The organism is Streptomyces sp. SA15 (genome assembly GCF_002291145.1).
Lineage (GTDB): Bacteria > Actinomycetota > Actinomycetes > Streptomycetales > Streptomycetaceae > Streptomyces.
The window spans coordinates 1-42,491 of sequence record NZ_NTGE01000121.1 but is presented as its reverse complement, the minus strand read 5'-3'; the positions used below and the strand labels follow the sequence as shown (position 1 = coordinate 42,491).

Here is a 42,491-nt window from a genome sequence, read left to right as displayed (position 1 = left end):
CTGCGGTTGCCCGACCGGAGCAGGGCGACCCCGGCGGGCACGCCGAGCAGGGCCGTCCAAGCGCCGACCGGTGTCTCCACGGGCGCCAGCGCGAGGCGGGCCGGTACGTCGGCGACGGCCACGACGACGGCGCCCCAGGCCGCCGACCAGGGCAGCCAACGCACCGCACCCGCCGCGGGGTTGAACCACCGCGCCAGGTGCGGAGCGAGGAACCCGACCCAGGCCACCGGCCCGCACACGGCGGTTACGGGTGCGATCAGCACGACGGCGATGGCCAGCGCGGCCAGCCGTGCCCGCTGGGCGCGCACACCCAGCGCCTCGGCGTCCTCGTCCCCCAGCCGCAGCACCGAGAGCACCGGCGCGCACAGCACGAGCGCGGGCACCGCGACGAGCAGCCACGGCCACAGCCCGGTGACGTCGTCCCAGGTACGGGCGGAGAGCGAGCCGAGCAGGTAGCGGTAGATCAGCTGGAGGTCGAGCTGGTCGGCCATCACCATCAGCACGAGCAGCGCGGCCTGCAACGCGGCGGCAACCGCGGCGCCGGTCAGCAGTACGGCGGACGGGCTGCGCCCCAACCCGGCGGCGAGCAGCGTGAGTCCGCCGCCGAGCGCGGCCCCGCCGATGGCCGGCAGGGGCTGGACGGCGGCGGGCAGGGACACCGCCAGCACCAGCGGCGCGGCCACCCCGAGCGCGGCCCCGGACGACACACCCAGCATCTCGGGGACGGCCAGGGGGTTGCGCAGCGCCTCCTGGAGCACGAGCCCCGCCGCACCCAGACAGGCCCCGGCGATCAGCGCCAGCAGCAGCCGGGGCACGCGGAGTTCGGTGACGACGATTCCGGCGAGCGTGGTGTCCGCGTCCAGCAGCGCTCCGGGCAGCCGGTGCAGCGGGACGTAGGGGGTGCCCAGGCTCAGTGCGCAGGCCGACGCGGCGACCAACAACACGGCCACGACGGGTAATTGCCATACTCCTGCCAGGCGCACCGACCGCGGTTCGCCCGATGCCGTGTCACCTGCGGTGTGCGCCGTGGTGGGCGCGCTCACCGCAGCGCGGCCGTGGCCTCATCGAGGATGATGCCCAGCGAACGGGTACCGCGTCCCTTGGCCCACACCTCGGAGTTCACCTCGTGGACGTCCCCGTTCTTCACTGCCGGGAGCTTGCCCCACAGGGGGTTCTTCGCCAGCTTCTCGGACAGCTTGCCGTCCGCCTCGCCGAAGCTCATCGTCTCGACGAACAGCACGTCGACGTCCGCCGCGAGGATCTCCTCGAGGCTGTAACTCCCCTGCACCCCACGGGACTTCCAGGGGTAGTCGGCCAGCTTCGGGAACAGACTGGCGCCCACGTCCGTCTCCGGGGTGGCGACGCCGAAGTTCTCGTCACTGCCGTAGATGATGAGCGCGGTCTTGTCGCTCCTGGTCTTCTCGGCCTCGGCGAGCTTGGTGCGGAAGGTCTTCTCGGCCTTCTCGCCCTCGGCGGTGCGGCCGGTGAGCGCGGCGACATCGCGCAGGTAGCCCACGCTGTCCTGCCACGTCTCGGGCTGCATGGGCCAGAAGGTCGTGGCGTCCTTCAGGGCCGGGGCGAGCTTGCCGTGGGTGTCCTCCAGGCCGATCACGAGATCGGGCTTGTGGGAGAGGATCGCCTCCACCTCGGGCGCGATGAACCCGCCGGGGATGACGTCGACCTCCTTCGCCCTCTCCTCCCCCAGGAAGTCGGAGTGAGCGAGGAGTGCGCTGTTCGTGGCCGTGGGGACGATGCCCAGCTCGGTCAGGATGTCGTCGCACAGCGCGAACAGGCAGACGATGCGCTTGGGCTCCTTCTCGAGGGAGAGCTTGACGCCGCCCGCGTCGGTCAGCTCCCGTGCCGCCTTGATGGGTTCGACGGTGACGTCGGTCTTCGGGCCGGCCGCAGCGGCCTTCTCGCCGGCCGGTTCGGTGGACGAGCCGCACCCGGCCAGCACCGAGCCCACTAGCGCCGCGGTGATCCAGCCTCGGACGAATCTCGACGGTGAGCGCAGCATCGATGCCCTCGCTTCTTCTCAGGTACCCCGGAACGCATCGAAGATACATGATAATCGTTTTCACCAGGACCCGTTTGATGGAGGCCATCGATGACCGCCGCCCCTGCCGTGCTGCTCGTCGCCGATCACGTGGAGGGATCCGTCCACGTACTGACCGTGCCGGACGGCACCGAGACGGGCCGCCTCACCGGCCGTCACCTCTCCGAGCACGCCGGGTTCCTGGCGTTGCCGGGCGGGCGGGCGGCCTGCGTCGACGACCGCAGGGGCGAGCTGCTGGTACTCGACCCGTTCGGCCACGAACTGGTGGAGACCGCGATCCCCGTAGCCGTGCCGGCCGAGCACCTCGCCTGCGACCCGTCCGGCCGGTGGGTCGCCGTCACGACGGGCCTGGGCGAGAACGGCGAGCCATGGTCGGACCTGCTGACAGCCGTCGACCTCTCCACGCAAGATGCGGTCCGGGTACGCACGCGCGTCGGCGAACCGGGTGTGACGGTCCTGGGCAACGGCGATCCACTGGTCGTCCTGCGGCACCGGGAGCCCGGCGCACTGGGCGTCCACCGGTTCGCCGACCTGCTCGGGGCGTCTCCCGGCTGCCCTCCGGTCACGCCCCACGCCGACCTCCTCCTGCCGGACGACGGGCACGGCGACGCCCAAGACCCCTACTCCGGGCACGTGTTCGCGGCCACGGGCGAGGGAGTGCACCGAGCACGGCGTGAGGGCGACGTACTCGTCCCGGAGCCGGTGATCCCGTGGGGTTCGCCCGCCCGCGGCTGGTACCTGCGGCTCGACCCCCGGCGACGAGCGCTGTGGTCGACGCTGCGGGGCGGCCCCGCAGACCCGCTGCGGTGGCCGGAGTGGACCAACCAGGCGTGGCGCCACGACCTGGGGACGGGCCGCACGACCCTGACGGAGCTCGGCCCCGGCCTGGTCTTCCGGCTGGCCCTCACCCAACACCACACCGCGTTCACCCGCATCCACCCGGACGGCGACGAACTGATCCTCCTGGACACCGACGGGACCGCGCATCGCGTTACCCTCCCCGCCATGGACGGCGCACCCCGCCGCGGCGGCACCCCCTGGGAGGGCGTCCAACGCCGCGCGGTGGCCGCCTCACCGGGCGCGGACTGGATCGCCATCACCCGCGGCGGCCACGGCGAAGTCCACGTCTTCAACGCCAGAACAAGCGGCGAAGCAGCCCGCTTCAAGCTGGACACACCCTTGCATCACGGCGGCCACGCGATGCTACGCACACAGACCGACGGCGCCGAAGGCGATCCTGTGGGCCGGTGACGGCCGGGCCATGCCTGGCGGCAGGTGCGGAGCAGGCGGTCTCGACCTGCGTCAACACTATCGGGCGGTTTTCCGCGTTCGCCGGGCAACTCCGAGTGACCGCCGCTCGCCAGGCCGTCCAGATCCCGCCCGAGCCCGGGCGGTCACGCCACCGCGTTCAACAGGTCGGCCAGCACGTCGGGCCGTTCCAGAGCGATGAAGTGGCCTGCTCCCGGGACCTGCGTGAAATCGGCGGCCGGCAGCAATTCCTTGTTGGCTTCCCGGTCCGTCCGCCGGGACCAGTCCTTCTCCCCGTTGACGAGGTGGATGGGGGCCTTGACCTCGGGGTAGCGCGACCGGGCCGCGATGAGGCTGGGCAGGGCCTGGTACACGGCCCGGGCGACGGTCGGGTAGCCGGGGCGGCCGCCCACCTGGAGGAGCTCGTCCACGTAGTCCGCCCGCAAAGCGGTCTTGTCGCCCAGTCCGCCCTGCAGAATCCTGCGGAGGGCGGCCTTGGGTTCCACCCCGGCGACCACCGGGCCCGCCCCCGGAGTGAGAACACCGCCGACCACCACACGGGCGAGGAGACCGGACCGGGCGATTCCGCCGCGGAAGTCGTACGTGTTCACCGCGACGACGCGCCGTACCCGCTCGGGCAGCTCGGCCGCGGCGGTCAGGGCGAGCACCGCCCCCATGGACTCCCCGACCAACGTCACGCCATGGAGGTCGAGTTCGGTGAGGAGCCGTTCGACGCCCGCGCGCATCGCCGGCTCGTCGTACGACGCACCGGGCACGATCTCGGAGTAGCCCATCCCCGGGAGATCGAGGGCGTACACGGTGTACTGATCCGAGATCAACGGGATGAGGAGGCGGAAGTGCTCGGCCTGCGTTCGCACCGTGTGCAGCAGGACGACGGGAGCACCGGTGAATCCGCCTCGCTCAACAAGAGTCAACTTCCGTTGCAGCACCGGACGATGGGGCGCGGGTCGGGGACTGTCCGCCACTTGGGCTTGCATGCGGAAACTGACCGGTTTACGGTGGTGAGACTGATCGGTTTCTCGCCGTGGAGGCGAGTCTCACCACCCGAACCACTAGGAGCATCGGATGACTGCCGCGCGCGACGTCGAGGGGCAACCGACGGATCCCAAGCTTCCGGCGAAGCTGGCCGCCCACCCGTCGGTGCGGGCCGTACTCGCCCGGCGCAGGGCCGGTGACGCGGTGAGCCCTCCGGCGGTGATCGACGCGGCCTGGCTCCGCGAGCTGTGCCTGGCGGCCGGCGCGGACGACGCGGCCGCGGTCAGCCTGGACCACCCCGACCTGGCCGGCGAGCGCGAGCACGCACAGTCCGCACTGCCCGGCACCCGCACGCTGATCGCGATGGCGGTCCGGATGAACCGCGACAACTGCCGTTCCCCGGCCCGCAGCGTGGCCAACCAGGAATTCCACCAGACCGACGAGCAGGCCAACCACGCCGCCCGCGGCGTCACCCAGGCACTGCAGGACGCCGGCTACCGCGCACTCAATCCGTCGGTCGGCTTCCCCCAGGAGATGGACCGCTTCCCCCATGAGCGGATCTGGGTGGTGGCGCACAAGACGGTCGCGGTGGCCGCGGGGCTCGGCGTGATGGGCCTGCACCGCAACGTCATCCACCCGAAGTTCGGCAACTTCATACTGCTGGCCACCGTCCTGGTGGACGCCGAGGTGAGCGAGTACGGGCAGGCGCTGGACTACAACCCCTGCATCGACTGCAAGCTGTGCGTCGCAGCCTGCCCGGTCGGCGCCATCAGCAAGGACGGAGCATTCGACGCCCTGGCCTGCACCACACACAACTACCGCGAGTTCATGAGCGGGTTCACCGACTGGGCGCAGACCGTGGCCGACAGCGAGGACGCCGCCGACTACCGCTCCCGGGTCACCGATTCCGAGAGCGCCTCCATGTGGCAGAGCCTGACCTCGCCCCCCGGCTACAAGTCCGGCTACTGCATGGCCGTCTGCCCCGGCGGCGAGGACGTCCTGGGCCCGTACCTGGATGACCGCAAGACGTTCATGGACACCGTGCTGCGACCGCTCCAGGACAAGAAGGAGACCCTGTACGTCCTGCCGGGCTCACACGCGCAGGAGTACGCCCAGCGCCGTTTCCCCCACAAGCCCGTCAAGGAAGTAACCGGTGGCTGGCATCCCCCGGCGAAGCGCCCCGCAGCCTCCTGACCCGGTGCACTCCGCCCGCTCGCCTTGCGCCACCACGACTGCGGCGCGGCGCTTCACCCACGGACCGCCTGTGGTCCATGTCTCAGCAGCCGGCCTGCAATGACGCCGTCCGGTCTCCTCCAGATAAGACCGTGTCATCCGAGACCGGAGTAAGTCATGAGTGGGGTTCACCCGTTCCGCGTCCTGCGCGCCAAGCCCCTGTGGATCGCCAACGGCGTCATCACAGGCGTACTCGCGCTGCTGTTCACCGTGTTCTACGTCGGCGCCAACATCGATCCGGTCGATCACATGGACAAACTGCCCGTCGGTCTGGTCAACGCCGACGAGGGAGCCGCTGTAGGCGGCAAACAGGTCAACCTGGGGGCACAGATCACCGAGTCGATCGAGAAGTCCACCGCGAGCGGGGGCAAGATCGACTGGAAGGTGATGGACGAGAAGGGGGTCAAGGAGGAGCTCGGCGAGGGCAAGCTGTTCGGCGCGCTCGTCGTCCCCGCCGACTTCACCTCCTCCACCACCGCACTGAACGGCACCGCGGCCACCGGGACTCCGGCCCGCCCGACACTGACGGTGCTGACCAACCAGTCCGCCGGCAGCATGGGATCCAGCCTGGCCAGGGCGGCGACGATGGAGGCGGCCGAGAACGCCTCGCTCCAGGTGGGCAAGGAGCTGACCGCCCAGAGCGGGACCGGGCAGGCGAAACTGCCCGCAGCGGCACGCGTCCTCCTGGCCGACCCGGCCGCCGTCACGGTCGAGGACGGCCATCCGCTCGACTCGCACAGCGGCCTGGGCCTGACGGCGTTCTACTACGCGCTCGTCCTCGTGGTCTGCGGCATGCTCTCCGCCAATGTCATCAGCGGCCAGGTCGACCACGCCCTCGGCTACACCCACAACGACATGGGCCCGCTGCGCCTGCACCGCCCGCTGATCCGGGCGACCCGGGTGCAGACCCTCGCCATCAGCAGCACTCTCATGGTCGGCCTGTCCCTGCTGATGGGGACCCTGGTCATGGTGGGCGCGATCGGCATCATGGGCATGGACGCCGCCCACCTGCCGCTGCTGTGGCTGTATTCGGTGTGCGCCATCGCGGTCTCCGGGATCGGTGCACTCACCCTCCTTGCCGTCTTCGGCACGCCCGGCATGCTGGTGGTCACGCTGGTCTTCATCGGGATGGCGGTGCCGACAGCCGGCGCCACCACCCCTATCGAGGCGCTGCCCGGCTTCTACCGCTTCCTCTCGGAGTTCGAGCCCCTGCGGCAGATCACCGGTGGCATCCGCTCGATCCTCTACTACGACGCCCAGGGAGACGCGGGTCTGACCCGGGGCTGGGTGATGATGGCCGCCGGCCTCGTGGTGGCCGCGCTGTTCGGCTTCGGCGTGCTGGGGTGGTACGACCGGAAGGGGCTGCACCGCATCCCGGTCGAGACGAAGCCCGCAAAGGCCGCCGTCCCGACGTAGCGGTTGGCAGCCCCGCATCACCCAGGACGAGGCCATTGTGCGGAGTGGCCCCGGTGTGTGTCGCCCTGCGGGGACGGCAGGCGCGCACACCCTCAGGGCTCGGCGACGGTCTTTCCCTGAGGCCGTCGCCGAGCCTCTTGCGGCTTTCAGGTGTCCGCTCGGCTGTGCGCGGTCCCGGACCTCGCCCGGCGCACCCTGAAAACCGATCGGTTTTCATTTCGTTCGAATCGAGTTAATCTCGCCGTATGAGCACCGAAGTGAAGGCAAGCACCAGAGAGCGGCTGCTGGAGGCGGCGGCCACGCTCACCTATCGAGACGGTGTGGGTATCGGCGTCGAGGCGCTGTGCAAGGCGGCGGGGGTGTCGAAGCGCTCCCTGTACCAGCTGTTCGAGAGCAAGGACGCACTGCTGGCGGCGAGCCTGGAGGAGCGCGCCGCCGCCTACGTGGCCGGGCTCCTTCCCGCCGCGGACGACGGCCGTTCACCCCGCGAGCGGATCCTGCACGTCTTCGAGCAGGTGGAGTCGCAGTCGGGTGCGCCCGAGTTCCGAGGGTGCCGGTATCTGGCTGTACAGATCGAGCTGAAGGATCAGAGCCACCCCGCGAGCCAGGTGGCCCACCGGATCAAGGCGAACCTGACGGGCTTCTTCCGCTCCGAGGCCGAACAGGGCGGCGTGCGCGATCCCGACCTGCTGGCCCGGCAGCTCAGCCTGGTCTTCGACGGCGCCAGCGCCCGCGCGGGGATCGGAGCCGACAAACTGACGGGGCTCATCGAGCCCACGGTGACCACCCTGCTCGATGCGGCAGGCATGCGCTGACGCATCACCTTTTCCAGCGCCCTGACGCCGTACTCACGGACCTCGGCGCTGGAGAACCATCCGCGTATCCGGAAGCCGGCGGCTGCCTGAGCTGCGGCGCGGTCCGGAGCAGAACAAGGACGCCACACCGGAGCCCTCAGCCCGAGGACTCCGGTGGGGCGCGGAGCCAACCCCGAATGTGGCCGGATTTCTACGCATGATCCCGGCCGTATGTCTGGATCCATCCGGAAAAACGGGCAGTGAACGGGCACACACCGGTCGGCGAGCGGGCGGCAGCCTTCCCCGCCGCAGAGCCCTCAGCCGCGTCATCCAGGGCATCCGCACTCCGAAAAGCGGGCACATTCGGTCACGAACTGCTCTACGACGAACCTGGTCAGTACGGGCGATCGCCTTGTAGAAATTGGGCCATCGGGGCCCGATCGGGCCGGGCTCCGGGAATCAGCCGGCGCGGGCACAACGCGCAGAGCCGTGAAACGGAGGTGTCGCCGTGGACGCCGAGGAACGAAGACGCGGGATTCTGGAAACGGCACGCCGTTCCGGATCCGTGGACGTCGGAATGCTCGCCGCCGACCTCGGGGTCTCGAAGGAGACCGTGAGGCGCGACCTGAACCTGTTGGAGGGACACGGGCTGGTCCGGCGTACCCATGGCGGTGCGCATCCCGTGGAGAGCGCGGGCTTCGAGACCACACTCGCCTTCCGTACCACCATGCATGTCACCGAGAAGGCCCGGATCGCGGCCGCCGCGGCCGCACTGCTCGGGGACGCCGAGACCGTCTACATCGACGAGGGCTACACCCCGCAGCTCATCGCCGCCGCCCTGCCCCGCGACCGGCCACTGACCGTGGTCACCTCCTCGCTGGCCACCGCGGGTGACCTGGCCTCAGCCGAGAACATCAGCGTGCTGCTGCTCGGCGGCCGGGTACGTGGCGGCACGCTGGCCACGGTCGACCACTGGGCGACCCGTATGCTGTCCGACTTCGTCATCGACCTGGCATACGTCGGCGCGAACGGCATCTCCCGCGAGTACGGCCTCACCACCCCCGATCCCGCGGTCAGCGAGGTGAAGGCCGAGGTCATGCGGGTCGCCAAACGCCGGGTGTTCTCCGGCGTCCACATGAAGTTCGGTGCCGTGAGCTTCTGCCGATTCGCGAACGTCACGGACTTTGAGGCCATCGTCACCGACACGGGGCTGCACACCTCCGAGGCCCACCGCTACGCACTGCTGGGTCCCCAGGTCATCCAGGCCTGAGCCGCAGTTCATCTCCCCATCCCACCCCGTAAGGCCGGGGTCCTGGTTCCCCATGCCCTCGAACACTCCCTGGAGTCAGTCATGCGCACACGAAGAATGATCCACGTCCTCGCCACGGCCACGGCCGCAGGCTCGCTGCTGGTCTCCTGCAGCGGGGCGGGCGGCTCCTCGAGCTCCGGTGGCGGCAAGAGCATCAATGTGCTGATGGTCGGCAACCCGCAGATGGAGGACATCGCGCAGCTGACGAAGAGCACGTTCACGAAGGACACCGGCATCGAGGTGAACTTCACGATCCTTCCCGAGAACGAGCTGCGCGACAAAGTCACCCAGGACATCGCCACCCAGGCCGGCCAGTACGACGTCGCCACCGTCGGCGCCTACGAGGTGCCCGTCTGGCACGAGAACGGCTGGCTGCACGAGCTGGATTCCTACGCCGACAAGGACTCGGCCTTCGACAAGGGCGACCTGCTGAAGCCGATGGTGCAGTCGCTGTCCGGCTCGGACGGCAAGATGTACGCGTTGCCGTTCTACGGGGAGTCCTCCTTCCTGATGTACAACAAGGAGGTCATGGCGGAGAAGGGCATCACGGTGCCCGAGCGGCCGACCTGGCAGCAGGTCGCCGACATCGCCGCCGAGGCCGACGGCGCCCGTCCCGGGATGAAGGGCATCTGCCTGCGCGGCCTGCCGGGTTGGGGCGAGCTCGGCGCTCCGCTGACGACGATGGTCAACACCTTCGGCGGCACCTGGTTCACCAAGGACTGGAAGGCGCAGGTCAACAGCCCCGAGTTCAAGAAGGCGACGAACTTCTACGTCGATCTGGTCAGGAAGCACGGTGAGGCGGGTGCCCCGCAGGCCGGGTTCACCGAGTGTCTGAACGCCATGAGCCAGGGCAAGGTCGCGATGTGGTACGACGCGACCAGCGCGGCCGGGTCGCTGGAGGACCCCAAGGTCAGCAAGGTCGCCGGCAAGGTCGGGTACGCCTACGCACCGGTGGTCGAAACCAAGAGCAGCGGCTGGCTGTGGAGTTGGGCGTGGGCCATGCCCAAGACCACGAAGAAGGCCGACGCCGCCTCGCAGTTCATGCTGTGGGCGTCCAGCAAGGAGTACGAGAAGCTGGTCGGCGAGAAGCTGGGCTGGCCCCGTGTCCCGGCCGGAAAGCGGTCCAGCACCTACGAGATCCCCGAGTACCGGAAGGCCTCCGAGGCCTTCGGTGGAATCACCCTGAACTCCATCCAGGAGGCCGACCCGACCAACCCGGGCGTGCAGCCCCGTCCCACGGTCGGCGTCCAGTTCGTGGCCGTCCCCGAGTTCCAGGACCTGGGGACGAAGGTGACCCAGGAGATCTCCGCTGCCATCGCCGGCCAGACCAGCGTGGACAAGGCGCTGAACGACGGCCAGAAGCTGGCCGAGGAAGTCGCCGCGAAGCACCAGTGACCCGGACGTTGCCCGGCCGGCCTCACCCGCCGGCCGGGCACCCGACCGCGACCCTGCCGTCACCGGCCAAGGAAAGCCTCATGACCACGCTCATCGACCCATCCAGAAAAGCACCACCTCCGGTGCGTCCGCGAACATCCACCGTCATCGGCACATGGCGGCGGCGCGGTCCGCTGCTGCCGGCGCTGATCTTCACCGTCGTCGTCACGCAGCTGCCCTTCGTGGCCACGCTCGTCATCTCCACCTTCCAGTGGAACATCCTGCAACCGGGCGACCGCCACTTCACGGGTCTGTCCAACTACGGGATCGTCTTCACCGATGGGCGGCTGCGCGCGGCGGTGCTCAACACCGTCGTCCTCACCGCGTCGGTGGTCGTCATCAGCGTGGTCCTCGGTCTGGCTCTGGCACTGCTGCTCGACCGCCGGTTCGCCGGCCGGGGACTGGCGCGCACCCTGCTCATCGCGCCGTTCCTCGTCATGCCGGTCGCCGCCGCGCTGCTGTGGAAGCACGCCATCTACAACCCCGACTACGGCCTGCTCAACGGCACCCTCAACGCCGTCTACCGGTTCTTCGGCGCCGACCACGGCCCCACCATCGACTGGGTGTCCAACTTCCCCATGCCGGCCGTCGTGCTGTCGCTGGTGTGGCAGTGGACCCCGTTCATGATGCTGATCCTGCTGGCGGGTCTGCAGGCGCAGCCCGGTGACGTGCTGGAGGCCGCCAGGGTCGACGGCGCCTCGGCGCTGCAGACCTTCCGGCACATCACGCTGCCGCACCTGCGGCAGTACATCGAGCTGGGCATCCTGCTCGGCACGATCTACGTCGTGCAGACCTTCGACGCGGTCTACACCATCACCCAGGGCGGCCCCGGCTCCCGGACGACCAACCTGCCCTACGAGATCTACCTGACCATGTTCCGCAAGTACGAGTACGGCGAGGCGGCCGCCGCAGGAGTCGTCGTCGTACTCGGCTCGATCGTGATCGCGACCTTCGCGCTGCGCACCATCGCATCACTTTTCCGCGAGGAGGCGTCCCGATGAGCACACAGGCAGCGACCGGCACGCTCGTGCGACGACTCCGGACCCGCCGACGCGGCGACAGCCCCGCGCAGGAGCCGCGGCTCTCACCGCTGTGGACGTTCGTCGCCTGGCTCGCCACCCTGGCGTTCTTCGCGCCGGTGGCGTGGATGGTGCTCACCTCCTTCCACCAGGAGGCCGACGCGGCGACCAACCCGCCGACGCCCTTCGCCCCCTTCACCCTCAGCCAGTACGAGCTGCTGTTCAGCCGCGACATCACCCCCTTCCTCCTCAACTCGGCCATGGCCAGCGTCATGTCGACGCTGCTGGTGCTCGCCCTGGCGGTACCGACGGCCTACGCGCTGTCCATCAAGCCGGTCGAGAAGTGGACCGACGTCATGTTCTTCTTCCTGTCCACCAAGTTCCTCCCGGCCATCGCGGCCCTGCTGCCGGTCTACCTGATCGTCAAGGACGCCGGGATGCTCGACAACGTGTGGACACTGATCGTCCTCTACACCGCCATGAACCTCCCGATCGCCGTGTGGATGATGCGCTCCTTCCTCGCCGAGGTCCCCAAGGAGATCCTGGAGGCCGCCGAGATGGACGGCGCGAACCTGCTCACCGTGCTGTGGCGGGTCGTCGCACCGATCGCCATGCCCGGACTCGCCGCCACCTCGCTGATCTGCTTCATCTTCAGCTGGAACGAGTTCATGTTCGCCGTCAACCTCACCGCGACGCAGGCGTCGACCGCACCGGTCTTCCTCGTCGGCTTCATCACCAACGAGGGCCTGTTCCTGGCCCGGCTCTGCGCCGCCGCCACGCTGGTCTCCCTGCCGGTCCTCATCGCCGGTTTCGCCGCCCAGGACAAGCTGGTCCGCGGCCTGTCCCTAGGAGCAGTCAAGTGAGAGCCGCTGTCATCGAAGCCCCCGGCAAGGTCACCGTCACCACGGTCCCCGACCCCACCCCCGGGCCGCGCGAGGTCGTGATCGACGTGGCGGCCTGCGGGCTGTGCGGGACCGATCTGCACATCCTGCAGGGCGAGTTCGCACCGACCCTGCCGGTCGTGCCGGGCCACGAGTTCGCCGGGGAGGTCGTGGGCCTCGGCAGCGAGGTCACCGAACTCGCGATCGGCGACCGGGTCGCCGTGGACCCCTCGCTGTACTGCAACGAGTGCCGCTACTGCCGGGTGGGACGCAACAACCTCTGCGACCGGTGGCAGGCGATCGGAGTGACCGTGGCCGGTGGTGCCGCCGAGTACGCCGTGGCACCCGTCGCCAACTGCGTACGGCTGCCGGACCACGTGGACGTCCAGGACGCGGCGCTGATCGAGCCACTGTCCTGCGCGGTGCGCGGGTACGACGTGCTGGGCAGCAGGCTCGGATCCCATGTGCTGATCTACGGCAGCGGGACGATGGGCCTGATGATGCTGGAGCTGGCCAAGCGCACCGGTGCCGCGTCGGTGGATGTCGTCGACGTCAACCCGGAGCGGCTGACGACGGCTGAGAAGCTGGGCTGTTCCCAGGCGGCGCTGTCGGCCGAGGAGTTGGGGCGGCGGGGTGGCTGGGACGTGGTGGTCGACGCGACCGGCAACGCCGCGGCCATCCAGGACGGCCTGGAACGGGTCGCCAAAGCCGGGACATTCCTGCAGTTCGGGGTCTCCGATTACGCGACCACGGCCACCATTTCGCCGTACCGCATCTACAACGAGGAGATCACCATCACCGGTTCCATGGCGGTGCTGCACAGCTACGAGCGCGCGGCGGAACTGTTCGCCACCGGGGTTCTCGATCCCCAGGTCTTCATCAGCCATCGGCTGCCGCTGACGGAGTACCCGCAGGCACTGGACCGGTTCGCCGCCGGCCAGGGACGCAAGATCGTCGTACTGCCCTGACCTGCGTCTGAGGGCGGACGTGGGAGTTCGCGCCGTGAGGGGTACTGGCAGGGGCCCCTCCCGGCGCGCGGTCCGCCTAACCTCGCCGCATGGCCCACGCGGGGCTACGGTGGCCGAGCGGTGTTCCTGCGCTGCACCAGAGCGGGGGGCACCCTTCCGCAGGCCGTTCAGCGGCTCTTCGTGGCCCGACTCCGGCGAAGGGCGAACCCGCCCAGCAGCGCGACCTTCCCGAGGACGACTGCGAGGACACCGCCGACGGCCCAGCCGGTCCACCGCCAGTTCGCCAGGAGGGCGCGGCCCAACCCCAGGTGGACGGCGAGAACGAGCGCGATGACGGCGATGAGGCCCATGACCCGGAGGTGGCGGCGGCGCGGCGCGTCTCCCCCACCCCGCACCCCCGCGGTGCCGACGGCTTCGGGGGACACCGCAGAGGTCTCCGGTCGTTCCCAGTTCACCTGTAGCCCGTCGCGTCGGCCGAACCTCTCGATGTGCCCGGTGACAAGGTCCCGCAGCCGCCTCAGGTCCTCCTCGTCGACGGCTTCGGCCCGCAGCGTCAGCACGCCCGAGGTGGCCCGCAGGGTGATCCGGCCCCAGGGAAGGCTGACGTCTCCTTCGGTGTCGGTCCATGCGACCTGCGCCTGTTCCCCAACGGCCCGCAGGTCACGGAGCGCTTGCGCGTCACCGCCCATGTGGGCCCGTGGCCGGTGACCGAGGTGGCGGCCCTTGGTGGAGAAGTGCTTGCAGAGCTGGACGAGGTACCGGCTGGGACGCTCGGTCTCGACGCGGGCTTCGGTGGACGGCATGGCGTTCCTTTCGCATCCCCCGCAGGACGGGCGCCTCCAGGCGCACTGGGGCAACAGTCTCAGCTTTATCGAGACACCTTGTCGCTGTCAATCCATAGTGTCATGGCAGTGCCGGACCGTATGCTGGAGCCGTGCCCAAGCTGTGGAACGAGACGATCGATGCCCACCGCGCCGCCGTACGCGCCGCGGTCCTGGACACCACCGCGGCGCTGGTCGCCGAGCACGGGCTGACGTCGGTGACGATGTCGCGGATCGCCAAGGACTCCGGGATCGGCCGCGCGACGCTGTACAAGTACTTTCCGGACGTCGAGTCGATCCTGCTCGCCTGGCACGAGCGGCAGATCGACCATCACCTCGACCAGCTGGCCGAGGTCCGGGACCGGAGCGAAGGCGCCGGTGCGCGGCTGGAGGCCGTACTGCGGGCGTTCGCCCTCATCGCCCACGCCGCCCGGCGGCACCACGACGGCGACCTCGCGGTGTTCCTGCACCAGGACCGACAGGTCACCCAGGCACAGCGGCGACTCCACGGCATGGTCGAGGACCTACTGGCCGACGGCGCACGGACCGGTGACGTGCGGGACGACATCGCGCCCGGCGAGCTCGCGAGCTACTGCCTCCACGCCCTCACCGCGGCCGGCGACCTACCGTCCGGGGCCGCGGTCCACCGGCTCGTCACGGTCACGCTGGCAGGGGTACGGCCCTCTCTCGCCGACGCCTCGGAAATTCCCCGGCACGTCGACGGCTGATGAGCGCGGACGTCAACACGGACACGAAGCACGGGCACATCTGATCGCAGCCCGGCCAGTGGAGGCCGCGCCCCCTACGGATGGGCCCCGGAGCCGAGGTGGAACGGCTCCGGGGCCCGCGCTGCTTCACCTTCAGAGTTCAGCGGCCGGTGTACTGAAAGATGTAGAGCCCGTAGTCGCGGTCGGAGGCGGCGACGTACTCCCTTCCGAGGTGGTTGAAGGCCTGGACGCCCCAGAAGTTGCTGCCGTCCTCGTCGATGAAGCGGCCGACCTCCACCAGCTTGTCGTGCTTGACCTTCGCGACGCGGAAGCCGCCCGCGTAGTAGGAGAAGTACGCGAGGTCGGGCCGGACCTGGGAGGTGGCGACCTCGTGGATGGACAGGTCGCCGAAGCCGGAGGCGTACTTGGGGTCGTGCGCCTCGTCGATGGCGTAGGTGTCCAGCTCGGTCATCTTTCCGCGCTCGGTGCGGTACAGGTGCGCGTAGCCCCAGCCGTCGAAGAAGGAGGAGAAGGTGAGCCGGTCGCCCTTGGTGCCGATGTCCACCGGCAGGGTGGCCGGGCCCGTGCCTGCGAGGCAGTCGTCGTTGCTGTAGGGCTGGTCGAAGACGGCGAAGCCCTGGCCGCGCGGGGCGACGCCGAAGGTGGGCAGGTTGCCCTCGACGGTCATGCCGGCCTGGGAGTCGCAGGCGTCGGCGCCGGTGCGGTTGAAGACCAGGACGCCGTCGTAGCCGCCCGCGGCCTCGATGTTGGCGACCTTCTCGCTGTAGGTGCACACGCCGCCTTCGACGTGGGAGCCACGTTCGACGACGGCGATGTCCATGGCGGCGGGGTCACCCGCAGGGACGGCCGGGCCGCCGTTGCAGGCGCGACCGACGTACGTGGTGCCGCCGGTGACGGTCTGCCCTTCTTCCAGGGGGACGCCCTGCCCGGCGTTGACGGTGGTGTCGTCGTCGGTGTTGCGGGCCGAGACCTGGTACGGGGCGAAGTCCTCGTCGGCGGCGATGACGAAGCGGTTGTCGAGGGTGAACTCGGCCTGGTGGGCGTTGCCTTCGGGCGCCACGTCGAGTCCGCTCGCGGCGGCCTCGGGGTCGGGGTCGGTGAAGTCGGTGTCGCCGAGGTACGTGATGTTCTTCGGGTCGGTCACGTCGACGGCGATGTACCCGCCGTCCCAGTACGACGCCAGCAGCACCTGACGGCCACGGATCTTCTTGACCACCATGTCGTGGAGGAAGATCTCCCCCAGGTTCTCCGGCGCCGCCTGCACGATCTGCGGGAACGTCTCCGTCAGGTCGTACTCCGCGACGAGTCGCGGCTTCGCCGGGTCGGTGATGTCCATGATGTCGGTGTCGGCGGCTTCCAGGTTGTCGACGATCACGGCGTACGCCTTGTCGCCGGCGTCCCAGGCGAAGACGCTGTGGATGTCGTTGGCCTTCTCGGACTGCTCGCCGTCCAGCGTGAAGTCGCCGACGCCCTCGGCCAGCACCTTCGGCTCGGCGGGGTCGGTGACGTCGTAGAGGTTCATGCCGCCGACACCGCCGTCGCCGCAGACCTCGTTGTTACTGACAAGGACGTCGCCGGTGAAGGAAGGAGTGGACAGGCGGACGGTCTGGATGCCCTCGCCGGGAGCGCTGCCCGCCGGAGCCGGGATGAAGCCGGCGACCTTGGGCTTGCTGGGCTTGCGGATGTCGACGACGTGGACGCCGGTGTTGTCGCAGCCCACGCCTCCCCAGGAAGCGAGGTAGGCGTGTCCCTTGTAGACGCCGACGTCGGCGATCTTGCCTTCGGTGACGTTCGGCAGTTTCAGCTTGCTGATGAGGCGGACGTTCTTGTCGGTGGCCGAGAGGTGCCCCTCTTCGCCGCCGTGCTGATGGTCGTGGTCATGGGCGGTGCCGTTGTCGACAGCGTCGTCCGCGGCTGGGTCGCCGTGTCCGTACGCGGTACCGGTGAGGCCGGTGACGGCGAGAGCAATCGCCGTGACGAGGCTGGTGGCGGCCCGTCTGTGGCCGTTGCGCATGGTTCCCTCCACTCGGGACTGGTCAGGTCCCCCGAGGCGCATGCCGGTTCGAACGACCGGCATCGGAAAGGTACTTGATGCTTCAAGAGAGCAGGCCGTCTTCAATGTGCCTGTATCGCGGGGAAGTTGAGGAGAGGGTGTGCGCGGGAGTTTTGTGTGCCGCGGGATTCAGCCGTCCGCCTTGATCTTCTTCATGGTGAGGTGGGATTCGAGGCGCAGGGCGGCGGGCAGGGGTCTTCGCCCACTGAGGATCCCGTACGACGCCGTCCCCCTCCGCCGGCCCCAGCGGCGAGCGCCTGTTGAACGTCCCCATCCGCCGGGGCCGGCTTCATCCGTGCCGGGTCACTTCACGAAGCGGTACTTCAGGTGGGTGGCGAGGGGCGTGTCGACCACCCTGACCGGTTCGAGGTTCCGCCGCCCGGCGCCCAGTCCCTCGAAGAGCCGCAGTCCGTCTCCGAGGAGCGCGGGCACCACGTGCAGCTGCAGTTCGTCGATGAGGCCCTCCCGGAGGTACTGCCGCACCGTGCTCGCCCCGCCCGCGATGTCGACGTTCCTGTCCCCGGCGGCGGCCTTCGCCTGGTCGAGGGCGCTGTGGATGCCGTCGGTGACGAAGGTGAAGGTGGTGCCGCCCTCCTTGACCAGGGTCGGCCGGGGGCGGTGGGTGAGCACGAAGACCGGGGCCCTGAACGGCGGGTTGTCGCCCCAGAACTCCTCGCCCGTGTCGTACATCATCCGGCCCATGACCACCGCTCCGGTGGCGTCGAACCACTCGCGCATCAGCTCGGAGTCGCGGTTCTCCTCCCCGCCGGTCATGCCCTGGCGCTCCCGCCAGCTCGCCAGGTTGTGGATCCACTCGAAGAGCGGCTCGGCGCCGTCGCCTCCCGGGTTGTCGAGGGAGACGTCGGTGCCGGCGACGTAGCCGTCGAGGGAGATGGCCATATCCGCGGTTACGGTCACGATGGGGTGCTCCTGAAGTCCTGGGATGTGCTGCCTTCACTCTTACGTCGATCGGGAGGCAGCGCATTCGACTGCGCCGGGCAGTGCCCGCGGACGAGCCGTTTCTGCTCCCGGTCCAGCCGCATGGCGGGCGGCACGGATGCGACGGCAGGGCGAGCAGCGCCTGTTCTATGTCGGCGTACCGCGCCGGGTTCCTGCCACCGCCCGCAGGACGTCGACCAGCGCGGCCACCGTGGGCCGGTGCTCGGCGAAAGAGCGGAACACCACGACGATGTGCGGCTCGACCGTCTCGCGCAGTCGCACCACGTCGAAGTGCGAGGCGCGCAGCCTGAGCATCAGGTCCGTCACGGTGCTGACCCCGATGCCCGACTCGACCAGCGCCGGCGTGGCCGCGGTGTCCGTCACCTCGTGCTGGACATCGGGTTCGATGCCGACCCGTCGGCAGGCGGTGCGCACGGCGCGGCCGTAGTAGCTGTCGGGCGATGGCAGGATCCACCCCAGGTTACGGGTGTCGGACAGGGCGACCTCTTCGCGGCCGTCCAACCACCCGGTGGGCACCGCCAGGGAGAACCGCTCCCGGTAGAGCTGCGTCACCCGCAGGGCCGGATCGCGGGGGATGGGCACATCGGGGTGGTCCAGGCCGAGCGCCAGGTCCACCGCGCCGGAGGCGACGGCGTCGTACACCTCGTCCACGTCCATGTCCCGGCTGTGCACGGCGAGTCGCGGGTGGGCCTCGCGCACTCGCCGCAGGGCCGGCGGCAGGATCTCGGCGGCGGCCGTGGCGAACAGACCCACCACCAGCACGCCTGAGATCTCGCCCGGCTGCGCTCCAGCGCCTCGACGGCTTCGGCCTCCGTGGACAGGATCCGCTCGGCATGCATGGACGTCAAAGGTCGGAGTGCGCCACGATGACGGGCAGAAAGCTGATCAGCGTCTCGCACTCACTGACAGCCCGAGCCACGCCCCCGAGTCGAAGTCTCCTCGGCTCTCGCGTCGGCCTATGGAAGGGACGGCCTGTTGTCCTCCTCATCCACTCTCCGCTCCGTCTCATCCACTCTCCGCTCCGTCTCATCCACTCTCCGCTCCGTTCCGCCGACCGCGGATGTCGTGATCATCGGCGGTGGCGTGATGGGTGCCAGTGCCGCGTTCCATCTCGCCGAGGCGGGGGTGAGCGACATCGTCGTGGTCGAGCGCGGCGACCTGGCCTGCGGCAGCTCGGGCAAACCGATCGGCGGAGTACGCGCCCAGTTCTCCGACCCGCTCAACATCGAACTCGGCAGCCGAAGCCTGCGCGCCTACCTGGACTTCCCGCACCGCCCCGGCGCGGACATCCGCCTCGACACCGTCGGCTACCTCTTCCTGCTCACCACCGACCGGCAGGCCGCGGACTTCGAGGCCGGCGTCAGGACCCAGAACGCACTGGACGTCCCCACCCGCATGATCACCCCGGACGAGGCCCGCGCCTTGTGTCCCTACGTCGACACCGACGGACTCGTGGCCGCCGCCTACTCGCCCACCGACGGCCACGCCCGCCCCGGCCTGGTCGTGCGCGGATACGCCGACGCCGCCGCCCGAGCCGGCGTCACCTTCGCCACGCACACCACCGTGTCCGGCATCGACACGGCCGGCGACCGGGTAACCGCCGTCCACACCGGCCGCGGCCGCATCGCCTGCTCCACCGTCATCTGTGCGGCGGGCGCCTGGTCCGGGCAGATCGGCGACATGGTCGGCATCGACCTCCCGGTCAGGCCGGTACGCCGCCAACTCGCCTTCACCGAACCGCTTTCGCCCCCGGCGCCCCGCATCCCCTTCACCATCGACTTCGCCTCGTCGGCCTACTTCCACAACAGCGACGACGGCCTCCTGTTCGGCCTGGCCGACCCCGACCAGCCCGACGGCTTCGACACCACCTGGACCCCTCAGTGGCTCGACCTGTTCCGGAACGCCGTACGGCGACGGGCCCCCGAACTGGCCGGCATGAAGACCGTCGGCGGCTGGGCCGGCCTGTACGAGGTCACCCCCGACCACAACGCCCTCATCGGACGCTCCGGCGAGCTCGGCAACTTCCTGTACGCCACCGGATTCTCCGGCCACGGCTTCCTGCAGGGCCCCGCCGTCGGCGAGATCCTGCGCGACCTCTGCCTGGACCGCGAACCGTTCGTCGACATCTCCCCGCTCAGCGCCGACCGCTTCCGGGCGGGAGCCGAAGTCCGCCCCGAAGCCCATGTGGTGTGAAAACCCCGAACACCCCGGACACCCAGAACTCCGCTGCTGAGCCCCCTGTTCGAGAGGCAGGCCCTTCCATGATCAGCCAGTGGCAGCTGCGTGCCGCCTTCGCCGCCCGGCTCTCCGACATGTACGGCCGGGAGGTCCCCGCCTACACCACGCTCGTGGACGTCTCCCGCGAGGTCAACGAGGACGTCCTGCGCGCCCGGGGCGCCGACGCCGAACGGCTCGGCTCCATCAGCCGGGTGACCGCGGAACGGCACGGCGCCATCCGCGTCGGCACCCCCGCCGAACTGCGGCAGGTCGCCCGCGTCTTCGGCGCCCTGGGCATGCACCCGGTCGGCTTCTACGACCTGCGGGAAGCCGCCTCCAGCGCGGTGCCCGTGGTGTCGACCGCGTTCCGTCCCGTCGACGGCGAGGAACTGGCCCGCAACCCCTTCCGGGTCTTCACCTCCATGCTCACCCCGGCGGACCCGCGGTTCTTCGACGCCGACCTGCGCTCCCGCCTGGAGACGTTCCTCGCCACCCGCGAGTTGTTCCCGCCGGAGCTGCTCGCGCTGGCCGACCGGGCGGAGGCCGAGCGTGAACTGCCCGAGAAGGAGGCCGAACGCTTCCTCCAACTCGCCGTCGACGCCATCGAGTTGTCGACCGAGCCGATCGACAAGGCCTGGTACGAGACCCTGGAGCGGGTTTCCGCCGTCGCCGCGGACATCGGCGGCGTGCGCAGCACCCACATCAACCACCTCACCCCGCGCGTCCTGGACATCGACGACCTCTACCGTCGTATGACCGAGCGCGGCATCGAGATGATCGACACCGTCCAGGGGCCTCCCAGGTGGAAGGGCCCCGACCTGCTGCTGCGCCAGACGTCCTTCCGGGCCCTCGCCGAACCCCGTGCCCTGCGCCTCGCGGACGGCAGCGTCACCCGCGGAGCCCTTCGCGTGCGCTTCGGCGAGGTCGAAGCCCGCGGCATCGCCGTGACCCGTGCGGGCCGCGCGCTCTACGACCGCCTGCTCTCCCTCGTCGACGAGCAGGCGGCCCTGCGTCCCGGAGCCGACCGGGCCGAACTCGCGCGCACCCTGTGGGCGGAAAACGTCCCGGGCACCGAACGCGACCTCGCCGCCCAGGGGTTGGCGTACTTCACCTACCACGTCGCGCCCGACCGGCCGCGAGGCGGCAGCCGCCCACCCGCAGCCCTCAGCGACCTGGTGGCACAGGGCTGGGTACGGGCCGAGCCCATCGTCTACGAGGATTTCCTGCCCCGCTCGGCGGCCGGCATCTTCCAGTCCAACCTCAGCGACGCGGGCTCCCGGGACAACGACCAGCAGGGCACCGCCTACGACAGCGACTGGCTCTCCGGCGCCATCGAGCGAGACGTCCTGGACCCCTTCGCCCTGTACGAACGGCAGCAGAACGACTCCCTCGCCCAGGTCGCCGGGGAACTGCACCTCACCACCCTCAAGGGAGCATCATGACCAGCACCGCCCTGCCCACCACCGAGGACCTGCGCGCCCGTGCCCGAACGAGCCTTCAGCGCATCGGCGTGACCGTCCCGGAAGGCACCGGCCTCCAGTCCCGTACGCCCATCACCGGCGAGAACCTCTTCGGCCTGACCGCAGCGACCGACGCCGACGCCGAGGAGGCCGTCGCCGCCACCCGCGAGGCGTTCCTCGCCTGGCGCACCACGCCGGCGCCCCGCCGCGGCGAACTGGTGCGCCGCCTCGGCGAGTTGCTGCGCGAGCACAAGAGCGACCTGGCCGACCTGATCACCATCGAAGCGGGCAAGATCCGCTCGGAAGCGCTCGGCGAGGTCCAGGAGATGATCGACATCTGCGACTTCGCGGTCGGTCTGTCCCGCCAGCTCTACGGCCGCACGATCGCCTCCGAGCGCCCCGGCCACCGCCTGGCCGAGACCTGGCACCCCCTGGGTGTGGTCGGTGTCATCTCCGCGTTCAACTTCCCCGCCGCCGTGTGGTCGTGGAACACCGCCGTGGCCCTGGCCTGCGGCGACACCGTGATCTGGAAGCCCTCGGAGCTCACCCCGCTGATCTCCCTGGCCTGTGAGCGGTTGCTGGCCCAGGGGGCAGAGGAGGTCGGCGCGCCCCGCGACGTGCACCGACTGCTGCTCGGCGACCGCGTCATCGGCGAGAAGCTGGTGGACGACCCGCGCGTCGCGCTCGTCAGCGCCACCGGCTCCACCCGCATGGGCCGCGAGGTCGGCCCCCGGGTCGCGGCCCGCTTCGGCCGCAGCCTGCTGGAGCTCGGCGGCAACAACGCCGCCGTCGTCGCCCCCTCGGCCGACCTCGACCTCGCCGTGCAGGGCATCGTGTTCGCCGCCGCCGGTACGGCGGGACAGCGCTGCACCACGTTGCGGCGTCTGATCGTCCACCGCGACATCGCGGACACGCTCGTCGCGCGCCTGACGGCCGCGTACGCCCAACTCCCCATCGGCGACCCGTTCGACGAGGGCACTTTGGTCGGACCCCTCATCTCCACGACCGCTCTCGACGCCATGCGGGACGCGGTCGCCCGCGCGCAGGCACAGGGCGGCAAGGTCCTCGCGGGCGGCAACCGGCGCCTGGCCGACTCGGCACCCCGGGCCGCCTACGTCGAGCCGGTCATCGTCCGCGTCGACGAACAGACCGACGTGGTCCGGGAGGAGACCTTCGCCCCCATCCTCTACGTCCTGACCTACGACACCTTCGAGGAGGCCATCGCCCTGCACAACGACGTCCCGCAGGGCCTGTCCTCCAGCATCTTCACCCGCGACCAGCAGGAAGCCGAACGCTTCCTGTCCGCCGAGGGCTCCGACTGCGGCATCGCCAACGTCAACATCGGTACCTCCGGAGCGGAGATCGGCGGCGCCTTCGGTGGTGAGAAGGAGACCGGCGGTGGCCGCGAGTCCGGCTCGGACGCCTGGCGCGCCTACATGCGCCCGGCCACCAACACCATCAACTACTCCGGCCGGCTCGCGCTCGCGCAGAACGTCAGTTTCCTGTAGGCGTTCGACGGCTGTCAGAGGCCGCTGGGTTCGCAGGCCGGTCCGTGCCCGGGTACACCTCACAGGGGCACCCAGGAACGGACCGTGGCGCCTACGCTCGCAGTCATGGAGCTGGAGAGCCTCGGGGCCTATCTCAAGACCCGCCGCGACCGGGTCACGCCCGGCGACGTCGGACTGCGCACGTACGGCGCCGCCCGCCGTGTACCGGGCCTGCGCCGTGAGGAGCTCGCCCAGCTCGCCGGTGTGAGCGCCGGCTACTACACGCGGCTGGAGCAAGGTCAGGCCGGTACGGCCTCCCGGCAGGTCCTGGACGCGCTCGCAGGCGTGCTCCGGCTCGATCCGGCCGAGACAGCCCACCTGCACAACCTCGCCCGTCAGCCCACGACGTCACGCCTGGTGCGTCCTCGCCCGGAAAGGCCACACCCACGGGTACTGGCGCTCCTGAAGTCCCTGGGTGAAACCACACCGGCCGTCGTGCTCGGCCGCCGCGGCGACGTGCTGGCCTGGAACCGCACCGGACATGCCCTCGTCGCAGAACACGTCGGCTTCGACGCGCCCCACGATCTGGCACGACGGCCGTCCATCCCCCGGATGTTCTTCCTCGACTCGCTTACCCGCGACCTGCACCGAAACTGGGATGAACTGGCCCGCACTCATGTCGCCTACCTGCGGCTCACCGCGGGCAGGTACCCCACCGACGCCCGGCTGGCCGAATTGATCGGCGAACTCGCCATGCGCTGCGGCGACTTCGCCGCGCTATGGGCCAAAGGCGACGTCGCGGACTGCACCGTGGGCACCATGTGGCTGCAACACCCGACCGTCGGAAGGGTCGACGTCGACTACCAGGTGTGGCTCCAGCCCGACAGCCCCGACCACCGGCTCGAGGTCTATACACCCAACGACAGCGCCTCGGCCGACGCGCTGCGACTGTTGGCGAACCAGGTCGCCGATCAACAGGAACCTGAGGTCGCCACCGCGATGCCGTAAGAACCCTCGACCACGGACACAAGGAGATCTCATGGCTGTTTCGCTCATCAACCCGGACGGGCATGTCCGAGTCCCGATCTACCACCATGTGGCGGTGGCGACGGGGAGCAGACAGGTCCACATCGCGGGACAGGTCGCCTGGGGCGAGAACGGCGGCCTCGTGGCACCGGGCGACCTCGCCGGACAAGTTGCCCAGGTCTATCGCAACGTCGCCAAAGCACTCGACGCGGCAGGGGCGACCTTTCACGACGTCCGTTGACACGGTGGCATGACCCGGCCGGGACCTGGTCCCGGCGCGGCGTGCCGAGTATCCGGACCATGACTCACGCGGGTACGCAACCGAGCACGAGATTGACGGCATGATCCGCCCGACAGGCCTAGCCTGACAGTGTGGTGAGCCTCCCATGAGCTCCGGACCCAAGGAGCCCGAGGATCTCGTGCGGGCCCTCAGAGCCGCCGGGATCCGGGACGAGCGGCTGCTCGAGGCCGTGCGGACGACGCCCCGGGCGCACTTCGTCCCGGCCGGTCAGGTGGCCGCCGCCTACCGGGACGTACCCGTTCCGATCGGGCAGGGGCAGGTCACCACCCAACCGTCGCTGTCCGCCATGATGATCGAGAGCCTGGGGCTGGAAGGGCGCGAGCACGTCCTCGAGGTCGGTACCGGTCTCGGCTTCCAGACCGCGCTGCTCGCCCGGCTGGCCGCCGACGTGGTCAGCATCGAGATGCGGCCGGACCTCGCCCGGCAGGCACGCGGCAACCTCACGCTGCATGGCGTGCGGAACGTGGAGCTGCGGGTCGGCGACGGCAGTGGCGGCGTGCCGGAGCGCGCGCCGTACGACGCGGTCATCGTGTCGGCCGCCTTCCCGGACGTGCCCGCGCCGCTGATCGCGCAGGTGCGGCCGTCCGGCCGCCTGGTTCAGCCGATCGGGCCGGGCGGGCACGAGCAGGTGGTGTGCTTCGTGCGCACCGCCTCGGGGCTGGAGCGGCGGCGGGTCCTGACCGCGGCCCGCTTCGTCCGGCTGCACGGACGGTACGGCTATCCGCAGAACGATGCGGATCGTCCCCGAGGGACCTGAGGGAGCTGAGGGACCTACTCGTCCCCGACCTCCTCCCCGACGCGTACGACCGCCAGCGTGATGTTGTCGGGGCCGCCCGCCGCGATGGCGGACTTCCACAGTTCGAAGGCCGCCCGGCCGTCGTCGTACTCCCGCATCACCTCCTCGAGCACGTCCTCCGTCAGCGGGTCGGTCAGACCGTCGGTGCAGATCAGGTAGCGGTCGCCGGGCGCCAAAGGCGCGGCCGTCACATGGGGAAGGACGGCGCGGTAGCCGGGGCTGCCGCCCAGGCACTGGGTGACGATGGACGTGGTGCGCTGCCCGGGTGCGAGCGGAGGGCTGTCGTCGACGCTGACCTGGCGCAGCCCGTCGCCGGAGGCCGCGAAGACCCGGCTGTCGCCCACGTTGAACGCCAGCAGGGAGTCAGGCTGTACCACGACTCCGGCGACCGTCGTCCCCATCGTGGCGAGATCGCCTCCCGCATCGCCGCCGGCGGCCTCGTACACGGCGCGGTTGCAGGCGTTGAGGGCGTCGCGGACAGCGTCCTCGCTGCTCAGTGCGGGGCCGGTCGATGCGAGCCGGCGGACGACCAGGGCGCTGGCCACCTCGCCGCCGGGATGCCCGCCGAGCCCGTCGGCGACGGCGACGACGAGGGGTGTGCCGAGCGGGAAGACCAGGGTCTGCGGATTCTCGGTCACGGTGGCGCACAGCGTCCACGGTCCGACGACGAGGCTGTCCTCGTTCCGGTCGCGGAGCAGCCCGGGATGGCTGAGCGCACTCACAGCGACGTACGGCATGGAGCGCCACCGCCTTCCCGCACCGGACGCACCGCCGGGCCGGCCTCCGCTCCCAGTCTAGGAACGGCGGCAACCGGCATACCAGCGGGCGCCGGCGACGACCGCCGTGCCCGCACGTCCGGCAAGGCAGAGGGCGGGCTCAGCTCTCGGTCGGGGTGAGCACCACGAAGTCCGCCTGAGACGGGTCGAGGCAGACGGCCAGGCGGCCGACGCCCTCCGCGTCCTGCGGTCCCATCTGCACGCTGCCGCCGTTCTGGGTGACCTGGGCGACCGCGGCGTCGCAGTCGGTGACATTGAAGACCGGGTGCCAGTACGGCCGCCCGCCCGCGAGGGCGAGGTTCTCCTTGGGGAGCTCCATGAGGCCGCCCTGCATGCGCTCCTCGGGAAGCCCGGCGGGGGTGATGAGGGTGTACGTGCCCCCACCGCCCGGCAGCTCCATGTCGCTGAACTGCCAGTCGAAGACACCGCCGTAGAACTCCCTGGCCGCCGCGGCGTCGCTCGTGTACAGCTCGGTCCAGGACAGCGAGCCCGGCTTGTCCGCCAGCTCGAAGCCCGCGTTCTTCCCCGGCTGCCAGACGGCGAACTGGCCCCCCAGCGGGTCGCTGTACTGCGCCATCCGGCCCCAGTCGTCGAGGTCTCTCGGCGCCACCCGCACCGTGCCGCCCGCGCGCTCCACGGCCTGGGTCGTGGCGTCCGCGTCGGTGACGGTGAAGTAGATCATCCAGGCCGAGCGCGCGCCCTCCTCGGTGAGCTTGCCGAGCCCGGCGACGGTCTTGCCGTCCTTCCGGAACATCCCGCCCTCCATGTCCTCCCCCTCGCCCATGGACTCGTACTCCCAGCCGAGCACCGCGCCGTAGAAGGCCGCGGCCGCTCGGACGTCGGGGGCACCGAGGTCGAGCCAACAGGGGGAGCCGGGAGTGAGGTCAGTGGTGATCACGGCGATTCCCTTTCGCAGGTCCTGTGTGAAATCAGCGTGACACCTGGCACTGACAATCGCGCGTCGGCCGATTCGCGGTGTGGGCCGGCGGTGTGGCCCGAGTGCCGACTGGAATGTCCGTCGCGCGAGGGGGTACTCAGACGATCTCCTCGGGATCGCGCAGGGCGACCCGTGGGCGTCGCAACAGGGGCTTCGGGATCAGATGTCGTCGCGGTCGAGCAGTTCCTTGACGCCGCGGGCCGTGAGCGCCAGTTCCTCCGGCGTGCCGGCATCGATGACCAGGGACAGTTGCTCCGACGGCCAGCCATGGGCGAGCGCGCCCAGCAGCGCGCTGCGATGACGGCCGACCCGCGGCATCGCCTCTTCCATGCGCGTCTGTGTGGTGAAGACCGGCACCACCTCGGTGCCGTCGTCGAGTTCGTAGACGGGCAGGCTGATCGCCTTGGGATCCGGGCCGACCGCGTCCATGTTGGCGGGCAGCAGCACCTCGCTGCCGGCCAGCGTACGCAGCGCCGCGTCGTCCGCTCCCTGCTCGACGACCACGCGCAGGGCCTGCTGGACGGCGGAGGCGCCGCTGTCGGAAAGGGGGTCAGTCATGGGATGTCCAATCGCTGTGCGGAACGCATGTCTCCTGTCGGAGTCCGGGTACCGGCTACCCAGGACTACGGTCGGCATGTGCGCCGCCTTGATCACGTGTGCTGTGGCGCTTCCGGTGGCGGCCGGCCACGTCTCATGCCAGGGCGTTCACCGCCGCCGCGAAGAGGCGTGGCAGGCGGGCGGCGGTGGGCATGATGTGCGGGGCGAGTGCGGGCTGCTGACGGGCCCTCACCAGGACGTCCGTCAGGAGGCGGTGGCGGCGGGTCGCACGGCTCCAGTCGGTCTCGTAGCGGCTCGGAGTGCCGCGGCGCACGTTGGCGACCAAGGCTTCGGCGCCGGTGAGGGCGAGGGAGACGCCCTCACCGGTCAGCGCGTCGACGTATCCGGCGGCGTCGCCGACGAGCAGGACCCGCCCGTGGGCGCGGGTACGGGCTCTCTGGCGGAGCGGTCCCGCGCCTCGCACCGGGGTGACGGCCGTTTCCGGGGGGAGGCGGGCCGCCAGTTCGGGGAAGCCGTCCAGTTGGGTGGTGAAGGGGGCTCGCCGGGCCGTGAGCAGGGCGATGCCGACGAGTGCGGGGCCGAGCGGGGTGACGTACGCCTCCGCGTGCGCGCCCCAGTGCACCTCGACGTAGGGAGACCAGGGGGGCACCGCGTAGTGCTGGCGCAGCCCGTACCTGGGTGCGCCCCGGGTCTTCACCTCCAGGCCGAGGGAACGGCGCACGGGTGAGTGCAGGCCGTCCGCGGCGACCAGCCACCGGGCGCGCAGCCCCGTGCCGGGGACGGTCACGCCCGTGGTGTCCTGCCGTACGTCCTCCACCCGCAGGGGCAGTACGGGCACCCCCGCGTCCAGGACGGCCCGGTGCAGGGCGCTGTGCAGGTCGGTGCGGCGCGCGCCGAGGCCGGGGCCGTGCCGGAACGCGGCCTGGACCTGGCGGGAGCCCTGGATGTAGCGGATGCCGGTGAGGGGGTGGCCGGGGACCTCCAGGCCGAGAGCGGCGAGGGCCCGGACGGCTCCGGGCATCAGGCCCTCACCGCACGCCTTGTCGACCGGCGGCCGGCGTGGCTCGGCGATGACGGTGTCGAGACCGGCGCGCGCGGCGTGCAGGGCGGTGGCGAGGCCGGCGGGTCCGCCTCCGACGATCAGCAGGTCGTGGCCACGGCTCACGCGGGCACCGCTTGGGTGAGGGCCGCGTTCTCGCAGCGGACACGGACCGCGAGCAGCACCGCGTTGGCGACGCTGAACACCGTCGCGGTCAGCCACGCGGAGTGCACCAGGGGCAGGGCGGCGACCTCCACGACGACCACGACGTAGTTGGGGTGGCGCAGGAAACGGTAGGGTCCGGCGCCGACCAGGCGCGCTCCGGGGACGACGATGACCCGGGTGTTCCAGTACGGCCCGAGTGTGGTGATGCACCACCAGCGCAGGGCCTGGGCCAGTACGGCGAGCGCCAGCATGGGCCACCCCAGAGCGGGCAGGAACGGCCGGTCGGCGAGCACGGGTTCGAGCAGGCAGCACCCGAGCAGGCCCGTGTGCAGGGCGACCATGACCGGGTAGTGGCCACGGCCGTGCTCCACACCGGCACGGGCGAGGGTCCAGGCGGCGTTGCGGCGGGCGACGACGAGTTCGGCGACGCGTTCGGCGGCGACGGCGAGGACGAGAAGCGTGTACCAGGGCATGAGGACCACTCACCAGCGCAGCAGGACGAGTTCGGAACAGAATCCCGGGCCCATCGCCATGAGCAGCCCCCACGTGCCGGGGTGGGGCGGACGGGATTCCCGGATGCTCTGCAGAATGTGCAGGACGGAGACGGAGGACATGTTCCCCACCGCCGCGAGGGAGCGCCGCGCGGAGTCGAGGGCGTCGGCGGGCAGGCCGAGGGCGTCGGTGACGGCGGACAGGACCCTGGGGCCTCCCGGATGGCACACCCATGTCCCGATGTCGTCGGTGGTGAGGCCGTGTTCCGCCAGGAAGGCGCGCAGATGCCGGCCGAAGTGGTCCCGCACGATGCCGGGAACACCGGCATCGATCACGACGCGGAATCCGCCGGCGCCGATGTTCCACCCCAGGAGCTGTTCGGTGTCCGGATACAGGCGGCTGCGCGTGGCGACCACCGAGGGCCCGGCCGCGCCCGGCCCGGCGCGACCGCTGTCGCTCCCTCCACCGCTCCCGCCGCCGCTTCCATCGCCGCTTCCGCGTGCTCCGCGTGCGACGAGCGCTGCCGCACCGTCGCCGAACAGGGCGCCGGCGACGAGGTTGGCGCGGGAGTCGTCACGCCGCTGGAGCGTCAGGGAGCAGAGTTCGACGGTGAGCAGGACAGCGGTGTCGTCGGGGTGCCCGCGCAGGTAGTCGTGCACCCGGGCGAGGCCGGCGGCGCCCGCCACACAGCCCAGGCCGAACACCGGAAGCCTTTTGACGTCGGGCCGCAGCCCCATGCGCCCGGCCAGCCGTGCGTCGAGCGACGGGGCGGCGACGCCGGTGATGGAGGCGCACACCAGCAGGTCAACGTCGGACGGCTGGAGCCCCGCCTCCTTCAACGCGCCGGTGAGGGCTTCCTCGCCCAGTTCGAGGCCCGCCGCCATCCACGCGTCATTGCTCTGCCCGAAGTCGCCGAGACCGGCGTACCGCTCGATCGGCAGGGCGAGATGCCGCGTGCGCACACCGGCGGACGCGTGCAGGCGGCGCAGCACGGCGCGGTCCGCCCCCGGGGGCAGGCACAGGTCGCCGATCGGCTCGGTGAGGTCGTCCTGGCCGTAACGGTGCGGGGGCAGCGCGGTGTGGACGGCGGCGATCGTGGTCGGCGCGGCGGGCAGGGGCGTCCGGCGCGGGGCGGTGGGCGGGGAGGGAGACGGGGCCAGGGACGGGGACGAAGCAGGGTCGACGATCATGGGGACACGCATGTCGGTAATGCCTTCCTCGCCCTGGACGCCGGATTACCTTGCACACGTGTCTCTCCACCCGTCCGGGGTTCTCTCGCGTACGACACACCGTGTCCCGGTGTTGCTCCGTTCCTGCCACCTGGAGCCGGCGATCGCCGTGACGGTGTTCGTGACCGCCCTGGCCGTGGCGGCGGGCCGCGGGGTGGCGGGGTCGGCGGCGGTGGCCGCGGCCGTGCTGGCCGGCCAGCTCTCGATCGGCTGGTGCAACGACGCGGCCGACGCGCAGCGCGACACGGCCTGCGGGCGCCGCGACAAGCCCGTGGCCACCGGCGAACTCCCGCCCCGGGCGGCGGCTGTCGCGGCCGGGACGGCCCTGGGGCTGTGCGTGCCGCTGTCACTGCTGAGCGGCGCCGTCGCGGGAACGGCACACCTGGGCATGGTGGCCGCGGGCTGGGCCTACAACCTGCGGTTGAAGCACACGGTGCTCTCACCGCTGCCCTATGCCGCGGCGTTCGGCGCGCTGCCGGCCTTCGTCACCCTCGGTCTGCCGTCGCCGTCCTGGCCCGCTTGGTGGGCGGTGACGGCGGGGGCGCTGCTGGGTGTGGGGGCGCACCTGTTGAACGTCCTTCCGGACATCGAGAACGATCTCGCGACCGGCGTGCGCGGCCTGCCGCAGCGGCTGGGCCGTACGGCCTGCCGGTGGCTGGCTCCGTTCGTGATGCTGGCGGCCGTGGGCGTGGTCGTCGCAGGGCCGCCCGGGCCGGTGGAGATCCCGGACCGGTTGCTGGCGGCGGTGGCCGGTACTGTCGCCGTGGCGGGTACGGCGGTGCCGTCCGGGGACCGGAGCCGGTGGCCGTTCCGGGCGGCGATCGCGGTGGCCGGCATGGCCGTGGCGCAGCTCCTGCTACGGGGCTCGGACATGGCCTGATCCCTGCCCCGTACGACGCGGCCACGCCGGGTGTCAGCTCCGTCATGCGGGGGATGATCGGGGAGCTGCTCGCCCAGCAGTACACCGCGCCCGTACCGGAGAGGACCGAAAGCACGTGATCATCGAGACCCCCACCCCCGAAGCCGCGTCCGGCGGCACCACGCACCGCGAGGGGAGCGAGCCGGCATGACCCTGCGGTGCGCCGTACTCGACGACTACCAGGGCGCCGCCCTCACGCACGCGGACTGGACACCGCTCACGGGGAAGGTGGACATACGCGTCCTGCGGGAGCACCTCACCGACCGGGAGAAGCTGGTCGACGCGCTCGCCGACTGCGACATCGTCGTGATCATGCGGGAGCGGACGCCCTTCGACGCGGACCTGCTGCGTCGCCTGCCGCGGCTGCGGCTGCTCGTCACCACGGGCATGCGCAACGCCTCCATCGATCTGGCGGCAGCCGCTGCCGCGGGCGTGACCGTCTGCGGCACGGCCAGCAGCAGCACCCCGCCGCTGGAGCTGACCTGGGCTCTGATCCTGGGCCTGGCACGGCAGTTGACGGTCGAGAACCGGGCCCTGCGGGAGAACGGACCGTGGCAGTCCACGGTGGGCCAGGACCTGCACGGCCGGACGCTGGGGCTGCTCGGCCTCGGCAAGATCGGCAGCCGTATGGCGCGCGTCGGCGCGGCGTTCGGCATGGAGGTCCTCGCCTGGAGCCAGCACCTCACCGCCGAGCGCGCCGCCGCCGAGGGAGCCCAACTGGCCGACAGCAAGGAGGACTTGCTGCGGCGCAGTGACTTCGTGTCGATCCACCTCGTGCTGTCCGAGCGCACCCGCGGTCTGCTCGGCGAGGCGGAACTACGTGCCATGAAGCCCAGCGCCTACCTGGTCAACACGTCCCGCGCCGGGATCGTCGACCGGGCGGCGCTGCTGCACGCCTTGCGCGAGGGCCGGATCGCCGGGGCCGGCCTCGACGTCTTCGAGACCGAACCACTCCCCGCCGACGACCCCCTGCGTTCCCTGCCGAACGTCCTGGCCACGCCCCACCTCGGCTACGTCACCGAGTCCAACTACCGCACCTACTACGGCGAGGTGGTGGAGGACATCTCCGCCTTCCTCGCCGGGGAACCGGTCCGGGTGCTGCGAGCGGGCTGATCACGGGGCCGGCTTCTTAAACTCGATGGCAATTCGCCTAAAGGGGTTAGGTAATTGCATAATCGAGTAGGCCGAGCGGGAGGAACGGTATGGCGCGCGCAGGACTCACCACGGAACGCCTGACCAGGGCGGGTGCGGAACTGGCCGACGAGGTCGGCTTCGACCAGGTGACCGTCTCCGCGCTCGCCCGCCGGTTCGACGTCAAGGTCGCGAGCCTGTACTCGCACGTGAAGAACTCCCAGGACCTCAAGACCCGGATCGCCCTGCTCGCCCTGGAGGAGCTCGCCGACCGGGGCGCCGCGGCGCTGGCCGGGCGGGCCGGCAAGGACGCCCTGGCCGCCTTGGCGAACGTCTACCGCGACTACGCCCGCGAGCACCCCGGCCGCTACGCCGCGGCCCAGCTGAGACTCGACCCGGAGGCGGCCGCCGCCGGCGCCGGCGGCAGACACGCCCGGATGACGCGGGCGATCCTGCGCGGCTACGACCTGACGGAGCCGGACCAGACGCATGCGGTACGGCTCCTGGGCAGCGTCTTCCACGGCTACGTCAGCCTGGAGATGGGGGGCGGGTTCAGTCACAGCGCCCCCGACTCGCAGGAGAGCTGGTCACGGATCCTGGACGCCCTCGACGCCTTGCTGCGGAACTGGCCCGCACCCCTCCACAACCCCTGAGGCCGACACCATGCACACCCCCAAACACGACTGGACGACCACACCCATCACCGCCGACCTCCTGCGCGGCGCCCTCGACCTGGAGCACACCGAGCGCGGCGTGCTGCCGCACCGGCTACCCGCCTGGGCCCGCGCGCAGTACGCCGACGGACAACTGGCCATGGCCGAGTCCCAGCCCTCCGGCGTACGGCTGGTCTTCCGCACCCGGGCCACCGCCGTCGAACTGGACACACGGCCCACCAAGCGCGTCTACGTCGGCGCCCCGCCCCGCCCGGACGGTGTGTACGACCTGCTCGTCGACGGTCGTCCGACCGGCCGGGCCAGCGTGGCCGGCGGCAACGCCCAGACCATCGACATGACCACCGGTACCGCCGAGTTGCAGCCCGGCCCGGTCGGCACCCTCCGCTTCACCGACCTGCCGGACGACGTCAAGGACGTCGAGATCTGGCTGCCGCACAACGAGACCACCGAACTCGTCGCCCTGCGCACCGACGCCCCCGTCGAGCCCGCACCGGACCATGGCCGCAGGGTGTGGCTGCACCACGGCAGCTCGATCAGCCACGGCTCGGACGCCGCCAGTCCCACCACCACCTGGCCCGCGCTCGCCGCCTCACTCGGCGGTGTGGAACTGATCAACCTGGGCCTGGGCGGCAGCGCCCTGCTCGACCCGTTCACCGCCCGCACCCTGCGGGACACCCCTGCTGACCTGATCAGCGTCAAGATCGGAATCAACCTGGTCAACAGCGACCTGATGCGTCTGCGCGCCTTCACCCCCGCCGTCCACGGCTTCCTCGACACCATCCGCGAAGGCCACCCCACCACCCCGCTGTTGGTCGTCTCCCCCATCCTGTGCCCCATCCACGAGGACACGCCCGGACCGAGCGCCCCGGACCTCACCTCCCTCAGCACCGGCCACCTCCGGTTCCGGGCCATGGGCGATCCGGCCGAACGCGCGGCCGGCAAACTGACCCTGGGCGTCATACGGGACGAGCTCACCCGGATCGTGGCGCAGCGCGCGGCCGAGGACCCGCACCTGCACCACCTCGACGGCCGCGAGCTCTACGGCGAGGCCGACTCCGCCGAACTGCCGCTGCCCGACCAGCTCCACCCGGACGCCGCCACCCACCGCCGCATCGGCGAACGCTTCGCCGAATTGGCCTTCGCCGGCAACGGCGCCTTCACGGACCACGGCGTCTGAAACACCCCCTGGAAAGGGGGCAATCAGCCGGCGCGGTAGAGCGTGGTGAGCAGTTCGATCACGGACTGGGTGGCGGGGTGGGCGTCGTCGCGCCACCAGGCGAGGCGTACGGCGATGGGCTCGGCGTCGCGGACCGGCCGGTAGACGATGCCGGGGCGCGGGTACTGGTGGGCGGTGGCCTCCGCCGTCACGCCGACGTACCGGCCGGTCGAGATCAGGGTGAGCCAGTCGTCGACGTCGTGCGTCTCCTCTGTCTCGGGGCGGGCGTCCGGCGGCCACAGTTCGGGAGTCGTGGTGCCGGTCCGCCGGTCGATCAGCAGGGTGCGTCCGGCGAGGTCGGCGAGCCGCACCGAGCGGCGCCTGGCCAGGAGGTCGTCGGTGGCCAGGGCGCACAGCCGCCGTTCCAGTCCGACGATGGCGGAGTCGAACCGCCGGTCCTCCAGCGGTCTGCGCAGCACCGCGAGGTCGCAGGCGCCCTCCGCGAGGCCGGCGGTGGCGGAGTTGACGCGGACCAGGTGCAGGTCGGTCTCGGGGTGGGCCTCGGCCCAGCCGCGCTGGAAGGCCGGGGTGTGGCGGCCGAGCGCCGACCAGGCGTAGCCGATCCGCAGCCGGGTGTGCCCCGAGGTGGCCTCCCGGACCAGGTCGTCCACCTCGCCGAGCACCCGCCTGGCCTGCGCCAGCACCCGCAGGCCGGTCGCGGTGGGCGTGACCTCGCGGGAGGTGCGGCGCAACAGCCGTACACCCAGGGCACGTTCGAGCGAGGCCAGGGTGCGGGAGACGGCGGCCTGGGAGACGCCGAGCGCGATGGCCGCGTCGGTGAAGCTGCCCTCGTCGACGATCGCGACGAGACAGCGCAACTGCCGGAGCTCCACATCCATGAGCCAAGCGTATAGATCGCGGAGCGGACGCATTTTGCGTATACGTCTGGCGGTCGCACGATCAGCGTATGAGAGCCGCACCCGCCTCGGCACCCGTGAACGCCACCGCCGCCCCCGCAGGCACCCCGGAGCCCGCCCGCGGGCGTCTCGCCGGTGTGGCCACGATGGTCGGCAGTGGCCTGTCCAACCAGACCGGCGCCGCGATCGGCTCCCTCGCCTTCCCGGTCCTCGGACCGGTCGGAGTCGTCGCGGTCCGCCAATACGTCGCCGCGCTCGTCCTGTTGGCCGTCGGGCGGCCCCAACTGCGGGCCTTCACCTGGCGGCAGTGGTGGCCGGTGCTGCTGCTCGGCGTGGTGTTCGGGACGATGAACCTGTCCCTGTACAGCGCCGTCGACCGCATCGGCCTGGGGCTCGCGGTGACCCTGGAGTTCCTCGGCCCACTCACCGTCGCCCTGGCCGCGACGCGCCGCCGGGTGGACCTGTGCTGTGCGCTGATCGCGGCGGCCGGGGTCGTCACCCTGATGCGTCCGCGCCCCTCGGCGGACTACGTCGGCATGGGCCTTGGCCTGCTCGCCGCCGCCTGCTGGGCGTCGTACATCCTGCTCAACCGCACGGTCGGCCGGCGCGTCCCCGGAGCCCAGGGGTCCGCCGCGGCCGCCGCGCTGTCCGCCCTGATGTTCCTGCCGGTCGGCGCGTTCCTCGTCCTGCGGCAGCCGCCGACCGCTCAGGCCGTCGGTTACGCGGTCGCCGCGGGGCTGCTCTCCTCGGCGGTGCCCTACCTGGCGGACCTGTTCACCCTGCGCCGCGTACCGGCCCAGGCCTTCGGCCTGTTCATGAGCGTCAATCCGGTCCTGGCCGCCGTGGTGGGCTGGATCGGCCTCGGTGAGGGCCTGGGGTGGACGGAGTGGGTGAGCATCGGCGCGATCGTCGTCGCGAACACGTTGAGCATCGCCACGCGGCGGACATGATCGGTCGACGCCACACGGCCACACGGCCGGACGATGCCGCGCGTGTAAAGCGCATGTGACGAAACCGTTGACGGGGGCATGCCGCCCACTTATCTTCTGACCGAATTCACGAACCACGTTCGAAACTACGGACAGGAGCGGTCTCGTATGCGCCGTATGCGCCGGATGCTCGTCTGCGTGTTCGCCGTACTCCTGGCGTTGGTGTCGACGACCCAGCCGGCCGCCGCGGCCGACGGCCGCCCCTACACCAACCCCCTCAAATCGACCAAGGGCGCCGACCCCTGGCTCGAGTACTACAACGGCGACTATTACCTGATCACCACGACGTTCACCGGCGTCCTCGGCATGCGCAAGTCGCCGACCCTGGCGGGCCTCGCCACCGCGCCCACCGTGCAGGTGTGGTCGGACACCACGTCGACGCGCAACACCAACATCTGGGCGCCGGAGATCCACTTCCTCGACGGCAAGTGGTACCTGTACTACTCCGCCGGCCAGAGCGGCGTCGCCTGCTGCGACTCCCAGCGCACGCACGTCCTGGAGAGTGCCGGCACCGACCCGATGGGCCCGTACACCTACAAGGGCTCGCTGACCGGGTCGAACCTCACGCCGGGCGGCTGGCTGATCGACGCGAGCATCCTGAAGGCGAACGGCCGGCTGTACCTGCTCGGCAGCGGCTTCGTGAACGGCGGCGCGCAGAGCCTGGTCATCGCGCCGATGAGCAATCCGTACACCCTGGCGAGCAGCGCCTTCACCGTCATCTCCAGTCCGACGCTGAGCTGGGAACGGTCGGGCTCCCCCGTCAACGAGGCCCCCGAGCCGCTCTACCACGACGGCCGCACCTTCCTGACGTACTCCGCGAGTTCCTGTCAGACGGCCGACTACAAGCTGGGCCAGCTGGAGCTCACCGGCTCGGATCCGCTCAACCCGGCGTCCTGGACGAAGAAGCAGACCCCGGTCTTCCAGCGCAGTGACGCCAGCGGCGTCTACGGCCCCGGCCACAACGGCTTCTTCACCTCACCGGACGGCACCGAGAACTGGATCGTCTACCACGCCAACTCCTCGGCGAACGGCGGCTGCGGCAACGCCCGGACCACCCGCGCCCAGGAGTTCACCTGGAACGCCGACGGCACCCCGAACTTCGGCACCCCCGTCGCCCTCGGCGGCACGCGTCCCGGCCCGTCCGGCGAGACGGCGGCGACTCCGACGTCGTACACCCTCGTCAACCGGGGCAGCGGCAAGTGCCTGGACGTCGAGGGCGGCAACACGGCCAACGGCACCAACGTCTTCCAGTGGACCTGCACCGGCGGCGCCAACCAGAAGTGGCGTATCGAGGACCTCGGCGACGACACCAGCCGACTGGTCAACGTCGGCACCGGCGGCGTCCTGGACGCGGCCGAGTGCTCCACCGCCGACGGCGCCGACCTGCGCCAGTGGTCCTGGCTGAACAACAAGTGCCAGCGCTACCGCCTCGTATACACAGCGACCGACGACCACGTCCGGATCGTCAACGAGAACAGCGGCAAGGTCGCCGACGTCGCGAACTGCGGTACCGCGAACGGCACCGACGTACGCCAGTGGTCGTGGCTGAACAACACCTGCCAGCAGTGGCGCCTCGTCCCCACGACCTGATCAACCCCCTCGCGCTGACCTTTGATCTGGAGAACTCCCTTGAGACGCAACGCCGTACGGCTCCTCATGGCCGTCCTCGTCGCCCTGGCGGCCTGTCTCGTCGGCCCCGGCACCACCACCGCTCAGGCCGCCGTGCCGGCGTCCCCCGCCGTGACGTACACCAACCCGATCGCGGAGAAGCGCGCCGACCCGCACATCTTCAAGCACACCGACGGCTACTACTACTTCACCGCGACCGTCCCCGAGTACGACCGCATCGTGCTGCGCCGGGCGACCACCATCCAGGGCCTGAAGACCGCCCCCGAGACGACGATCTGGACCAAGCACGCCAGCGGCGTGATGGGCGCGCACATCTGGGCGCCGGAGATCCACTTCATCGACGGCAAGTGGTACGTGTACTTCGCGGCCGGCGCCACCAACGACATCTGGGCGATCCGGATGTACGTCCTGGAGGGCACCGGAGCCAATCCGCTCACCGCGACCTGGGCCGAGAAGGGCCAGATCAGGACCACCTGGGAGAGCTTCTCCCTGGACGCCACCACCTTCGTCGTGAACGGCGTCCGCTACCTCTCCTGGGCCCAGCGCAACCCGGCCGAGAACAACAACACCAGCCTGTTCATCGCGAAGATGGCCAACCCCTGGACGATCCAGGGCACTGCGGCGGAGATCTCCCAGCCCACGCTGTCGTGGGAGACGGTCGGGTTCAAGGTCAACGAGGGCCCGGCGGTCATCCAGCACGGCGGCAAGGTCTTCATGTCGTACTCCGCCAGCGCCACCGACGCCAACTACTGCCTGGGGCTGCTGACGGCGTCCGCCTCCGCCGATCTGACCAACCCGGCCTCCTGGAGCAAGGGTTCGCAGCCGGTCTTCAAGAGCAGCGACGCGACCTCGCAGTACGGCCCGGGCCACAACTCCTTCACCGTCTCCGAGGACGGAAAGTCGGACATCCTCGTCTACCACGACCGCAGCTACAAGGACATCAGCGGCGACCCGCTCAACGACCCCAACCGCCGTACCCGCGTCCAGAAGCTGTACTGGAAGGCCGACGGCACGCCCGACTTCGGCATCCCGGTGGCCGACGGAATCACCCCGCAGCGCCTGTCGTCGTACAACTTCCCGGACCGGTTCGTCCGCCACTGGGAGTTCCGCGCCAAGATCGAGGCCAACGTCTCCCCGCTCGCGGACTCCCAGTTCCGCGTCGTCCCCGGCCTGGCCGGAAGCGGCACGGTGTCGCTGGAGTCGGCCAACTTCCCCGGCTACTACCTGCGGCACAAGAACTACGAGGTGTGGCTGGAGAAGAACGACGGCAGCACGCAGTTCGCGTCGGACGCGACCTTCCACAGGCGTGCGGGACTCTCCGACTCCGCCGGCGTCTCCTACGAGTCGTACAACGCATCCGGCCGCTACCTCCGCCACTACGAGTACCTGCTGTACGTCCAGACCCCGAGCACGGCGACCGACCGGGCGGACGCCACGTTCTACGGCCAGTGAGCTTCCCCGGGCGGGCCGGTGTCCCCGGCCCGCCCGGGGGAACCCGGCAGCGCATGAGGGTCCTGCTGACCGGGTGGTTCAGCTTCCGTGACGGGGAGGCGACCGCCGGTGACGTACTGGCGCTGCGGCGGGTCGAGGACGTGCTGGAGCGGGCCGGGATCCCGTACGAGGTGGTGTGGAGCCCGGGGTTCCGCCCGGGTGCGCCGCACCTGGACCAGGTCCGGCCCGAGGACTACTCGCATCTGGTGTTCGTGTGCGGGCCGCTGCACGGGCCGCAGGTCGAGGAGCTGCACCGGCGGTTCGCGCACTGCGTACGGATCGCCGTCGGCACCTCGGTGGTGGACTCCGGCACCGCGGCCGTCACCGGCTTCCACCGCGTGCTGGCGCGCGACGCCCCGGACGCGGAGCCGGGGCGGGACCTGTCGGCGCGTGCCCCGGCCGGCCCCGCACGGCCCGTGGTCGGGGTGATCCTCACGCACGGGCAGCACGAGTACGCGCGGCAGCGGCGGCACGGGCAGGTCGCCGACGAGGTGACCCGCTGGCTGGCAGGCCAGGACTGCGCCCGCCTGGAGCTGGACACCAGGCTCGACACGCGCGACTGGCGGCTGAGCGCCACGCCGGAGCAGCTGGAGTCCGTGCTGGCCCGGCTGGACCTCGTCGTCACGGACCGGCTGCACGGGCTGGTGCTGGCGCTGCGGGCCGGAATCCCGGCGCTGGCCGTGGACCCGGTCGTGGGCGGTGCGAAGGTGACGGCCCAGGCCCATGCTTGCGGCTGGCCCGCGCTGCTCCCCGCGGAAGGGCTCGACGCCGGCCGGCTGGGGACCTGGTGGGACTGGTGCCTGACCTCCGGCCCGGCTGCCGCCCGACGGATCCGCGCCGAGTTCCTGGCGGGAACGCGGCCCGACGGCGCGGATGCCCTGCCGGCCGCCCTGGGGTGGACGCAGGGCTGAGCGTTTGTCGCCGGGGGCCACGGGGACCCGGTCGCCAGGAGGTGATCGTCGTGCCCGAACCCGGAAGCAAGAAGTACGACACCCGGCGGGCGCGGCTGCGCAAGGACGCCGAACGGTCGGGCATCTCCGACCAGGACGCGAACGCGGCCGCCAACGAGTCCCTGCAACAGGATCCGGAATGGCGGAGCCGGGGTCCGCGCACAGAGCGCGGCCGAGGCCCGAAGGGCGAACGCCCGGAGAGCACCGACTGAGCTCGAAGGTCTGTGTTCAGCCCGTTTGAAGGTCCGGGTTCAGCCCGTGTAGCGGCGGGCGGTCGAGTGTCGCTGCGCGTCCTCCAGTGCGCGCAGGCGTGACTCGACCGCCGCCGGCACCACCCTGCGTTCGCGCAGCACCCACGGCAGGGCGGCCGCCGCCTCGGCGAAGGCGCGCAGGGACGCGGCGTCGCGCGGGACCGTGCGGGCCAGGTGCAGGGTGCGGCGGAGGGCGGGACCGGCCGGGCGGCGCAGCCAGGTGAACCAGAGCGTGTTGCGGATGCCGTGCGTGCGCCGGAGCGTGGAGTCCCGTACCTCGGACGGCTGGTGATGGACCGTCAGGTCCTCCGCGTACGTCAGCCACCAGCCGTCCGCCGCCAGGTCCACGGCGAGCAGCTCCTCCTCGCCGCCCAGCCACAGCCGCGGATGGAAGCCGCCGGCCGCCCGGAAGGCGTCGGTGCGCAGCACGGTCGCGGCGGCCAGGAAGGAACCCAGCGCCGGCCCGGGCAGCCAACCGGGGCGGGGCACGGGCGAGTTGCGCAGTTCTTCGTTGATCGGGTCTTCGACGCCATCCGGTTCGACGACGATACGGGCCGTGACGGAACCGAGCGCGGGATACCGGTCGAGGAGGTCGGCCGCCCCGGACAGCGCGCCGGGCGCCCACCACGAGTCGTCGTCGCAGAAGGCGACGTACGGCGTACGGACCTGGCGTACCGCCAGGTTGCGGCCGACCGCGCCGAGGTTGCGGCCGGGCCGCAGCAGCCGTACCTCCGGGTGGTGGTGGGCGACCGCGGCGGCGGTTCCGTCGGTGGAGGCGTTGTCGGTGACGAAGACGGGCGGCTTCTCAGGGAGTTCGGCGAGTCGGTCGAGGGTGCGCAGGAGTTCGGGGCACCGGTTGTGGGTGATGACGACGACGGTGGTGCGCGGGTCGGTCATGCTGTCGCTCCGTCGAGAAGGCGCGCGGCGCGCTCGACGTGCGGGGGCAGGGGGTGACGGGCGCCCACGGCGGCCGGGAGGCGGGCGAGGGCTTCGCGCAGGGCGCGGCGGGCGTGGGGATCCCGGCGGGCCTCGGCGGCCAGCTCGCCGGTGCGGGCCAGCGCGTACGGCAGGGGGCGGCGCAGCCAGGCGGTGAGCAGTTCGTTGCGGCGGACCACGGCCGGGCGGTGGGGGCGGGGCGTCGGGTCCGGGTGGTGGTGGGCGATCACCTCGGGGCAGTGAGTGACGCCCCAGCCGCGGGCGGCGAGGTCGTAGGCGAGGAGGGTCTCCTCGGCGCCGAAGAAGAGCAGCCGATGGTAGCCGCCCACGTCGAGGTAGGCGCTGCGGCGGGCGACCGCGGCGCAGCCGAGGAAACCGAGGACCTGGGTGCCGGGGAGGTCGGGGGCCGGGCCCAGAGGCGAGTCGGCGAGCAGGTCGTTGAGCGGGTCGGGGGTCTCGTCGGGGCCGACGAGGGTGCGGGCGGCGAGCAGGCCGAGCCGCGGGTGGACGTCGAACAGCCGGGCCGCCTCGCTCAGCGCGCCCGGCGCCCACCAGGAGTCGTCGTCGCTGAACGCCACGTAGGGGGTGCGCAGGGCGCGGACGCCGTGCGTGCGGGCGAGGGCGCCGCGGTTGAACGGGAGGGAGAGCACGCGGACTTGGGGGAAGTGGCGGGCGACCATGGCGCGGGTGTCGTCGGTGGAGGCGTTGTCCGCGACGAGGATCGTCGGGCGTTCGGGAAGGGCGGTGAGGTGGCGGAGGGATTCGGCGAGGGTGGCGGAGCGGTTGCGGGTGGCGATGACGATGCCGATGGGTGTGGGGTCCATGGGGCTGGGGCGATTCATAGGTGATCGACGGGCACGCGTCGGTCGGCGCCCCGGCTTGCGGGGTGGGCGGCGTCCGGCAGCCGGTCCAGGGCGTCGAGTACGTCGTCGGGGCGGATGCGCAGCAGGGCCGGGTCGGGGGTGCTGCCGTGCGGGTCGCCCTCCGGGCCCGGGTGCCACAGGGCGCGGTGGCGCGGATGTGCGGGCGGGCCCCAACGGCTGGGCGGG

Annotated in this window: 41 protein-coding genes and 1 pseudogene; 25 read left to right on the top strand and 17 right to left on the bottom strand. The window is 71.0% G+C overall.

All coding sequences use genetic code 11. From position 1 onward, the window contains the following. Both CLM62_RS28655 and CLM62_RS28650 read right to left on the bottom strand, forming a co-directional pair. On the bottom strand, positions 1 to 950 hold a 950-nt coding region (locus CLM62_RS28655), incomplete at its 3' end, for an iron ABC transporter permease (protein ID WP_257004138.1). Positions 951 to 1,039: 89 nt separating this feature from the next. Then, complete coding sequence (locus CLM62_RS28650) at positions 1,040 to 2,017, bottom strand: ABC transporter substrate-binding protein (protein WP_095752804.1); 978 nt, start codon at positions 2,015 to 2,017, stop codon at positions 1,040 to 1,042. A gap of 90 nt (positions 2,018 to 2,107) precedes the next feature. Between CLM62_RS28650 and CLM62_RS28645 the strand changes: the two genes are divergently transcribed. Beyond that, positions 2,108 to 3,307 (top strand): hypothetical protein, encoded by a 1,200-nt coding sequence (locus CLM62_RS28645; RefSeq protein WP_095752803.1) that lies wholly within the window; start codon positions 2,108 to 2,110, stop codon positions 3,305 to 3,307. 143 nt (positions 3,308 to 3,450) lie between these two features. Here CLM62_RS28645 and CLM62_RS28640 read toward each other — a convergent pair whose 3' ends face one another. Then, positions 3,451 to 4,254 (bottom strand): alpha/beta fold hydrolase, encoded by an 804-nt coding sequence (locus CLM62_RS28640; RefSeq protein WP_257004137.1) that lies wholly within the window; start codon positions 4,252 to 4,254, stop codon positions 3,451 to 3,453. 136 nt (positions 4,255 to 4,390) lie between these two features. On the opposite strand from CLM62_RS28640, the gene CLM62_RS28635 reads away from it, so the two are divergent. The 8 genes from CLM62_RS28635 (at position 4,391) to CLM62_RS28600 (ending at position 13,354) form a co-directional block, all read left to right on the top strand. Further along, positions 4,391 to 5,494, top strand: a complete 1,104-nt coding sequence (locus CLM62_RS28635; RefSeq protein ID WP_095752801.1) for a 4Fe-4S binding protein — start codon at positions 4,391 to 4,393, stop codon at positions 5,492 to 5,494. A gap of 156 nt (positions 5,495 to 5,650) precedes the next feature. Then, a complete protein-coding gene (locus CLM62_RS28630; protein WP_095752800.1) occupies positions 5,651 to 6,949 on the top strand; it encodes an SNG1 family protein in 1,299 nt (432 codons plus the stop codon). 245 nt (positions 6,950 to 7,194) lie between these two features. Further along, entirely contained in the window at positions 7,195 to 7,764 is a 570-nt protein-coding gene (locus CLM62_RS28625; protein WP_095752799.1) for a TetR/AcrR family transcriptional regulator, read from the top strand. Positions 7,765 to 8,251: 487 nt separating this feature from the next. Beyond that, complete coding sequence (locus CLM62_RS28620; RefSeq protein WP_095752798.1) at positions 8,252 to 9,013, top strand: DeoR/GlpR family DNA-binding transcription regulator; 762 nt, start codon at positions 8,252 to 8,254, stop codon at positions 9,011 to 9,013. Positions 9,014 to 9,094: 81 nt separating this feature from the next. Continuing rightward, positions 9,095 to 10,447, top strand: coding sequence for a sugar ABC transporter substrate-binding protein (locus tag CLM62_RS28615; protein WP_218835632.1), 1,353 nt, complete (start codon positions 9,095 to 9,097; stop codon positions 10,445 to 10,447). 80 nt (positions 10,448 to 10,527) lie between these two features. Further along, positions 10,528 to 11,487, top strand: a complete 960-nt coding sequence (locus CLM62_RS28610; protein WP_095752796.1) for a carbohydrate ABC transporter permease — start codon at positions 10,528 to 10,530, stop codon at positions 11,485 to 11,487. Beyond that, entirely contained in the window at positions 11,484 to 12,368 is an 885-nt protein-coding gene (locus CLM62_RS28605) for a carbohydrate ABC transporter permease (RefSeq protein WP_095752795.1), read from the top strand. The genes CLM62_RS28610 and CLM62_RS28605 overlap by 4 nt, the downstream gene beginning before the upstream one ends. Then, positions 12,365 to 13,354 carry a zinc-dependent alcohol dehydrogenase family protein gene (locus CLM62_RS28600; RefSeq protein WP_095752794.1) on the top strand — a complete coding sequence of 330 codons (990 nt, stop codon included), beginning with the start codon at positions 12,365 to 12,367 and terminating at the stop codon, positions 13,352 to 13,354. Before CLM62_RS28605 ends, CLM62_RS28600 begins: the two co-directional genes overlap by 4 nt. A gap of 167 nt (positions 13,355 to 13,521) precedes the next feature. On the opposite strand, the gene CLM62_RS28595 is transcribed toward CLM62_RS28600, so the two are convergent. Continuing rightward, positions 13,522 to 14,157, bottom strand: coding sequence for a DUF2218 domain-containing protein (locus CLM62_RS28595; protein ID WP_095752793.1), 636 nt, complete (start codon positions 14,155 to 14,157; stop codon positions 13,522 to 13,524). A gap of 131 nt (positions 14,158 to 14,288) precedes the next feature. Between CLM62_RS28595 and CLM62_RS28590 the strand changes: the two genes are divergently transcribed. After that, the gene (locus tag CLM62_RS28590) at positions 14,289 to 14,903 is read left to right on the top strand and encodes a TetR/AcrR family transcriptional regulator (protein ID WP_095752792.1); all 615 of its coding nucleotides are present in this window, start codon (positions 14,289 to 14,291) and stop codon (positions 14,901 to 14,903) included. Between the two features lie 139 nt (positions 14,904 to 15,042). Here CLM62_RS28590 and CLM62_RS28585 read toward each other — a convergent pair whose 3' ends face one another. The 3 genes from CLM62_RS28585 to CLM62_RS28575 all read right to left on the bottom strand — a co-directional run bounded on the left by CLM62_RS28585 (position 15,043) and on the right by CLM62_RS28575 (position 18,678). Next, positions 15,043 to 16,917, bottom strand: coding sequence for an LVIVD repeat-containing protein (locus tag CLM62_RS28585; RefSeq protein ID WP_095752791.1), 1,875 nt, complete (start codon positions 16,915 to 16,917; stop codon positions 15,043 to 15,045). A 342-nt stretch (positions 16,918 to 17,259) separates the two neighbouring features. Beyond that, positions 17,260 to 17,874 carry a dihydrofolate reductase family protein gene (locus tag CLM62_RS28580; RefSeq protein WP_095752790.1) on the bottom strand — a complete coding sequence of 205 codons (615 nt, stop codon included), beginning with the start codon at positions 17,872 to 17,874 and terminating at the stop codon, positions 17,260 to 17,262. Between the two features lie 168 nt (positions 17,875 to 18,042). Further along, positions 18,043 to 18,678 (bottom strand): LysR substrate-binding domain-containing protein, encoded by a 636-nt coding sequence (locus CLM62_RS28575; RefSeq protein WP_257004135.1) that lies wholly within the window; start codon positions 18,676 to 18,678, stop codon positions 18,043 to 18,045. Positions 18,679 to 18,981: 303 nt separating this feature from the next. Between CLM62_RS28575 and CLM62_RS28570 the strand changes: the two genes are divergently transcribed. From CLM62_RS28570 to CLM62_RS28545, 6 genes are all read left to right on the top strand, one after another. Then, on the top strand, positions 18,982 to 20,109 hold the full coding sequence (locus CLM62_RS28570; RefSeq protein WP_257004134.1) for an FAD-binding oxidoreductase: 1,128 nt from the start codon (positions 18,982 to 18,984) through the stop codon (positions 20,107 to 20,109). 68 nt (positions 20,110 to 20,177) lie between these two features. Continuing rightward, on the top strand, positions 20,178 to 21,575 hold the full coding sequence (locus CLM62_RS28565) for a 2-oxoadipate dioxygenase/decarboxylase family protein (RefSeq protein WP_095752788.1): 1,398 nt from the start codon (positions 20,178 to 20,180) through the stop codon (positions 21,573 to 21,575). Next, positions 21,572 to 23,101: an aldehyde dehydrogenase family protein gene (locus CLM62_RS28560; RefSeq protein ID WP_095752787.1), complete on the top strand. Its 1,530-nt coding sequence runs from the start codon at positions 21,572 to 21,574 to the stop codon at positions 23,099 to 23,101. The genes CLM62_RS28565 and CLM62_RS28560 overlap by 4 nt, the downstream gene beginning before the upstream one ends. A 105-nt stretch (positions 23,102 to 23,206) precedes the next feature. Continuing rightward, positions 23,207 to 24,088 (top strand): helix-turn-helix transcriptional regulator, encoded by an 882-nt coding sequence (locus CLM62_RS28555; protein WP_095752786.1) that lies wholly within the window; start codon positions 23,207 to 23,209, stop codon positions 24,086 to 24,088. 31 nt (positions 24,089 to 24,119) lie between these two features. Continuing rightward, positions 24,120 to 24,347 (top strand): RidA family protein, encoded by a 228-nt coding sequence (locus CLM62_RS28550; protein ID WP_095752785.1) that lies wholly within the window; start codon positions 24,120 to 24,122, stop codon positions 24,345 to 24,347. A 145-nt stretch (positions 24,348 to 24,492) separates the two neighbouring features. Beyond that, positions 24,493 to 25,164, top strand: a complete 672-nt coding sequence (locus CLM62_RS28545) for a protein-L-isoaspartate(D-aspartate) O-methyltransferase (RefSeq protein ID WP_095752784.1) — start codon at positions 24,493 to 24,495, stop codon at positions 25,162 to 25,164. Positions 25,165 to 25,178: 14 nt separating this feature from the next. Here the strand turns inward: CLM62_RS28545 and CLM62_RS28540 are convergent, their stop codons facing one another. The 6 genes from CLM62_RS28540 to CLM62_RS28515 form a co-directional block, all read right to left on the bottom strand. Then, the gene (locus CLM62_RS28540) at positions 25,179 to 25,940 is read right to left on the bottom strand and encodes a PP2C family serine/threonine-protein phosphatase (RefSeq protein WP_095752783.1); all 762 of its coding nucleotides are present in this window, start codon (positions 25,938 to 25,940) and stop codon (positions 25,179 to 25,181) included. A gap of 139 nt (positions 25,941 to 26,079) precedes the next feature. After that, complete coding sequence (locus CLM62_RS28535; RefSeq protein WP_095752782.1) at positions 26,080 to 26,877, bottom strand: VOC family protein; 798 nt, start codon at positions 26,875 to 26,877, stop codon at positions 26,080 to 26,082. A gap of 198 nt (positions 26,878 to 27,075) precedes the next feature. Beyond that, positions 27,076 to 27,474, bottom strand: a complete 399-nt coding sequence (locus CLM62_RS28530) for an SseB family protein (protein WP_095752781.1) — start codon at positions 27,472 to 27,474, stop codon at positions 27,076 to 27,078. Positions 27,475 to 27,607: 133 nt separating this feature from the next. Further along, positions 27,608 to 28,639, bottom strand: coding sequence for an NAD(P)/FAD-dependent oxidoreductase (locus CLM62_RS28525; protein ID WP_095752780.1), 1,032 nt, complete (start codon positions 28,637 to 28,639; stop codon positions 27,608 to 27,610). Then, positions 28,636 to 29,151: an isoprenylcysteine carboxyl methyltransferase family protein gene (locus tag CLM62_RS28520; protein ID WP_095752807.1), complete on the bottom strand. Its 516-nt coding sequence runs from the start codon at positions 29,149 to 29,151 to the stop codon at positions 28,636 to 28,638. Before CLM62_RS28520 ends, CLM62_RS28525 begins: the two co-directional genes overlap by 4 nt. A gap of 9 nt (positions 29,152 to 29,160) precedes the next feature. After that, on the bottom strand, positions 29,161 to 30,372 hold the full coding sequence (locus CLM62_RS28515; RefSeq protein ID WP_179382262.1) for a 3-oxoacyl-[acyl-carrier-protein] synthase III C-terminal domain-containing protein: 1,212 nt from the start codon (positions 30,370 to 30,372) through the stop codon (positions 29,161 to 29,163). 100 nt (positions 30,373 to 30,472) lie between these two features. Here CLM62_RS28515 and CLM62_RS28510 point away from each other — a divergent pair, with 100 nt between their 5' ends. The 4 genes from CLM62_RS28510 (at position 30,473) to CLM62_RS28495 (ending at position 34,300) form a co-directional block, all read left to right on the top strand. Beyond that, positions 30,473 to 31,279 carry a UbiA family prenyltransferase gene (locus CLM62_RS28510; protein WP_257004139.1) on the top strand — a complete coding sequence of 269 codons (807 nt, stop codon included), beginning with the start codon at positions 30,473 to 30,475 and terminating at the stop codon, positions 31,277 to 31,279. Between the two features lie 186 nt (positions 31,280 to 31,465). Further along, the gene (locus CLM62_RS28505) at positions 31,466 to 32,431 is read left to right on the top strand and encodes a D-2-hydroxyacid dehydrogenase family protein (protein ID WP_095752777.1); all 966 of its coding nucleotides are present in this window, start codon (positions 31,466 to 31,468) and stop codon (positions 32,429 to 32,431) included. 89 nt (positions 32,432 to 32,520) lie between these two features. Next, a complete protein-coding gene (locus tag CLM62_RS28500) occupies positions 32,521 to 33,102 on the top strand; it encodes a TetR/AcrR family transcriptional regulator (RefSeq protein WP_095752776.1) in 582 nt (193 codons plus the stop codon). Between the two features lie 10 nt (positions 33,103 to 33,112). After that, positions 33,113 to 34,300, top strand: a complete 1,188-nt coding sequence (locus CLM62_RS28495) for a GDSL-type esterase/lipase family protein (RefSeq protein ID WP_095752775.1) — start codon at positions 33,113 to 33,115, stop codon at positions 34,298 to 34,300. A gap of 23 nt (positions 34,301 to 34,323) precedes the next feature. Here CLM62_RS28495 and CLM62_RS28490 read toward each other — a convergent pair whose 3' ends face one another. Continuing rightward, entirely contained in the window at positions 34,324 to 35,178 is an 855-nt protein-coding gene (locus CLM62_RS28490) for a LysR family transcriptional regulator (RefSeq protein WP_095752774.1), read from the bottom strand. Positions 35,179 to 35,246: 68 nt separating this feature from the next. Between CLM62_RS28490 and CLM62_RS28485 the strand changes: the two genes are divergently transcribed. From CLM62_RS28485 to CLM62_RS28465, 5 genes are all read left to right on the top strand, one after another. Then, entirely contained in the window at positions 35,247 to 36,146 is a 900-nt protein-coding gene (locus tag CLM62_RS28485; RefSeq protein WP_095752773.1) for a DMT family transporter, read from the top strand. Between the two features lie 147 nt (positions 36,147 to 36,293). Further along, the gene (locus CLM62_RS28480; protein WP_373559194.1) at positions 36,294 to 37,775 is read left to right on the top strand and encodes a family 43 glycosylhydrolase; all 1,482 of its coding nucleotides are present in this window, start codon (positions 36,294 to 36,296) and stop codon (positions 37,773 to 37,775) included. Between the two features lie 66 nt (positions 37,776 to 37,841). Then, positions 37,842 to 39,266 (top strand): family 43 glycosylhydrolase, encoded by a 1,425-nt coding sequence (locus CLM62_RS28475; protein WP_095752772.1) that lies wholly within the window; start codon positions 37,842 to 37,844, stop codon positions 39,264 to 39,266. A gap of 53 nt (positions 39,267 to 39,319) precedes the next feature. Further along, positions 39,320 to 40,216: a polysaccharide pyruvyl transferase family protein gene (locus tag CLM62_RS28470; protein ID WP_095752771.1), complete on the top strand. Its 897-nt coding sequence runs from the start codon at positions 39,320 to 39,322 to the stop codon at positions 40,214 to 40,216. 50 nt (positions 40,217 to 40,266) lie between these two features. Continuing rightward, positions 40,267 to 40,467, top strand: coding sequence for a hypothetical protein (locus CLM62_RS28465; RefSeq protein WP_095752805.1), 201 nt, complete (start codon positions 40,267 to 40,269; stop codon positions 40,465 to 40,467). Between the two features lie 39 nt (positions 40,468 to 40,506). Here CLM62_RS28465 and CLM62_RS28460 read toward each other — a convergent pair whose 3' ends face one another. The 3 genes and pseudogenes from CLM62_RS28460 to CLM62_RS28450 all read right to left on the bottom strand — a co-directional run. Beyond that, positions 40,507 to 41,403: a glycosyltransferase family 2 protein gene (locus CLM62_RS28460; protein ID WP_095752770.1), complete on the bottom strand. Its 897-nt coding sequence runs from the start codon at positions 41,401 to 41,403 to the stop codon at positions 40,507 to 40,509. Continuing rightward, positions 41,400 to 42,266 carry a glycosyltransferase gene (locus tag CLM62_RS28455; protein WP_179382261.1) on the bottom strand — a complete coding sequence of 289 codons (867 nt, stop codon included), beginning with the start codon at positions 42,264 to 42,266 and terminating at the stop codon, positions 41,400 to 41,402. The genes CLM62_RS28460 and CLM62_RS28455 overlap by 4 nt, the downstream gene beginning before the upstream one ends. Before the next feature lie 14 nt (positions 42,267 to 42,280). Continuing rightward, a pseudogene (locus tag CLM62_RS28450) lies at positions 42,281 to 42,491 on the bottom strand (hypothetical protein); the annotation flags it as partial.

What these genes read in the sequence shown, in the direction of transcription:
- CLM62_RS28490 (WP_095752774.1), bottom strand. Translation starts at nt 35,178, where the DNA reads ATGGATGTGGAGCTCCGGCAGTTGCGCTGTCTCGTCGCGATCGTCGAC.
- CLM62_RS28650 (WP_095752804.1), bottom strand. Translation starts at nt 2,017, where the DNA reads ATGCTGCGCTCACCGTCGAGATTCGTCCGAGGCTGGATCACCGCGGCG.
- CLM62_RS28455 (WP_179382261.1), bottom strand. Translation starts at nt 42,266, where the DNA reads ATGGACCCCACACCCATCGGCATCGTCATCGCCACCCGCAACCGCTCC.
- CLM62_RS28515 (WP_179382262.1), bottom strand. Translation starts at nt 30,372, where the DNA reads ATGCGTGTCCCCATGATCGTCGACCCTGCTTCGTCCCCGTCCCTGGCC.
- CLM62_RS28550 (WP_095752785.1), top strand. Translation starts at nt 24,120, where the DNA reads ATGGCTGTTTCGCTCATCAACCCGGACGGGCATGTCCGAGTCCCGATC.
- CLM62_RS28625 (WP_095752799.1), top strand. Translation starts at nt 7,195, where the DNA reads ATGAGCACCGAAGTGAAGGCAAGCACCAGAGAGCGGCTGCTGGAGGCG.
- CLM62_RS28475 (WP_095752772.1), top strand. Translation starts at nt 37,842, where the DNA reads ATGGCCGTCCTCGTCGCCCTGGCGGCCTGTCTCGTCGGCCCCGGCACC.
- CLM62_RS28555 (WP_095752786.1), top strand. Translation starts at nt 23,207, where the DNA reads ATGGAGCTGGAGAGCCTCGGGGCCTATCTCAAGACCCGCCGCGACCGG.
- CLM62_RS28520 (WP_095752807.1), bottom strand. Translation starts at nt 29,151, where the DNA reads ATGCCCTGGTACACGCTTCTCGTCCTCGCCGTCGCCGCCGAACGCGTC.
- CLM62_RS28615 (WP_218835632.1), top strand. Translation starts at nt 9,095, where the DNA reads ATGCGCACACGAAGAATGATCCACGTCCTCGCCACGGCCACGGCCGCA.
- CLM62_RS28635 (WP_095752801.1), top strand. Translation starts at nt 4,391, where the DNA reads ATGACTGCCGCGCGCGACGTCGAGGGGCAACCGACGGATCCCAAGCTT.
- CLM62_RS28585 (WP_095752791.1), bottom strand. Translation starts at nt 16,917, where the DNA reads ATGCGCAACGGCCACAGACGGGCCGCCACCAGCCTCGTCACGGCGATT.
- CLM62_RS28645 (WP_095752803.1), top strand. Translation starts at nt 2,108, where the DNA reads ATGACCGCCGCCCCTGCCGTGCTGCTCGTCGCCGATCACGTGGAGGGA.
- CLM62_RS28460 (WP_095752770.1), bottom strand. Translation starts at nt 41,403, where the DNA reads ATGACCGACCCGCGCACCACCGTCGTCGTCATCACCCACAACCGGTGC.
- CLM62_RS28610 (WP_095752796.1), top strand. Translation starts at nt 10,528, where the DNA reads ATGACCACGCTCATCGACCCATCCAGAAAAGCACCACCTCCGGTGCGT.
- CLM62_RS28485 (WP_095752773.1), top strand. Translation starts at nt 35,247, where the DNA reads ATGAGAGCCGCACCCGCCTCGGCACCCGTGAACGCCACCGCCGCCCCC.
- CLM62_RS28500 (WP_095752776.1), top strand. Translation starts at nt 32,521, where the DNA reads ATGGCGCGCGCAGGACTCACCACGGAACGCCTGACCAGGGCGGGTGCG.
- CLM62_RS28480 (WP_373559194.1), top strand. Translation starts at nt 36,294, where the DNA reads ATGCGCCGTATGCGCCGGATGCTCGTCTGCGTGTTCGCCGTACTCCTG.
- CLM62_RS28560 (WP_095752787.1), top strand. Translation starts at nt 21,572, where the DNA reads ATGACCAGCACCGCCCTGCCCACCACCGAGGACCTGCGCGCCCGTGCC.
- CLM62_RS28605 (WP_095752795.1), top strand. Translation starts at nt 11,484, where the DNA reads ATGAGCACACAGGCAGCGACCGGCACGCTCGTGCGACGACTCCGGACC.
- CLM62_RS28530 (WP_095752781.1), bottom strand. Translation starts at nt 27,474, where the DNA reads ATGACTGACCCCCTTTCCGACAGCGGCGCCTCCGCCGTCCAGCAGGCC.
- CLM62_RS28630 (WP_095752800.1), top strand. Translation starts at nt 5,651, where the DNA reads ATGAGTGGGGTTCACCCGTTCCGCGTCCTGCGCGCCAAGCCCCTGTGG.
- CLM62_RS28595 (WP_095752793.1), bottom strand. Translation starts at nt 14,157, where the DNA reads ATGCCGTCCACCGAAGCCCGCGTCGAGACCGAGCGTCCCAGCCGGTAC.
- CLM62_RS28495 (WP_095752775.1), top strand. Translation starts at nt 33,113, where the DNA reads ATGCACACCCCCAAACACGACTGGACGACCACACCCATCACCGCCGAC.
- CLM62_RS28545 (WP_095752784.1), top strand. Translation starts at nt 24,493, where the DNA reads ATGAGCTCCGGACCCAAGGAGCCCGAGGATCTCGTGCGGGCCCTCAGA.
- CLM62_RS28540 (WP_095752783.1), bottom strand. Translation starts at nt 25,940, where the DNA reads ATGCCGTACGTCGCTGTGAGTGCGCTCAGCCATCCCGGGCTGCTCCGC.
- CLM62_RS28565 (WP_095752788.1), top strand. Translation starts at nt 20,178, where the DNA reads ATGATCAGCCAGTGGCAGCTGCGTGCCGCCTTCGCCGCCCGGCTCTCC.
- CLM62_RS28470 (WP_095752771.1), top strand. Translation starts at nt 39,320, where the DNA reads ATGAGGGTCCTGCTGACCGGGTGGTTCAGCTTCCGTGACGGGGAGGCG.
- CLM62_RS28505 (WP_095752777.1), top strand. Translation starts at nt 31,466, where the DNA reads ATGACCCTGCGGTGCGCCGTACTCGACGACTACCAGGGCGCCGCCCTC.